Origin of the sequence: Kocuria nitroreducens, assembly GCF_042879195.1 — a bacterium.
In the GTDB taxonomy this organism is placed as follows: domain Bacteria; phylum Actinomycetota; class Actinomycetes; order Actinomycetales; family Micrococcaceae; genus Kocuria; species Kocuria nitroreducens.
The window spans coordinates 1-55067 of record NZ_JBHZTC010000010.1; the positions used below are offsets into that span (position 1 = coordinate 1).

Annotated in this window: 57 protein-coding genes, 1 tRNA gene and 1 pseudogene (1 of these 59 running past the window's edge); 43 read left to right on the forward strand and 16 right to left on the reverse strand. The window is 72.6% G+C overall.

The window, feature by feature from the left end; all coding sequences use genetic code 11:
* Positions 1-76: 76 nt before the first annotated feature.
* From ACFYE1_RS08355 to ACFYE1_RS08365, 3 genes are all read right to left on the reverse strand, one after another.
* Positions 77-1138: an IS110 family transposase gene (locus tag ACFYE1_RS08355; protein ID WP_387741786.1), complete on the reverse strand. Its 1062-nt coding sequence runs from the start codon at positions 1136-1138 to the stop codon at positions 77-79.
* A gap of 260 nt (positions 1139-1398) precedes the next feature.
* Positions 1399-2118, reverse strand: coding sequence for a FadR/GntR family transcriptional regulator (locus ACFYE1_RS08360; RefSeq protein ID WP_387741978.1), 720 nt, complete (start codon positions 2116-2118; stop codon positions 1399-1401).
* Between the two features lie 54 nt (positions 2119-2172).
* Positions 2173-2424: a hypothetical protein gene (locus tag ACFYE1_RS08365; RefSeq protein ID WP_387741788.1), complete on the reverse strand. Its 252-nt coding sequence runs from the start codon at positions 2422-2424 to the stop codon at positions 2173-2175.
* 79 nt (positions 2425-2503) lie between these two features.
* On the opposite strand from ACFYE1_RS08365, the gene ACFYE1_RS08370 reads away from it, so the two are divergent.
* The 10 genes and pseudogenes from ACFYE1_RS08370 (at position 2504) to ACFYE1_RS08415 (ending at position 10968) form a co-directional block, all read left to right on the forward strand.
* Positions 2504-3355, forward strand: coding sequence for a (Fe-S)-binding protein (locus tag ACFYE1_RS08370; RefSeq protein ID WP_387741790.1), 852 nt, complete (start codon positions 2504-2506; stop codon positions 3353-3355).
* Positions 3352-5028: a lactate utilization protein B gene (locus ACFYE1_RS08375; RefSeq protein WP_387741792.1), complete on the forward strand. Its 1677-nt coding sequence runs from the start codon at positions 3352-3354 to the stop codon at positions 5026-5028. The genes ACFYE1_RS08370 and ACFYE1_RS08375 overlap by 4 nt, the downstream gene beginning before the upstream one ends.
* Positions 5025-5666: a LutC/YkgG family protein gene (locus ACFYE1_RS08380; protein WP_387741794.1), complete on the forward strand. Its 642-nt coding sequence runs from the start codon at positions 5025-5027 to the stop codon at positions 5664-5666. Before ACFYE1_RS08375 ends, ACFYE1_RS08380 begins: the two co-directional genes overlap by 4 nt.
* A 138-nt stretch (positions 5667-5804) precedes the next feature.
* Positions 5805-6131, forward strand: a complete 327-nt coding sequence (locus ACFYE1_RS08385; protein WP_387741796.1) for a CHY zinc finger protein — start codon at positions 5805-5807, stop codon at positions 6129-6131.
* A gap of 171 nt (positions 6132-6302) precedes the next feature.
* A complete protein-coding gene (locus ACFYE1_RS08390; protein WP_387741798.1) occupies positions 6303-7055 on the forward strand; it encodes an energy-coupling factor ABC transporter ATP-binding protein in 753 nt (250 codons plus the stop codon).
* Positions 7052-7444, forward strand: a complete 393-nt coding sequence (locus ACFYE1_RS08395) for a hypothetical protein (protein ID WP_387741800.1) — start codon at positions 7052-7054, stop codon at positions 7442-7444. The genes ACFYE1_RS08390 and ACFYE1_RS08395 overlap by 4 nt, the downstream gene beginning before the upstream one ends.
* Positions 7441-7674, forward strand: a complete 234-nt coding sequence (locus ACFYE1_RS08400; RefSeq protein ID WP_387741801.1) for an energy-coupling factor transporter transmembrane component T — start codon at positions 7441-7443, stop codon at positions 7672-7674. Before ACFYE1_RS08395 ends, ACFYE1_RS08400 begins: the two co-directional genes overlap by 4 nt.
* Before the next feature lie 72 nt (positions 7675-7746).
* Entirely contained in the window at positions 7747-8361 is a 615-nt protein-coding gene (locus ACFYE1_RS08405) for a biotin transporter BioY (protein WP_387741802.1), read from the forward strand.
* 51 nt (positions 8362-8412) lie between these two features.
* A complete protein-coding gene (locus tag ACFYE1_RS08410) occupies positions 8413-9822 on the forward strand; it encodes a class I adenylate-forming enzyme family protein (protein WP_387741979.1) in 1410 nt (469 codons plus the stop codon).
* Positions 9797-10968 (forward strand): annotated as a pseudogene (locus tag ACFYE1_RS08415) (thiolase family protein). The gene ACFYE1_RS08410 and the pseudogene ACFYE1_RS08415 overlap by 26 nt, the downstream one beginning before the upstream one ends.
* A gap of 63 nt (positions 10969-11031) precedes the next feature.
* Here the strand turns inward: ACFYE1_RS08415 and ACFYE1_RS08420 are convergent.
* Positions 11032-11247 (reverse strand): hypothetical protein, encoded by a 216-nt coding sequence (locus tag ACFYE1_RS08420; RefSeq protein ID WP_387741804.1) that lies wholly within the window; start codon positions 11245-11247, stop codon positions 11032-11034.
* A gap of 87 nt (positions 11248-11334) precedes the next feature.
* On the opposite strand from ACFYE1_RS08420, the gene ACFYE1_RS08425 reads away from it, so the two are divergent.
* The 15 genes from ACFYE1_RS08425 to ACFYE1_RS08495 all read left to right on the forward strand — a co-directional run bounded on the left by ACFYE1_RS08425 (position 11335) and on the right by ACFYE1_RS08495 (position 25948).
* A complete protein-coding gene (locus ACFYE1_RS08425; protein ID WP_387741805.1) occupies positions 11335-11916 on the forward strand; it encodes a CGNR zinc finger domain-containing protein in 582 nt (193 codons plus the stop codon).
* Positions 11917-12020: 104 nt separating this feature from the next.
* Positions 12021-13220 carry a glycoside hydrolase family 26 protein gene (locus ACFYE1_RS08430; RefSeq protein ID WP_387741807.1) on the forward strand — a complete coding sequence of 400 codons (1200 nt, stop codon included), beginning with the start codon at positions 12021-12023 and terminating at the stop codon, positions 13218-13220.
* A gap of 40 nt (positions 13221-13260) precedes the next feature.
* A complete protein-coding gene (locus tag ACFYE1_RS08435) occupies positions 13261-14451 on the forward strand; it encodes a glycosyltransferase (RefSeq protein ID WP_387741809.1) in 1191 nt (396 codons plus the stop codon).
* A gap of 255 nt (positions 14452-14706) precedes the next feature.
* Positions 14707-15402, forward strand: a complete 696-nt coding sequence (locus tag ACFYE1_RS08440) for a prepilin peptidase (RefSeq protein ID WP_387741811.1) — start codon at positions 14707-14709, stop codon at positions 15400-15402.
* Between the two features lie 245 nt (positions 15403-15647).
* Positions 15648-15881 carry a Flp family type IVb pilin gene (locus tag ACFYE1_RS08445; RefSeq protein ID WP_387741812.1) on the forward strand — a complete coding sequence of 78 codons (234 nt, stop codon included), beginning with the start codon at positions 15648-15650 and terminating at the stop codon, positions 15879-15881.
* Positions 15882-16005: 124 nt separating this feature from the next.
* Positions 16006-16377 (forward strand): TadE/TadG family type IV pilus assembly protein, encoded by a 372-nt coding sequence (locus ACFYE1_RS08450; RefSeq protein ID WP_387741814.1) that lies wholly within the window; start codon positions 16006-16008, stop codon positions 16375-16377.
* Positions 16374-17363, forward strand: coding sequence for a pilus assembly protein TadG-related protein (locus ACFYE1_RS08455; protein WP_387741815.1), 990 nt, complete (start codon positions 16374-16376; stop codon positions 17361-17363). The genes ACFYE1_RS08450 and ACFYE1_RS08455 overlap by 4 nt, the downstream gene beginning before the upstream one ends.
* An 89-nt stretch (positions 17364-17452) precedes the next feature.
* Positions 17453-18190, forward strand: a complete 738-nt coding sequence (gene cpaB, locus ACFYE1_RS08460; protein WP_387741817.1) for a Flp pilus assembly protein CpaB — start codon at positions 17453-17455, stop codon at positions 18188-18190.
* Positions 18187-19410, forward strand: a complete 1224-nt coding sequence (locus ACFYE1_RS08465) for an AAA family ATPase (RefSeq protein ID WP_387741819.1) — start codon at positions 18187-18189, stop codon at positions 19408-19410. The genes cpaB and ACFYE1_RS08465 overlap by 4 nt, the downstream gene beginning before the upstream one ends.
* 2 nt (positions 19411-19412) lie before the next feature.
* A complete protein-coding gene (locus tag ACFYE1_RS08470; protein WP_387741820.1) occupies positions 19413-20981 on the forward strand; it encodes a CpaF family protein in 1569 nt (522 codons plus the stop codon).
* Complete coding sequence (locus tag ACFYE1_RS08475; protein ID WP_387741822.1) at positions 20981-21928, forward strand: type II secretion system F family protein; 948 nt, start codon at positions 20981-20983, stop codon at positions 21926-21928. The genes ACFYE1_RS08470 and ACFYE1_RS08475 overlap by 1 nt, the downstream gene beginning before the upstream one ends.
* 32 nt (positions 21929-21960) lie before the next feature.
* Positions 21961-22836, forward strand: coding sequence for a type II secretion system F family protein (locus tag ACFYE1_RS08480; protein ID WP_387741824.1), 876 nt, complete (start codon positions 21961-21963; stop codon positions 22834-22836).
* 262 nt (positions 22837-23098) lie between these two features.
* Entirely contained in the window at positions 23099-23608 is a 510-nt protein-coding gene (locus ACFYE1_RS08485; protein WP_387741981.1) for a class F sortase, read from the forward strand.
* Positions 23609-23762: 154 nt separating this feature from the next.
* Positions 23763-25205, forward strand: coding sequence for a hypothetical protein (locus ACFYE1_RS08490; RefSeq protein WP_387741826.1), 1443 nt, complete (start codon positions 23763-23765; stop codon positions 25203-25205).
* Between the two features lie 413 nt (positions 25206-25618).
* On the forward strand, positions 25619-25948 hold the full coding sequence (locus tag ACFYE1_RS08495) for a hypothetical protein (protein ID WP_387741827.1): 330 nt from the start codon (positions 25619-25621) through the stop codon (positions 25946-25948).
* A 126-nt stretch (positions 25949-26074) separates the two neighbouring features.
* Here the strand turns inward: ACFYE1_RS08495 and ACFYE1_RS08500 are convergent, their stop codons facing one another.
* Positions 26075-26308: a hypothetical protein gene (locus tag ACFYE1_RS08500; protein ID WP_387741829.1), complete on the reverse strand. Its 234-nt coding sequence runs from the start codon at positions 26306-26308 to the stop codon at positions 26075-26077.
* Positions 26309-26572: 264 nt separating this feature from the next.
* A tRNA-Pro gene (locus ACFYE1_RS08505) sits at positions 26573-26649 on the reverse strand.
* A gap of 226 nt (positions 26650-26875) precedes the next feature.
* Here ACFYE1_RS08505 and ACFYE1_RS08510 point away from each other — a divergent pair.
* The 6 genes from ACFYE1_RS08510 (at position 26876) to ACFYE1_RS08535 (ending at position 31908) form a co-directional block, all read left to right on the forward strand.
* On the forward strand, positions 26876-27001 hold the full coding sequence (locus tag ACFYE1_RS08510) for a hypothetical protein (RefSeq protein ID WP_387741831.1): 126 nt from the start codon (positions 26876-26878) through the stop codon (positions 26999-27001).
* Positions 26998-28443, forward strand: coding sequence for a M28 family peptidase (locus ACFYE1_RS08515; protein ID WP_387741833.1), 1446 nt, complete (start codon positions 26998-27000; stop codon positions 28441-28443). The genes ACFYE1_RS08510 and ACFYE1_RS08515 overlap by 4 nt, the downstream gene beginning before the upstream one ends.
* A 163-nt stretch (positions 28444-28606) precedes the next feature.
* On the forward strand, positions 28607-30208 hold the full coding sequence (locus ACFYE1_RS08520; protein ID WP_387741835.1) for a M28 family peptidase: 1602 nt from the start codon (positions 28607-28609) through the stop codon (positions 30206-30208).
* A gap of 74 nt (positions 30209-30282) precedes the next feature.
* Entirely contained in the window at positions 30283-30405 is a 123-nt protein-coding gene (locus ACFYE1_RS08525; RefSeq protein ID WP_387741837.1) for a hypothetical protein, read from the forward strand.
* 31 nt (positions 30406-30436) lie between these two features.
* Positions 30437-31147, forward strand: a complete 711-nt coding sequence (locus tag ACFYE1_RS08530) for an HAD family hydrolase (protein ID WP_387741839.1) — start codon at positions 30437-30439, stop codon at positions 31145-31147.
* Positions 31148-31209: 62 nt separating this feature from the next.
* Positions 31210-31908: a haloacid dehalogenase type II gene (locus ACFYE1_RS08535; RefSeq protein WP_387741841.1), complete on the forward strand. Its 699-nt coding sequence runs from the start codon at positions 31210-31212 to the stop codon at positions 31906-31908.
* A 9-nt stretch (positions 31909-31917) separates the two neighbouring features.
* Here ACFYE1_RS08535 and ACFYE1_RS08540 read toward each other — a convergent pair whose 3' ends face one another.
* The 4 genes from ACFYE1_RS08540 to ACFYE1_RS08555 form a co-directional block, all read right to left on the reverse strand.
* On the reverse strand, positions 31918-32925 hold the full coding sequence (locus ACFYE1_RS08540; protein ID WP_387741842.1) for an NADP-dependent oxidoreductase: 1008 nt from the start codon (positions 32923-32925) through the stop codon (positions 31918-31920).
* A 40-nt stretch (positions 32926-32965) separates the two neighbouring features.
* On the reverse strand, positions 32966-33388 hold the full coding sequence (locus tag ACFYE1_RS08545) for an organic hydroperoxide resistance protein (protein WP_387741843.1): 423 nt from the start codon (positions 33386-33388) through the stop codon (positions 32966-32968).
* Between the two features lie 5 nt (positions 33389-33393).
* Positions 33394-33867: a MarR family winged helix-turn-helix transcriptional regulator gene (locus ACFYE1_RS08550; protein WP_387741844.1), complete on the reverse strand. Its 474-nt coding sequence runs from the start codon at positions 33865-33867 to the stop codon at positions 33394-33396.
* A 68-nt stretch (positions 33868-33935) separates the two neighbouring features.
* The gene (locus tag ACFYE1_RS08555; RefSeq protein ID WP_387741846.1) at positions 33936-34205 is read right to left on the reverse strand and encodes a hypothetical protein; all 270 of its coding nucleotides are present in this window, start codon (positions 34203-34205) and stop codon (positions 33936-33938) included.
* 244 nt (positions 34206-34449) lie between these two features.
* Between ACFYE1_RS08555 and ACFYE1_RS08560 the strand changes: the two genes are divergently transcribed.
* Positions 34450-34608 (forward strand): hypothetical protein, encoded by a 159-nt coding sequence (locus ACFYE1_RS08560; protein WP_165979625.1) that lies wholly within the window; start codon positions 34450-34452, stop codon positions 34606-34608.
* Complete coding sequence (locus tag ACFYE1_RS08565) at positions 34605-35183, forward strand: RBBP9/YdeN family alpha/beta hydrolase (RefSeq protein ID WP_387741847.1); 579 nt, start codon at positions 34605-34607, stop codon at positions 35181-35183. The genes ACFYE1_RS08560 and ACFYE1_RS08565 overlap by 4 nt, the downstream gene beginning before the upstream one ends.
* Positions 35184-35219: 36 nt before the next feature.
* On the opposite strand, the gene ACFYE1_RS08570 is transcribed toward ACFYE1_RS08565, so the two are convergent.
* Positions 35220-36134, reverse strand: coding sequence for a metallophosphoesterase (locus ACFYE1_RS08570; RefSeq protein ID WP_387741850.1), 915 nt, complete (start codon positions 36132-36134; stop codon positions 35220-35222).
* A 23-nt stretch (positions 36135-36157) separates the two neighbouring features.
* Entirely contained in the window at positions 36158-38314 is a 2157-nt protein-coding gene (locus tag ACFYE1_RS08575) for a transglycosylase domain-containing protein (RefSeq protein WP_387741852.1), read from the reverse strand.
* Positions 38315-38405: 91 nt separating this feature from the next.
* Between ACFYE1_RS08575 and ACFYE1_RS08580 the strand changes: the two genes are divergently transcribed.
* From ACFYE1_RS08580 to ACFYE1_RS08590, 3 genes are read left to right on the forward strand one after another with little or no spacing between them, the layout of a single operon-like run.
* Positions 38406-38600: a hypothetical protein gene (locus ACFYE1_RS08580; RefSeq protein WP_133409226.1), complete on the forward strand. Its 195-nt coding sequence runs from the start codon at positions 38406-38408 to the stop codon at positions 38598-38600.
* Positions 38601-38640: 40 nt separating this feature from the next.
* Positions 38641-39126, forward strand: a complete 486-nt coding sequence (locus ACFYE1_RS08585) for a RidA family protein (RefSeq protein ID WP_387741854.1) — start codon at positions 38641-38643, stop codon at positions 39124-39126.
* Positions 39110-40030, forward strand: a complete 921-nt coding sequence (locus tag ACFYE1_RS08590) for an NUDIX hydrolase (RefSeq protein WP_387741856.1) — start codon at positions 39110-39112, stop codon at positions 40028-40030. Before ACFYE1_RS08585 ends, ACFYE1_RS08590 begins: the two co-directional genes overlap by 17 nt.
* A 106-nt stretch (positions 40031-40136) precedes the next feature.
* Here the strand turns inward: ACFYE1_RS08590 and ACFYE1_RS08595 are convergent, their stop codons facing one another.
* Positions 40137-40814, reverse strand: a complete 678-nt coding sequence (locus ACFYE1_RS08595) for a Crp/Fnr family transcriptional regulator (RefSeq protein ID WP_017832519.1) — start codon at positions 40812-40814, stop codon at positions 40137-40139.
* Positions 40815-41069: 255 nt separating this feature from the next.
* On the opposite strand from ACFYE1_RS08595, the gene ACFYE1_RS08600 reads away from it, so the two are divergent.
* Positions 41070-42233, forward strand: a complete 1164-nt coding sequence (locus ACFYE1_RS08600; RefSeq protein WP_387741858.1) for a MarP family serine protease — start codon at positions 41070-41072, stop codon at positions 42231-42233.
* A gap of 12 nt (positions 42234-42245) precedes the next feature.
* Here the strand turns inward: ACFYE1_RS08600 and aroQ are convergent, their stop codons facing one another.
* A complete protein-coding gene (gene aroQ, locus ACFYE1_RS08605; protein WP_387741860.1) occupies positions 42246-42695 on the reverse strand; it encodes a type II 3-dehydroquinate dehydratase in 450 nt (149 codons plus the stop codon).
* A 105-nt stretch (positions 42696-42800) separates the two neighbouring features.
* On the reverse strand, positions 42801-44750 hold the full coding sequence (gene acs / locus ACFYE1_RS08610) for an acetate--CoA ligase (RefSeq protein WP_387741861.1): 1950 nt from the start codon (positions 44748-44750) through the stop codon (positions 42801-42803).
* Between the two features lie 172 nt (positions 44751-44922).
* Here acs and nth point away from each other — a divergent pair, with 172 nt between their 5' ends.
* From nth to ACFYE1_RS08625, 3 genes are all read left to right on the forward strand, one after another.
* Complete coding sequence (gene nth, locus ACFYE1_RS08615; protein ID WP_387741863.1) at positions 44923-45798, forward strand: endonuclease III; 876 nt, start codon at positions 44923-44925, stop codon at positions 45796-45798.
* 29 nt (positions 45799-45827) lie between these two features.
* Complete coding sequence (locus ACFYE1_RS08620) at positions 45828-46574, forward strand: NUDIX hydrolase (protein WP_387741865.1); 747 nt, start codon at positions 45828-45830, stop codon at positions 46572-46574.
* A 109-nt stretch (positions 46575-46683) separates the two neighbouring features.
* On the forward strand, positions 46684-50394 hold the full coding sequence (locus tag ACFYE1_RS08625; RefSeq protein WP_387741867.1) for an nSTAND1 domain-containing NTPase: 3711 nt from the start codon (positions 46684-46686) through the stop codon (positions 50392-50394).
* 87 nt (positions 50395-50481) lie between these two features.
* Here ACFYE1_RS08625 and ACFYE1_RS08630 read toward each other — a convergent pair whose 3' ends face one another.
* Entirely contained in the window at positions 50482-52230 is a 1749-nt protein-coding gene (locus tag ACFYE1_RS08630; RefSeq protein WP_387741868.1) for a bifunctional 3'-5' exonuclease/DNA polymerase, read from the reverse strand.
* Between the two features lie 143 nt (positions 52231-52373).
* Here ACFYE1_RS08630 and ssd point away from each other — a divergent pair, with 143 nt between their 5' ends.
* The 3 genes in view from ssd to ACFYE1_RS08645 are tightly spaced (each overlapping or abutting the next) and all read left to right on the forward strand, a layout consistent with a single transcriptional unit that may run on beyond the window.
* Positions 52374-53471, forward strand: a complete 1098-nt coding sequence (ssd, locus tag ACFYE1_RS08635) for a septum site-determining protein Ssd (RefSeq protein WP_387741870.1) — start codon at positions 52374-52376, stop codon at positions 53469-53471.
* Positions 53468-54673 carry a TadA family conjugal transfer-associated ATPase gene (locus tag ACFYE1_RS08640; RefSeq protein WP_387741872.1) on the forward strand — a complete coding sequence of 402 codons (1206 nt, stop codon included), beginning with the start codon at positions 53468-53470 and terminating at the stop codon, positions 54671-54673. Before ssd ends, ACFYE1_RS08640 begins: the two co-directional genes overlap by 4 nt.
* Positions 54670-55067: the 5' portion of a type II secretion system F family protein gene (locus ACFYE1_RS08645; protein ID WP_387741873.1), read on the forward strand. Its footprint extends 367 nt past the window's final position; 398 of the gene's 765 nt are visible here — the first part of the coding sequence; it begins with the start codon at positions 54670-54672; its stop codon lies beyond the right edge, outside the window. Before ACFYE1_RS08640 ends, ACFYE1_RS08645 begins: the two co-directional genes overlap by 4 nt.

Genomic DNA, 55067 nt, shown 5'->3' on the forward strand with positions numbered 1-55067 from the left:
CACGACCACGGCGGAGCGACCAACGCCAACCCTGCCAGCCAGTCCCGGACCAGCCGACCCAAGACTCACAGGTCTGTCAAGCCGTGTTGGGGTGGTGCTCGAGCAGTCGGTAGAGGTCTCGGGCGACGTAGCGCTTGAGGCAGCGTTTGATCTCTCGTGGTGTCTTGCCCTCGGTGGTGCGGCGGTCGGTGTAGTCCCTGGTGGCCTGGTCGTAGCGCTGCCGGGACAGGACGATGGTGTGCAGGGCTCGGTTGAGCTGGCGGTCGCCGTAGCGGTTGAGCCGGTGGCGGGTGGTGACCTGGCCACTGGTGGCCGGGATTGGGGCCACCCCGGCGAGCATCGCGAAGGCGGCCTCGGAGTGGATCCGCCCCGGGTGGGACCAGGCGCACAGCACGGTCGCGGCCACGATCGGGCCCACCCCGGACTCGGCGAGCAGGTCCGGTCGCCAGGAGCGGACGATGGCCAGGATCGCCTTCTCGTGCTCGGTGGCCTCCTGGACCAGGGTCCGGGCGCGCCGGGCCAGTGAGCGCAGCACGGTGACGGTCGTGGTGGTCTCCACATCCCAGGAGGAATGGACCCGCAGTCCCACGGCGGTAGTGAGCATGCCGGGCAGCTTCTGCCCGCGGAACCGGGCCCGGATCGGCTCCGGGGCGGCGATGAGGAGGCTGAACAGCTGCCGCTGGGCGTCGGTGGCGGACTCCACCGCCGAGCGTCGGGCGGCCAGCAGCACCGACAGCGCCTGCCGGTCCCCGCCGTGGCGCGGGGTGCCCAGCCGGGGACGGGCCAGGGCCTCGCGCGCGGCCCGGATCGCGTCCAGCGGGTCGGACTTGGCCCCGTTGCGCCGTTGTGCCCGCTGGGGCCGGTCGAGTTCGACCACGAGCTCTTCGCCGCCGGCCAGGTGACGGGCCAGCCCGGCCCCGTGACCGCCGGTGCCCTCGATCGCCCAGGCCCGCAGCACGGCGTGCTCATCGGCGAAGGCCACCAGCCGGGTGTAGCCCTCGGTGGTGGCCTCGACGGTGACCTTCCCGAGCACACCACCGGTGCCGGTATCGACGGCGGCGGCGGAATGGGTGTGGACGTGGGTGTCGACGCCGATGACGACGTCGACGACTTCTCGCAGATCGGTCAGACTGGACATTGCGTTCTCTCCTTGCCGGAACGGGGACGTGGTTCCGGTCCGGGGCGGAGACTCGGCAGGACTGTGATGGGACACGCCCGGCGCCGCTAACGCCAGGCGGTCAAGCTCCTGATCAGGCCAGTTGCTCCGACCGGGCCGGGGCAGGCATCCACGAGCGGACAAGTCCGCTCCAAGGCACGAAGCCAGTCAGGCCAAGGGTCACGTTCGTGGTCACCTCCCCACAGCCCAGCACCATCAGGCTGCAAAAGAAATCCTCACAGTCAGACCTGCGGGTCCTGCGCCTCCTGGGCGGCGGGACTGTGGCCGAAGATCCAGGTGATGTGCTCCCGCAGCGTGGCGGCGGCGTCCTCGCCCCGGCGCTCCTGGAAGGCGAGCAGGATCTCCTGGTGCTGCTGCTGCAAGGTGCGGCGCACCTGCGGCCAGTCCTTGAGGCCGGCGACGGTCTCCTGGACGTAGCAGATGGTGGCCTGGCGCAGCGAGGCCATGATCGTCTCGACCACCACGTTGCCGGCCAGGGAGGCGAGCAGGATGTGGAACTGCGCGTCCGCGGCGTGGAAGCGCTCGTCCGGCACGTCCGGGTCCGCCATGGCGGCCACGAGCTCCGCCGCGTGCTCGAGCGCCGCTGCCCGCTTCGGAGTCTCCGCCGCGGCGGCCGCCTCGCGGGCGGACTGGGTCTCGAGCAGCAGCCGGGTCTGCACGAGGTCCCGCACCGGCAGCGACCGGTTGGCCACGTGCATCCGCAGCGCCCACCCGAGCGCGGCCGAGGGCTCCGCGATGACGATCGCCCCCGCGTTCGGCCCGGACCCGGTCGAGGAGCGGACCAGTCCCATGGCGTCGAGGATCCGGATCGCCTCCCGCACCGAGGCGCGGGAGATGCCGAACTCCTCGGCCAGGTGGCGCTCCCCGGGGAGCTTGTCGCCCACGGAGATCTGGCCCGAGCGCAGGCGCTCCTCGAGCCAGTCGAGGACGACGGTGTACATGCGTGCGGCTGCGGGCACGGGGGCTCCTCCGGGGATGATCGGGACGCGGCCAGTCTATGGAGGGCCGGGCCGGATGAGCGCCCGCACCGGAAGCACGGCGAGAAGCAGGCCGGCAACGGTGCCCGCCGGCCTGCGCCCCGGGGTCCGGAACGTCTCGGCGATCTCCCGCTTGTTCCGGCGGTGGACGGCGTCGGCGAACAGTGAGGCGAGGATCAGCACGAACGCCGGCTGCGGGAACGGCTGCACGGTCGCGGTGATCCCGGTGCCCGGGCCGCTGGCGGCACCGGCGTTCGTTGTGTCGCGCATCTCACCCGTCTACTATGGTCAGACCACATGTGGCAGGCCGTCGTCGTCGCCTCTGTCCTTCCCGTTCCCCGGAGGTCCCATGAGAATCGCCCTGTTCGCCACGTGCATCGTGGATGCGATGTACCCGCGGGTCGCGCTGGCCACCGTGCGGGTGCTCGAGCGGCTCGGCCACGAGGTGGTGTTCCCGCCCGGTCAGGGCTGCTGCTCCCAGATGCACGTCAACAGCGGCTACTTCGACGACGCCCTGCCCGTGGTCCGCAACCACGTCGAGGCCTTCACCGCCGCGGAGTACGACGTCGCCGTGGCGCCGTCGGGCTCCTGCGTCGCCTCCCTGGGCCACCAGCAGCCGATGATCGCCCGCGCCGGCGGCGACGAGGCGCTCGCGCGGAACGCTGCGGCCGTGGCCGCGAACACCTACGAGCTCTCGCAGCTGCTGACCGACGTGCTCGGCGTGACGGATGCGGCCGCGCAGCTCGGCTCCTGGTTTTCCCACCGGGTCACCTACCACCCGTCCTGCCACGGGATGCGGCTGCTGCGTCTGGGGGACCGGCAGAAGGACCTGGTCGCCTCGGTCGGCGGCATCGACTTCGTCGAGCTGCCCGACGCCGAGGAGTGCTGCGGGTTCGGCGGGACCTTCTCCTTCAAGAACCCGGACGTCTCCGCGGCGATGGCCGAGGAGAAGATCGGGAACATCGTCTCGACCGGCGCCGAGCTGTGCACCGGGGGAGACGCCTCCTGCCTGATGCACCTGGGCGGGGCCATGAACCGGCGGAACTCCGGGCCGGCCACCGTCCACTTCGCCGAGATCCTCGCCTCCACCCGCGAGAACCCGCTCGAGGTCTCCGGGCCGGCCGAGCTGTCCATTCCCGGCTCGGGGGCGCGCCGCACGGCGTCGTCGTCGACCCCCCGCACGACCGGAGGTGCTCGATGAGCCGCACGGCCCTGGGGATGCCCGCCGTCCGCCCCGTGCACGGCCGGGGGAACCTGCACGCGCAGACCGCGTTCCCCGCCGCGGCGAAGGCCGAGATGGGCAACACGCAGATGCGCGCCAACATCCGCCACGCCACCCACACGATCCGCGGCAAGCGCGCCGCAGTGGCGGGGGAGCTGCCCGACTGGGAGGAGCTGCGCTCCGCCGGTTCCGCGATCAAGGAACGGGTCATGGCGCACCTGCCGGAGCTGCTGGAGGAGTTCGAGCGCAACCTCACGGCCCGCGGCGGCACGGTGCACTGGGCGCGCGACGCCGCCGAGGCCAACCGGATCATCACCGAGCTCGTCCAGGCCACCGGGTCCACCGACGTCATCAAGATCAAGTCCATGGCCACCCAGGAGATCGGCCTCGAGGAGCACCTGGCCGGTCACGGGATCACGGCCACGGAGACGGATCTCGCCGAGCTGATCGTCCAGCTCGGCCATGACAAGCCGTCCCACATCCTGGTCCCGGCGATCCACAAGAACCGGCACGAGATCCGCGACATCTTCCTGGCGGGGATGGCCGAGACCGACGAGACGCTCACGTCCGAGCCGCGCGACCTCGCCGAGGCCGCCCGCACCCACCTGCGGGAGAAGTTCCTCACCACCTCCGTGGCGGTCTCGGGCGCGAACTTCGGCGTGGCCGAGACCGGGACGCTGACCGTGGTGGAGTCCGAGGGCAACGGCCGCATGTGCCTGACCCTTCCCGAGACCCTGATCACGGTGATGGGGATCGAGAAGATCGTGCCCACGTTCCAGGACCTCGAGGTGTTCCTGCAGCTGCTCCCGCGCTCCTCCACCGGGGAGCGGATGAACCCCTACACCTCGATGTGGACGGGCGTGACCCCGGGGGACGGCCCGCAGAACGTGCACGTGGTGCTGCTGGACAACGGCCGCACCGCGGTGCTCGACGACCCCGCCGGACGCGCGGCGCTGCACTGCATCCGCTGCTCGGCGTGCTTGAACGTCTGCCCCGTCTACGAGCAGGCCGGCGGCCACGCCTACGGCTCCACCTACCCGGGCCCGATCGGGGCGATCCTCTCCCCGCAGCTGACCGGCCTCACCTCCGAGCAGAACGCGTCCCTGCCCTACGCCTCCTCGCTGTGCGGGGCCTGCTACGACGTGTGCCCGGTGAAGATCAACATCCCCGAGATCCTCGTGCACCTGCGCGACGAGGACGTGCGCACCCGGCACGGCCAGCGCTCCGACGACGGCGCCGCTGCCGCGCCGGCGCGGACCCGGCGCCTGCCGCAGGCCCCGTCCGAGATGGACCTCATGATGAAGGGAGCGTCCTTCGTGATGTCCTCCGGCCGGCGCATGGCGCTCGCCGAGAAGGCCCTGCCGCTGGGCCGGGCGGTCGCGGGCAAGGACCGGGCGATCAGCTGGCTGCCCGGGACGGCCGGCGGCTGGACCGACGAACGGGACCTCCCCGCTCCGCCGAAGGAGTCCTTCCGCAACTGGTGGGCCCAGCACGCCGGCGAGACGCAGCAACGGGTGGCCGACGACGGCGGCCCCGTCTCCGGCGGCTGCGCTCCGCAGGACGGGACCCCGGACGGGACTCCGGACGGATCCCCGAACGGGACCCGGGAAGGGTCATCGGACGGCACTCAGCACTCCGGGGGGCAGCGGTGACCGACGCCAAGACCGAGATCCTGAACCGGATCCGCGGGGCGCTGCACGACACGCCTGCCCCGGTGCCGGCGGCGCGCACCTACCGCCGCGCCTCGGACCGTCCGCGCGAAGAGGTCCTCGAGATGCTCGAGGACCGGCTGGTCGACTACAAGGCCTCGGTGCACCACGAGACCCCCGCGTCCCTGCCCGCCCGGATCGCCGAGCTGCTGGGCGTCTCCGCCCGCTACGTGGTGCCCGAGGGCCTGGACTGCTCCTGGCTGCCCGCGGAGTCCGGCATGCGGCGGGCCATCGTGGACCCCAACGACGCCCGGGCAGCCTCGGCCCTCGGCGTGCGGGAGCTCAACGCCGTGGACGCCGTGGTCACCTCCTCCACCGTGTCCTGCGCCGAGACCGGCACCATCTTCCTCACCGGCCGTCCCGACGAGGGACGCCGGGCCATCAGCCTGGTCCCCGACCACCACATCTGCGTGGTGCCGATCAACTCGGTGGTCGAACTGGTCCCCGAGGCCCTCGCCCTGGTGGAGCCCACGGCGCCGATCACCATGATCTCCGGGCCGTCCGCCACCTCGGACATCGAGCTCGAGCGCGTGGAGGGCGTGCACGGGCCCCGGACGCTGGACGTGATCCTGCTCGGCTGAGGGCCAGGCCCCGGCCGTACGGTCCCCATCCGCCGCGCACTCCTCGCTCCGTACAGTGGACACTGTCGGACGGAGGAGAAACTGCGCCGGGGCCTCCCGGGGGAGGAGCCGGGGCCGCAGGCCAGGGAGAGGACAGCGATGAGGCGGATCCTGGGCAGCCCGGTCGACGAGCAGACACGGTGCGTGCACTACCGGACGGCCCTGGATGTGGTCGCCATCACGTTCTGGTGCTGCGGGGAGTACTACCCTTGTCATCTGTGCCACGAGGAGAGCGCCGGCCACCCGGCGGCGCAGTGGCCGGTCGAGGAGCAGGACACCGAGGCCGTGCTCTGCGGCGTCTGCGACCACGAGCTCTCCGTGCGGGAGTACTTGGCAGTGGAGAGCTGTCCGCGGTGCGGGGCACGGTTCAACCCGGGCTGCGCCCTGCACGCCGATCTCTACTTCGAGCCGGCACCCCGGCACTGAAGCATGTCGGGACCGAGGCATCTCGGGACCGAAGCATCTCGGGACCGAAGCATCTCGGGACTCAGGCGTCCCGGGACCGGGACGCCCCGGGACTGCGACGCCTCCGCGCCGCACCGGGGCGCGGTGCGGGAGCGGACCGGTGAGCACGATGAGGAGAGGAAGGCGTCCACGGTGTCGATCAAGCATCCGCTGCGGGACCGGTCCCACCGGGCGGAGCCTGCCGCCACGCCGGGGCCGCAGCGCTCGGACATCCGGCTGACGGGGGTCACGGTCACCCGCGAGGGCCAGGACGTCCTGCGGGACGTCGATCTGTGCCTGGACGAGGACCGGATCGCGGTCATCGGGCTCAACGGCTCGGGCAAGTCCACCCTGGTGCGCCTGGTCAACGGCCTGCTGCTCCCCACCCGGGGCACCGTTCAGGTGGGCGGGCTGTCCACCGCGAAGGACGCCAAGCAGATCCGCCGCCGGGTGGGCTTCGTGTTCCAGAACCCGGAGAACCAGATCGTGATGCCGCTCGTGGCCGAGGACCTCGCCTTCGGGGCGAAGAACCTGGGCCTGCGCGGGGCCGAGCTCACGGGACGGATCGACGAGGTGCTGGAGCGGCTGGGCATCGCCCACCTGCGCGAGCGGGAGTCCTACGCCCTGTCCGGGGGCGAGAAGCAGCTGGTGGCCCTGGCCTCGGTGCTGGTCATGGAGCCGGCCACGATCGTCTTCGACGAACCGACCACCATGCTCGACCGCCGCAACCGGCGCCGGCTCCAGGCCACCATCGACGAGCTCGACCAGCGGGCCGTCGTGGTGACCCGCGACCTCGACCTGATCGGCGACTACCAGCGCGTCCTGGTGGTGCACGAGGGCCGGATCGCCTTCGACGGCGCCCCCGCCGCCGCGGTCGAGTTCTACTGCGCGGTCAGCGACCGATGACCAAGCCCACGGGTCCGCTGACCCGCATCCCGGCCGGGTGGAAGTTCGCCCTCCTGTTCGCCGCCAGCCTCGGCATCTACGCCGCGGCCCACCTGGGCCTCCAGGTCGCCGTCTTCGTCACGGCCGTGGCCGCTGCCTGGCTGACCCGAACCCCGCCGGCCCGTCTGGTGCGGATGCTGGCAGGGCTGGTGCTCATCGTCGGGATCGTCGTCCTCACCCTGGGCTTCACCACGACCTGGGAGGCCGCGGCGGTCTCGGCGCTGCGACTGCTGAGCCTGTGCCTGTTCGCCTACGCGGTGAGCCTGAGCACCACCTTCGGCGAGATGCTGACCCTGTTCGAGCGACTGCTGGCACCGACCCGGCACCTCGGGGCGAACCGGCCCAGATGAGCCTGGCCCTGTCCATGACGATCCGGTTCATCCCGCAGATCCGCACCCAGTACCTCGAGGTCCGGGAGGCGCAGTTCGCCCGCGGTCTGCACCACAGCCCGCTGGCCGTGCTGGTGCCTCTGCTGGTGCGCACCCTGGAGTCGGCCCAGGAGATCGCCGCCGCCCTCGACGCCCGGTGCTACGACTCCGCGGCGCCGCCGCGGCGGAGGACCCGGAACACCGCCCACTGAACCCCGTCCCACCCCGTCCTTTCCAGCTCCATCCGCTCGAGCCCACCGGCTCGTCCCCGATCGAAGGACCCCATGACCACCGTGACCTCCCGGACCACCGACACCTCGCAGAGCACCCAGAACACCGTCCTCGTGGCCGTGTTCGCCGCCCTCATCGCCGCCCTCGGGCTCGTGCCGCCCATCACGGTGGGGATCATCCCGGTGCCGATCACGCTGCAGACCCTCGGGGTGATGCTCGCCGGTGCGCTGCTCGGTCCGGTGCGCGGCATGCTCTCCGTCGTCGTCCTGCAGGCCCTGGTGCTGGCCGGTCTGCCGCTGCTGGCCGGGGGCCGGGGTGGGCTCGGGGTGTTCCTGGGCCCGACCGGCGGCTACCTCGTCGGCTGGATCCCCGCCGCCCTGGTCGTCGGGGCGCTGGTGCAGTACTGGGCGATCCGGCGCACCGGCCGCACGGCCCGCTTCGCCGCCGTGCTGCTCAGCGTCGTCGTGGGCGGCATCGTGGTGATCTACGCCTTCGGCATCCCGTGGACCGCCGTGGTCACCGGGCTGCCGCTGTCCACCTCCGCCCTGGGTGCCCTCGTGTTCGTCCCCGGGGACCTGCTCAAGGCGGTCGTGGCGACCCTGGCCGCGATCAACGTCCACCGCAGCTACCGGCGGCTCCTGGGCGGGGTGCGGACCGCCGCCCGCTGACCACGGGGAGCACCACGCAGGGGACGAGTGACCACCACCGAGGACGAGGACATGCCCTTTCTGGACCGTGTGACCCGCTGGGCCGAGGAACGCCCGCAGGAGCCCGCCGTCGTCTGCGGGAACGATCGGCTGACCTGGGGCGAGCTGCGCGCCGAGGCCGCGGCCCTGGCCGCCTCGGGCGAGCCCACGGGGATCCTGCGACAGGCCAACGGCGTGGACTTCGCCGTCCGGTGGGCCGCAGGGGTGGCCGAGGAGCGCGTGTGCGCCGTCCTGGACCCGTCCTGGCCGGTGGAGACGGCCGAGCAGGTGCAGGAGCACTGCGCGGCACGGCTCCCCGCCGATCCGGTCCCGGCGCTGCTGCGCGACGGCGACCCCGCCTCGGCGTTCCTGATCGGCCTGACCTCGGGCACCACGGGCCTGCCCAAGGGCTTCCTCCGCAGCCGTGCCTCCTGGCGGCGCTCGTTCGAGGTCTCCGCCGCGCACTTCGGGCTGGGACCTGCGGACCGGGTGCTGGCTCCCGGTCCGCTGGCGTCGAGCCTGAACCTGTACGCGCTGTCCGAGTGCCTGCACGCCGGGGCCGGCTTCGTGACCCTCCCGCGCTTCGACGTCGCCGCCGCCCACGCCGCGATCACCGGGCACGGCGTGACCCGCCTGGTGCTCGTGCCCACGATGCTGCGCGTGCTCGCCGAGCGCGGCCTGACCGGGGACGTCGACGGGAGCGGTGTCACGGCGATCGTGTGCGCCGGGCAGAAGCTGGACGGCACCACGCTGGAGGCGGCCCGCCGCTGGGCCCCGCACGCCGTGCTCTGGGAGTACTACGGCGCCGCCGAGCTCGGCTTCGTCGCGGCCCGCCGCCACCGTCCGGGCGAGCCCGCCGAAGGGCACGCCGAGGAGTCCGGCACCGCGGTGGGCGCTCCGTTGCCCGGCGTGGAGGTGGTCGTCCTGGACGAGGACGGCCGCCCGGTGCCGGAGGGCGTGACCGGTACGATCTGTGTCCGCTCGGACCTGGTCTGCGACGGCTACCTCTGGGGTGACGACGGACGGGCCTTCGGCCGTGTCGGCGGCATGCCCACCGTGCGGGACCAGGGCAACCTGTGCGACGGGCAGGTGCACGTGCTGGGGAGGGCCGCGGAGATGATCAACACCGGCGGGCACAACGTCTATCCGCACGAGGTCGAGGCGGCGCTGGACACGGTGCCGGGAGTGGCCGACGTCGTCGTCGCCGGCCTTCCCGACGAGGTGCGCGGTCAGCGGATCGTGGCCGGGATCCTCCGGAGCTCCGGCGGGCCCGACCAGGCGCGGATCCGGGCCGGCCTCGAACGACGGCTGGCACCCGCCAAGCGCCCGCAGCAGTACTGGGAGCTCCGAGAGCTGCCGGTCACCGCGAGCGGCAAGCTCAGCCGCGCGCTGTTCCACGAGTGGATCCTGGAGGGGGATGCCCGTGTCCGTCCGCTCGGCTGATGCGCCCGTGCTGGTGCTGGGTCGCCGCACGCCCCTCGCGCGCGCCGGCACCCTGCTCGACGGCGTGCCGGTCCACCGGCTCCTGGCCCCGGTGCTCCGCTCTCTGCTGGAGGACTCGGGCCTGGACCCGGCCCAGGTCGCGGACGTCGTGGTCGGCAACGCCGTGGGCGCCGGCGGCAATCTCGCCCGGCTCGCCGCCTTGGAAGCCGGTCTGCCCCTGTCCGTGCCGGGCTGACCGTGGACCGGCAGTGCGGCTCGGGACTGGACGCCGTGCTGCTGGCCTGCCGGCTCGCGCAGGCCGGAGCCGGCCGGGCCTTCCTCGCCGGCGGGGCGGAGAGCATCAGCACCGCCCCGCTGCGCGGACGACGACGCGAGGACGGTGCGGTCGAGTTCTACCGCCGCGCCCAGTTCGCCCCGGACCACCTGGGCGACCCCGACATGGGCGAGGCCGCCGAGACCGTCGTCCGGGAGCACGGGATCGGCCGCGAGCGTCAGGACGCCTACGCCCTGCGCAGTCACCAGCGGGCCCTCGCCGCCGCGGACGCGGGGCGGTTCGAGGACGAGCTGGTGCCGGTGGCCGGAGCGCGCGGGAACGTGCGGGCCGACAACGGCCCGCGCCGGACACTGGCCACGGGGCTGCTGGCGCGCTTCCCGCCCGCGTTCGAGACCGGCGGGACGGTCACGGCCGGCAACTCCTGCGGCGACGCCGACGGCGCGGCAGCCGTCCTCGTCACGGACCCGTCCACGGCGTGGGAGCTCGGCCACCGGGAAGGGCTCGCCTTCCGCGGTGCGGCCACGGTCGGGGTGGACCCGGCGCGGCTGGGCAGCGGTGCCGCCGTGGCTGCTCGGTCGCTGCTGGCGGAGCAGGGCGTGGCCGTGGGGGAGCTGGCGGCGGTCGAGTTCAACGAGGCCTTCGCCGGGCAGGTGCTGGCCTGCGCCGACCTGCTCGGTCTCGACGAGGAGGTGCTCAACGCCGAGGGCGGCGCCCTGGCCCTGGGCCACGCCTACGGCGCCTCCGGGGCGGTGTCCGTGGTGCGCCTGCTCGCCAGGTCACGAGCGCTGCCCAGCGGCAGCCTGCTGCTGGCGATGATCAGCTCCGCCGGGGGCATCGGCACGGCGGCCCTGTTCGAGAAGGTCTCGCTCTGACGGGAGCGCCCCGCCACGAACGGGGCCGACCGGTACGGGTGGCCGCACTCGGTCTCGTGCCGTTCAGCGCGCCCACTGCGCCACCGGCGGTTCCGCGCCGTCCAGGCCGGGGTACTGCGGCCCGTGCTCCCCGAGCACGGCCACCCCGCGCCGCACGTTGTAGTACACGTCCCGCAGCGTCCAGCTGCGCAGGTCCGTGCGCTCCCGCCGCGGGACGGACTGCCGGCCCACGGTGGCGAACACGAGGAGCAGCGCCAGGAGGTAGAGACCGCCGACCATGAGGAACTCCTTCTCGCGACCATCGTCGCGTAAGGGTCTAAACTGTTGATGACACTCACGCTAGCCCCGGAAGGGATAAGTAGTCAAGTGCATTTTGCCTATGACACCGAAGACGTGCTCGAGTCCGACGTGGCGCTGATGAACACGGCGCCGGGAGCCTCCCGCTCCGGGGAGGACGAGCTGGTGACCATCTTGCAACTGCGGGACCTCCTTCAGGAGCACGGCTGGTCGGGGCGCTTCGACCGCGACGAGCAGGAGCTGGCCGAGGTCCGCGAGGTGCGCCGAGAGCTGCGGCGGGTCTGGGCCCTGGACCGGGACGCCATGGTGGCCGCGGTCAACGCCGTCCTCGACACGGACGAGCTCGCCCCGCACCTGGCCCGGCACGACGGGAAGGACTGGCACCTGCACGCCTCGCCCTCGGACGCCCCCCTGGCCGCCCGTCTGCGCCTGGAGACGGCGTTCGCCCTCGTGGACGTCCTCCGCGCCGACGAGACGGACCGGCTGCGGGAGTGCGGCGCGGAGGACTGCGAGGGGGTGCTCCTGGACCTCTCCCGCAACCGCTCCAAGCGCTTCTGCAGCCAGCGCTGCGCCAACCGCACCAACATGACCGCCTACCGCCGGCGCCAAGCCTCCGGCCCGGACCATCCTGGCCCCGGCGACGAGGGGTGAGCCGGGCCGGCTGACCGGCCGGCGCGGCGAGCGGGGCGTCGTCGACCGGGCCGTCGGACACCGAGTTCCATGAATATCCATTGATTCCTTTCTATGCTGACGGGGTGAAGGAATCCTCTCTCGTCGCCGTGGTGTTCGTGGCCGCCCTCGCCCTGGGCGGCGGCACGCTCGCCGCTCAGCTGTCGTCCCAGGCGGAGGAGGAGGCCCAGGCCGCGCCGCCGCCGGTCTGCACCGTCCTGGACCGCTCCGAGCTGGCACCCGAGACCGGTGCCCTGTACGGCGTGAACCTGGACTGGGAGGACAAGCCGCTGGCCGACTACGCCGACCGGCTGGGCCGCCGGCCCGCCGTGTCCGTGTCCTTCACGGGGTTCCCCTACGACGAGCGCGGTCACGACTACCTGCGGATGGCGGCCGACCAGATCCGCGCCGACGGGCAGATGATGCTGCTGACCCTCGAGCCCGAGGGCGGGCTCGCCGAGGTGACCGACGACGCCGTGCAGGATCTGGTGGCCGATCTCGCGGAGATCAACGACTCCGGGGTGCCGGTCGTCGTGCGCTTCGCCCACGAGATGAACGGGTCCTGGTACGCCTGGGGCCATCAGCCGACCGCCTACGTGGAGGCCTATCGGCGGGTCGCGGACGCGGTGCACGAGCAGGCCCCCGGGTCGGCGATGATGTGGGCCCCCAACTACGGCGGCGGCTATCCGTTCGCCGGCGGGCAGTACGAGGCCCGGCCCGGCACCGCCGATTTCGCCGCCCTCGACACCGACGGGGACGGCGAGCTGACCATGGCCGACGACGCGTACGCCCCCTACTACCCGGGGGACGACGCCGTGGACTGGGTCGGCATGTCCCTCTACCACTGGGGCGATGCGCATCCCTGGGGCGAGAACGAGATCCCGGAGGCCGGCAAGTTCGCCGCTCAGCTCACCGGCACCTACTCCGGTGCCGGCGGCGACGACCGGGCCGTTCCCGACTTCTACGCGGAGTACGCGGAGCGGCGCGGCAAGCCCGTGGGCATCCCGGAGACCGGCGCCCTGTACAACCCGGCAGCGGGCGGTGCCGACGAGCTCGCGATCAAGCGGGCGTGGTGGGCCCAGGTCTTCGATGCGTCGATCCCGCAGGACTTCCCGCAGCTGAAGATGATCAGCTGGTTCGAGTGGGACAAGCACGAGGTCGAGATCGACGGTCCCGTGGACTGGACGACCACCAACACCACCGCTGTCCGGGACGCCTTCACGGCGGATCTGCCCGACTGGCTGCGCTGGGGCCCGGAGGAGAGCTGCACCGCTCCGGGTTCCTGACCTGCCTGCGGTGCGGGCGCGGCAGGAGCACACTGGAGCCATGAGGATGATGCTGCTGACGTCCGGGTCCCGCGGCGACGTGGAGCCGTTCGCCGCCCTGGCCCGCTACGCGTCCGACCGTGGACACGAGGCGCGGCTGGGCGTCCCGGACTCCTCCGGCGTGGACCTGGCCGGGCTCGACACCGTGAGCCTCGAGGTGGACTTCCACCGGCTGGTCCAGGCGCACGGGATCTCGCCGTGGACGGCCGTGCGTCACTTCCGCACCGAGGTGGGGCCCGGCATGCGCCGGATGCTGGCCGCCGCCGTGCGGGAGACGCTCGCCTTCGAGCCGGACCTGGTGGTCCACCACCCCAAGGTGCTCACGGCGCCGGCGGTGGCGGTGGCGCTCGGCGTCCCGCACGTGCTGGTCGAGGCCGTTCCCGTGGCCACCCCCACCCGGCAGTTCCCGGCGCCCGGCGTGGTGAACCGGGACCTGGGCCGGTTCAACCGGGCCACCTACGCGGTGGCCCGGGGCGCCGAGCGGATGTTCCGCCGGGACATCGACCGCGCGTGCGCCCAGTTGCCCGGTGGCCGACCGGCCTCCGTTCCCCCTCCTGCGGCCACCCTGCTGCCGATCAGCCCGCAGCTCCTGCCGCGCCCGGTCGACTGGCCGGCCTCGGTGCACCTCACCGGGTCCTGGCACTCCGGCGCCCCGGCGCCGGAGCCCGATCCCGCCGTGCTCGAGTTCCTCCGGGGCGGGCCGTACCTCGTGGCGACTTTCGGCTCGATGGCCTCCGGGGACCCGCAGGCCCGGGGGAGGACGGTGGTGGAGAGCGCCCGGGCCCACGGTTTGCGCACCCTGCTGCTCACGGGGTGGGGTGGTCTGACTCTGCCGGACGACCGCCGGGGCGACGACGTGCTCGCCGTGCCGTCCCTGCCGCTCGACGCGGTGCTGCCCGGTGCCGCACTGGCCGTCCACCACGGCGGGGCCGGAACCGTCCACGCCGTGGCCCGGGCCGGCGCTCCGCACGTGGTGGTGCCCTTCCTGGCCGACCAGCCGTTCTGGGGCCGACAGCTCCACGCGCTCGGCCTCGCCGCCGCGCCGATCCCGCAGAAGAAGCTGACGGCCGAGCGGCTCACCGCGGCGATCGACGACGCCCTCGGGTGCCGTTCCGCCGCCGAGCGGGCGGGACTGGAGATCCGGACGGAGCACGGCCTGCAGACGGCGCTGTCCGTACTCACGTCCTTGTAATTTCGGGATCGCGCGAAGCATTGATAAATCTTGAATACTCCCATCAAAGCTATTTCCTTTCACGACCGTTGAAGACTCCCTACCGAATGTTCTTGATTCATACTGTTCGACTTTTCCGAACTGCCTGGTGACGTGCTCAGACGTCGGAAACTTCGCCATCTCAGTTAGTCTCTCTCCCGTGCAGAACCTCAGAAGAGGGGACGATCAATCAACCGGGTGTCAGTCAAAGCGCCCACCAACCGGAGGAATGCTCTCGTGGAGCCCCTGCCTGGAACAGCACCCCTTTGGCTGGTGCTGACCGCCGGACTCGTCGGCGTTCTCGTGGGGTGGTTCTTGCCCTCGACGGTGATGCGGTACAGCCCGGTCGCGGACGAATCGATGCCGGCTCCGTCACGTCCGTTGTTGATGACGGTGACGGCGGCTCTCTTCATTCTTGTAGCTCTGTTCCTCGGCGCATCGTGGCAACTACCCGCGTACCTGTTCTTCGCCAGCGTTGCCGTGGTCCTAGCGGTGATCGACCTGCGCCACCACCTGCTTCCCAATGCCGTGGTACTGCCCGCGCTGAGCATCGGTTTCGTGCTGCTCACCCTTGCTGCTGCAGGAGAGAACACATGGGATGCGCTGCTGCGTGCAGTGCTGGGCGCCGTCGTGCTGTTCATGCTCTATCTCGTGCTGGCCATCATTTCGCCGGCGGGACTCGGCATGGGTGACGTCAAGCTTGCCGCGGTACTGGGGCTGTTCCTCGGGTACCAGGGGTGGGGCGCCTTGTTCGTGGGGGCGCTCCTCGCCTCGGTCTTCGGTGCCCTGGTGGGGCTTGTCGTGCTGACGACCCGCCGCGGCGGATTGCGCAGTGACGTCCCGTTCGGGCCGTCACTGCTCGCCGGCGCCCTGGTGGCCGTCCTGTGGGGCGAGATGCTCGCCCGAGAGTACCTGTTGCCGGGCCTGGCCTGACGCCGTTCGGGGGACAAGCTCACTCGGGAAACGTTCCATGCGGATGCATGCAGTGCGCCACCAGGCATTACGTCCCTTTTTGACGTCCCCCAAAGTGTATGCGTCTGAATGCTTGTGAGTTTGCGATCGCGACCGCTATCTTTTCTACAGGTCGGTACGCAAGTGGCAGTCAGATCCGCAAGACGCGAGTGCCAGAACACTTCTCCGACTTACCCCCCTTATTTCTCTCACTGTGAGGACTCACCATGCTGCCCCTGCTCATCACCCTGCAGTACGTCGCCGACACCAAGAACTCCATCGTGGACCGCCTGACCCGCGAGGAGAAGGGCGCCACCGCCGTCGAGTACGGCCTGCTCGTCGGTCTGATTGCCGTGGCGATCGTTGTGACCCTGGTAGCCCTCGGCCCCCGCCTCAACGGTCTTTTCAACACGGTGCTGACCAACCTTCCCGGAGGTGCAGCGGCTCCGGTCTCAAGCTGAACTTTTGCTCGAGTCGAAGCAAGCGCCGCGGCGTCCCGTCCGGGGGCTCCGCGGCGCTTCTCGGTCCGGGGTTGGTTCTGCATCTGTCTCTCGATTCACTGATCCTCCAATCAAGGACACCACCATGAGCCTTTGGCGCTCCGAGCGCGGAGCCGCGGCCGTCGAGTTCGCCCTCGTCGTGCCGATCCTCCTAACACTCTTGCTGGGCGTCATCGAATTTGGGCACTTCTTCAACGTCCAGATTTCCGCCACCCACGCCGCCCGCGAAGCAGCGCGCACCATGTCGATCACCGGCAACTGGACCAAGGCTGAGCAAGCGGGTCGGAGTGCCTCGCCTACGCTCAGTCAACCTTTGGTGACTGTGACCCGCGATCCGCTCACCTGCAGCCCCGGAGCCACCGTCACCGTGACGGTGGCGTACGACTTCGACTCCTACACCGGGATCGTGAAGGACAAGGACCTCATCGGAAAGGCGGCCCAGCGATGCGGCGGATGATCGACCACATTGAGAGCTTCCTCGCCGCGAACCGCGCGGACAATGAACGGGGAGCGGTTGCCGTCCTGACCGCCCTGAGCATGGTCGTTCTGCTCGGGTTCGTGGCACTGGCGGTCGACGTGGGACTGCTCTACGCCGAGCGTGCGGAGCTCCAGTCAGGGGCCGACGCCGCAGCCCTTGCCATCGCCGGCGACTGCGGGCAGGGTGTCAACTGCACTCCAGCCCTGGCAGCTCCCGTTGCGCAAGCGATGGCTGATCAGAACGCCGGCGACGGCAAGGCCGCCGCGTCCTTGCCGGTGTTCAGCGACAACACGGTGCGGACCACGGTCACCACTCGTGACAGGAGTGGAGCGGGGTCGCTGGCCCTGAACTTCGCGCCTCTCCTCGGGGGCAACGACCGGGCGACCGTTTCCGCGACCGCCTCGGCCGCCTGGGGCGCACCGTTAAGCGGTGTCGCCATCTGGCCGGTGGCCTTCGCGGAGTGCGAGTTCGACCTTTCCGGCCAGCCGCAGGCGCTAACCCTCGGCGCCAAGGGTGGGACGTTGTGCCCGACGTACGACGCGAACGGCGACCTCAATCCACCTGGTGGCTTCGCCTGGATCGGCAGTGACAAGGACGGTTCCTGTTCGCAGGAGGTCGGCGTGGGCAGCCAGATCCAATCCACAGGCACCAGCTTGCCGCAGGACTGCAATGCAGCCCTGGCGGCTGAGCTCAAGAACCGCACGATCCTCATCCCGATTTACGACTCCAAGGGCGGACAGGGCAGCGGCGGCTGGTACGGCATCAGCGGGTGGGCCGCCTTCCACGTCGAGGGATACACCTTCACCGGCAACGTCAGCTGGGAGCCGCAAAAGGTCACGCAATTCTGCGGCGGTAGCTGTGACGGCATCTACGGGCGCTTCGTCCGGTTCACCTCCTTCGACGAAGGCTTTACCATCGGCCCACCCTCGTCCTTCGGCGTTTCGGTCGTGGACCTGCGCGAATAACGGCTGTGTTCGCCTGACCGGAAGCGCATCCACATGCCACGCCCCCTCAACGCCTTGTTCTGCTCGATCGATCGTCTGGAAGTCCCATCGTGAAGATCCGCATCATCGCCGGCGCAGTGATGGCCGTTCTCGCCATCGCAGGTCTGGCCATCATCAGCGCCTACGTCGGCACCGCCGACGCCCGCGCCCTGGACGCCCAGGAGCCGCGCGAGGTCTACCTCGTCACGGCCCCGATCCCGGAGGGCACCCCCGTCGACGAGCTTGGAGAGTCCATCGCGCTGCACACCGTCCCGGCGGCTGTGGTGCCCGACGGCGCGCTCTCCTCCCTCGGCGGCCAGAGCGGGAAGGTCGCCGGCGTGGACCTGCAGCCGGGGGAGCAGCTGCTCGAGTCCCGGCTGGTCGATCCCGAGGTCCTCGAGGCGCCGGGCACCGTCCCGGTGCCCGAAGGACTGCAGGAGGTCACCATCCAGCTCGACGCCCCCCGGGTGGTCGGGGGCCAGCTGACGGCGGGGGACACAGTCGGCTTCTACGTCTCCTTCGAGGGAGACGAAGGCCGGGAATCGAAAACGGCGAAGGACCTGCACAAAATCCTGGTCACGTCCGTGCAGGGGGCCCCCAGCACGGCCGCGCCGGCCGAGGGCACGGAGACGTCCGGCAACGCCGCCCCTGCCGTCCCTGAAGGTTCGATGCTTGTCACTCTCGCCGTGAACGCCGACACCGCCGAGAAGATCGTCTTCGCCTCGGAGTTCGGCCGTATCTGGCTCTCCCTGGAGCCGGAGGACGCCGAGGAGAACGACAACGGCGCCACGAGGGGTGATTTCGAGTGAGCCGCCTGCTGCTGATCACTGCCGACCGCGAGTACGACTCGCACTTCCGCCATGCCGTCCAGGGCCGGCTCCCCGGCGACGTCCAGACCGTCCTCACCTCCGATCTCCCGGGCACCCCGGACGAGCTGCTGGGGTGGTCCGTGGGGGAACTCCCCACCGTGGTGCTGCTCGGACCCGGCGTGGATCTCTACGAGGCGCTTCGCCTGGGCGGCGTCTTCGACATCCAGCGTCCCGAGGTCGCCCTGGTGTTGGTCGTGCCGTCCGACATGTCCCTCGCCATCGCAGCACTGCGGGCGGGTTTCCGGGACGTCCTCGACCAGGACGCCGACCCCGACGCCATTCTCGGAGTGCTCAGCCGGGTGTGCGACGCGGCCGAGTCCCGCCGCCGGGCCATGCCGCAAGGCGCTCTTTTGAGCGGGGGGAACCATGCTGTTACGTCCCAGCCGCGCGACGACAGCCGCGTCATCGTGGTCACCTCACCCAAGGGCGGGGTCGGCAAGACCACCATCGCCACCAACCTGGCCGTGGGCCTCGGTGCGATCGCCCCGATGAACACCGTGATCGTGGATCTGGACGTCCAGTTCGGGGATGTTGCAGCCGCTCTGCGCCTGGCGCCGGACCACTCGCTCACGGACGCCGTCACCGGTCCGTCCGTCGACGACGCGCTGGTGCTCAAGACGTTCCTGACCGTCCACCCCGCCTCGATCTACGCGCTGTGCACTCCCGCCAACCCGGCCGAGGGTGATCTCGTCGGCGCAGGTCAGATCGTCCACTTGATCGACCAGCTCTCCGGTCAGTTCCAGTACGTGGTCATCGACACGGCCCCAGGGATGGGCGAGCATGTGCTCGCGGCTCTGGAAGCGGCCACCGACGCTATTTTCGTCACGGGCATGGACGTGCCCGGCGTACGAGGGCTGCGTAAGGAGCTGGACCTGCTCGGGGAGCTCTCGCTGATTCCGGAGAACGTCACGGTGGTGGTCAACGCCGCCGACCGCAACACCGGCTTGTCCGTACAGGACATCGAAGCCACGATCAGGACCCCCGTGGACTTCGTGATCCCCCGTTCCCGGATCGCGGCCTACGCCACGAACCGCGGCGAACCCCTGCTGCAACATGCGCCGAAGGACAAGGCCGCGCGGCAGCTCTACCAACTGGTCGGAACGTTCGCCCCGGACCGACCCATCGCCAGGAAAGGCTTCCACCGAAAGGCCATGGTCTGATCATGAAACTGGCAGAACGCCTCGCGGCGGCCCGCGGTGAAACACTCGCCTTGCAGGCCACTGCGCCCACCGAGCCCGCACTCGCCGAGACCGAGTTTCTCGAGCCTCCGCAGTTCGCGGACCCCCATGGCGTCGTCGACTCCGCGGAGGCGGACACCGACGGCGAGTCCGTCGGAGCGGAGACCAGGTCCCCGGGCGACCTCGACGACGGGCCCGCGCTGTCCTCCCTAGTCTTCGCCGCACCGGAACCGGCGCCGCCGGCCGAGGCGGCTCCGCGCGTCCAGGCCGCCCGGTTCGACGCGCTCGCCGGACTCAAGCAGCGCGTGAAGCAGGAGCTGCTCGACCGCATCGGCTCGCGTCAGTCCGACTCGAGCCTCTCCGACCTCCAGATCGCGGAGTTCGCCACCAAGGAGCTCACGCGCATCGTCGCCGAGGAGAAGGTGCCGATGTCCGCCGAGGAGCGGACGCGTCTGATCCGCTCCGTGAGCGACGACGTGCTCGGCTACGGGCCGCTCCAGGTGCTCCTGGACGACGACACCGTCACCGAGATCATGGTCAACGGACCCGACCAGATCTTCGTGGAGCAGAAGGGCAAGGTCACGCTAGCGGACGCGACCTTCGCCTCCGAGCAGGACCTGCGCCACGTCATCGAGAAGATCGTCACCCAGGTGGGCCGGCGCATCGACGAGTCCTCGCCGCTGGTGGACGCCCGTCTGCCCGACGGCTCGCGCGTGAACGCAGTGATTCCGCCGCTCGCCGTCAAGGGCTCCTCTCTGACCATCCGGAAGTTCGCCAAGGACCCGCTGACCATCGACGACCTCATCCGGTTCGGCTCCGTGTCCCCGCAGATGGCAGATCTCCTCAGGGCCTGTGTCGAGGCGCACCTCAACATCCTGGTGGCCGGCGGCACCGGCACCGGGAAGACGACGATGCTCAATGTCGTCTCCTCGTTCATTCCGCACGGCGAGCGCATCGTCACGATCGAGGACGCCGTGGAGCTGCAGCTGCAGCAGGAGCACGTGGTCCAGCTCGAGTCCCGCCCTGCCAACATCGAGGGCAAGGGCGAGATCAGCATCCGGGACCTCCTGAAGAACTCGCTGCGCATGCGGCCCGACCGGATCGTCGTGGGGGAGTGCCGCGGCGGTGAGGCCCTCGACATGCTGCAGGCCATGAACACCGGCCACGACGGGTCGCTCTCGACCATCCACGCCAACTCCCCGCGCGACACCATCTCGCGCCTGGAGACCCTGGTCATGATGGCCGGCATGGACCTGCCCCAACGGGCCATCCGCGAGCAGATCGCCTCGGCCATCCACGTGGTCGTCCAGCTGTCCCGCCTCCGGGACGGCACCCGCCGCGTCACCCACATCACCGAAATCCAGGGCATGGAAGGCGAGACCGTGACCCTCCAGGACGCCTTCCTCTTCGACTGGGACGCCGGGGTGGACCCTCGCACCGGACGTTTTCGGGGAACGACCCGGTCCACCGGGGTGCGGCCGCGCTTCGTGGACAAATTTGAGGACTACGGCATCAAGCTCCACCCTTCCGTCTTCGATCCGGGGAAGCGCTGATGTCCCCCCTGCTGATCGGGATCGGCCTCCTCATCCTGGCCGGCCTGCTCGGGCTGTTCGTCGTCTTCCGCTCGCGCACGCCGCGGCTGCCGATGGACCGGCGCCGTCCGCCGCGCACGGCCCGCGAGCAGAGCCCGTCGCAGCTGTCGCGGCTCAGCGGTGTGACCACCGAGGCAGTGACCGAGTTCCTGGAGCGGCGGGGTTGGACTCGTCGCGTCGCCGCGGCTCTCGAGAACGCGGGGATCAGGTCCTCACCGGCGGACTTCCTCGTGCTCGTGGCGGTGGGCGCCGCGGTCGCCACAGCGGTGGGCACCATCGCCGGGGGGCTCTTGCTGGGGCTGGTGTTCTGCGCGGCTGCTCCTCTGGTGGCGAAGCTCGGCGTTGGTTTCCTGACCGGCCGGCGCAAGCGGATCTTCGCCGATCAGCTGGACAACACGCTGCAGCTGTTCTCCGGATCCCTCCGTGCCGGGCACTCCCTGCTGCGCGCCGTGGACGCGGTGGCAAAGGAGTCCCCGGCGCCGACCTCCGAGGAGCTGACCCGGGTGGTCAACGAGACGCGTCTCGGCATGGACCTCGACGACTCCCTGAGCCAGGCGGCGAAACGGATGGAGTCCGATGACTTCTCCTGGGTCGCACAGGCCATCGGTATCCACCGGGAGGTCGGCGGGGACCTCGCAGAGGTGCTCGACCGTGTCGCCGGCACCATCCGCGAGCGCAACCAGATCAAGCGGCAGGTGAAGACGCTCTCGGCCGAAGGAAAAATGTCCGCCTACATCCTCATGGCCCTGCCGGTGCTGATCGCCGCGGTGCTCGCCGTGATCTCACCCGAGTACATCTCCCAATTCGTCACGAGCGGCTTCTTCGGCTACGCGATGATCGCCGTCGCCCTGCTGATGTTCGCCATCGGCGGCTTTTGGATGTCCCGCATCGTCAAGATCCAGTTCTGAGTTCCGTCACCCCGTTTCCCGAAGGGCGTCCCATGTCGTCGATCTCCCCCCTGTTCGGCCTCCTGCTCCTAGCCGGTGCCGCGGCTCTGGCCATGTGGCTCGCCGTCGGTGTCCGGTGGGGTGGCGACCGCATGGTGCGCCAGAATTTGAAGTACGGTTTCGGTGCCACTGGGACCGAAACCGTTCGCGAGGCCCCGGACTTCGGCTGGGCCCGCCGCTTCACCACCGAGGGCGGACGGGACCGGCTCGAGAGCCTGTACTCGAAGGCAGGCCGGCCCGTCGACTGGCCGGTCGCCCGGCTGATGGCGTACAAGGTCTATGCACTGGGCGGTACCGTGCTCTTCGGCCTGCTGATCCTGCTGCTGGCGGGCGACAACGGCATGATCGTGGTGATCGTGGCGGTCATAGTTCCGCTGTCCTACTTTGTGCCGGACCTGCTGCTCTACTCCCGCGGCACCGAACGCCAGAAGGCCATCGGTCTGGCGCTCGCCGACACCCTGGACCAGATGATGATCGCGGTCGAGGCCGGACTCGGCTTCGAGTCGGCGATGGCCCGGGCCGGGCACAACGGCAAGGGTCCCCTCGCGGAGGAGCTGGTGCGCACCCTGCAGGAGATGCGCGTGGGCATTCCCCGCCGTGACGCCTATCTGGCCCTGGAGCAGCGCACCGACGTCCCCGACCTGCGCACCTTCACGCGCTCGGTCATCCAGGCCGATGCCTACGGCATCTCCATCTCCTCGGTGCTGCGCACCCAGGCCAACGAGATGCGCATCAAGCGGCGGCAGCGGGCGGAGGAGGCCGCGCAGAAGATCCCGACGAAGATCCTCATTCCCCTGATGCTGTTCATCCTTCCGGTGCTCTTCCTCACCGTGCTCGGCCCCACGGTCCTCAACGTCCTGAAAATGTGATCCGGTGCTTCGCAATAGTTCTGCACTGCTCCCGACGACCGGTGCCGGACGCACCGCGCTGTCGACCTTCCTCGCCGTGGTGTCGCTCTGCGCTGTGGCACTCTTGGCCGCCAACTGGCTGACCGGGGGTCCAGCTGCCGGTTTTGGCGGGGACGTCCAGCACGCCGATCCCGCTTCGGCCAGTGCCCCCGGCCCGGTGCACACGTCTTCGCTCTCCGCGGGTGACGCCCGGGCAGCCGGCGACCCGGGCGCGCACCGTGCGGTGCGGGGCCCGGAGACCTGCGGTGACCTGTTCGCCCGGGCGCGGGTTTGCTCCCCGTCGATCGGCATCGACGCGGCGCTCGAATCCATGGGGACGGACGAAACCGGGAACATGGCGGTGCCCACCCACGAGGACCGCGCGGCGATCGGCTGGTACTCGGCCTCCGCCGTGATCGGCGGCCAGCAGGGCAACGCCGTACTGGCTGGCCACGTGGACTATCCCTACGATGCTCCCGCCTTGGCCACGCTCTACACGGCACAGCCGGGCCAGAAGCTGTGGGTCTCCGACGGGACCGGGGGAGTGTTCTCCTACACGGTGACTACGGTGCGCGAGCCGACCCCGCGGGACGCCCCGCCGCGGAACATCTTCGAGCTGAACGGGGCCCCCGGGCTGTCCCTGGTCACCTGCTCCGGCGACTACGTCCAGCCGGACGGATCGCCGTCGTGGTCCTACACGAACAATCTCATCGTCGACCTGGCCCTCGATCCCGAGACCGTCCCCGTCCCGTGACGCCGCCGGGCTGCCCGTCCCCTCTTGTGCGCACGCCCGGCGTCGCACAACGACTTCCCCGGACAACGACCCCTTCATGCAATTACATTAGTAAAGATCGGTCGGCCGCCCACCGGCCTGCCGATCCCCTCACGATCCCCCCCCAGGAGTCCCCATGCTTTCCCCCCTTTCTGCCCGCCGCGCGCAGCTCCTCGCGGTGGCGGCTCTGGCCGGCACCACCGCGGTGACCGGGACGCTGGTCGCTGCGACGCCGGCCGTCGCCGTGCCCGTGGCGATCGCGGAGTACCTCGTCGAGGTCCCGGAGGGAGGCCCGGACACCGGCGCGGAGACGTCCTTCACCCCGGTGGCGCTGACCAACAAGGACACCGCCTACGGCATCCACGAGGACCAGCCCTTGGCGCCGGTGGGGGAGTACGTGCTCGACGACGAGGGCTACGCAGTGGCCGAGCCCTTCGACGACCCCGCGACCGGGTGGGAGAACGTGGTGGGCGAGAAGGTCGGCGACACCCCGGTCTACTGGGAGCCGGAGAACGCCGCCCTGGCCGGCTACATCCTCTCGGTCTTCGGTCCCACCGAGAACCCGGACGAGGCGCTGGCCGTGCACTGGGCCGTGCGCTCCCTCTCGACCGCGGGAGTTCCGGAACAGGAGCCGGCGGGGATCGAACAGTCGCATCTGGAGCGCGCCGAGTTCCTGATCAAGGACGCCCGCCGGAACGTCACGGCTCTCGTTCCGCTGGACAGCTACCGGATCTCCCTGTCCTTCGCGCCGGACGGCCGGCCCGACACGCTGCTCGTCACGATGCCGGAGGCCTACTACGCCACGACCGTGACCCTGTCGGGACCCGTCACCTTTGCGGACGGGACGAGGACGCAGACCTTCACCGGCGGGGACCGGGACAAGTACCTGGAGCTGGCTGTGCCTGAGGGGGTCACCGAGGGAGAGCTCACCGCCGACCTGACGGCGACCATGCCCTCGACCGAGCTCACCGTCCTGGCCGACGAGCAGTACCGCGACCTGCTCATCGCGGGTCAGGAGCGAACGGTCGCCTGGGGGGCGAGCGCCGTTTTCACGATCGACGCGCCGGCCGTGCCGGACGATGAGGTCTCCGACGAGGGGACCACGACCCCGGACGACGACGAGGCCGACGAGACGCCGGTCGATCAGGACGGCCCCGCCGGCTCTGACACCGACGACGACCAGACTGGCGAGCACGGCACGGGCACGGGCACGGGCTCCGGCGACGGCGCGGCCGGACCGGTTGCCAAGCCGGCGGTCCGGGACCGCGACGCCCGTGTCCTCCAGATCGTGACCGATGCCGGCGCCGAGCAGAAGCTCACGGCGACCCTGGAGGCCTTCGTCCTGTTCGACGAGCAGACCACCACCTCCACGGAGGTCGTCACAGAGACCACCATGTCGGCCGGCGAGGCCATGTACGCGGATCCGGCCATGGCGAACACCGGCATGGGCGCGGCCCCTGCTGCCGGTGGACGCGGCGCATTCACCTCGGTGGTCCTCGTCGTGGTCGCCGTCGGTGCGGGCCTCGGCGCCTGGTGGCTGCGCCGCCGCCCGTCCGTCATCCAGGACCGGTCCGCCTGATGCCCACCTCCGCCCCAGTTCTCCGGGAGATCCCGATGTTCCGCACCACCCGTACAGTCGTTGTGGCGTCCCTCGCGCTCGCTGCCCTCACCGGCTGCGGCGGTGCCGCCGCCGAGGCGAGGGGGGCGCACACCTACGAACCCCTGCCGCCGCTCAGCACGGCGACACCAACCCAGAGTCCGGCCCCACAGCCCACCTCTCGGCCGGCGCCCAAGTCCTCTCCCACACCGACGGCAGAGTCTTCCGGTGGAGATGCCACCAGTGGAGATACCGCCGATGGAGAGGCTCCCGTGGCCGGAGGGTCCGCTCAGGCCGCGGCGCCGGTCGGAAACGGGGTGCAGTCGACCGCTCCCGGGCAAGGGTCGAGCGCGGGGCAGGCGCCCGCCGCTGTCGCAGGACCGGTCAGCGGTGGCGTGCCGGTCCAGGCAACGGAGCGGACATCGACCAGCACCACGACGACCACGTCGACGACGCTCGAGGCCGGTCTGCTGCTCGTGATCACCTGCGAAGGGCTGTGCGTGCTGGGCGACCTCTCCACGCCGGAGTTGGCGGGGCAGGACGGGCCGTTCACCCCGGACCTTCTGCGGCAGGCGCTCGAGGATGGGCTGGGCGGAAAGGGCGGCGACCAGCAGCGGCTGACCGACGAACTGGTCGCCCAGCTCATGAAGGGGCAGTGGGCCCTGGCCGAGCGGGACCTCGAGGGCGGGGACGAGAAGATGGTCTTCTCCTCGGCCCGGAAGTAGGTCCGCTGCGGCCGGAGCACGGTCACCCGGCCGGACCCGCACGGTCCGGGCCCGGCATGCACTGTGCAGCCACTGCAGACGCTGACGCACCCGGCCCCCCTCCTCGGCCGGGTGCGTCAGTCTCTCTCAGGCAGGCACGGCCGCCCAGTGCACGGCGAAGCACGCGGTGGCAGCCATCGAGTAGAGCCAGACGGAGGCCTCGCGGGTCCACGGAATTTTCCTGGTCATGGCGGAGCTGATGACGGCGGCGACGATCAGACCGATGCCGAGCCACAGGGACCAGTCCGTGAACAGCTGGAGGGTGGCACCCAGTACGCCGGTGCCGGCGTCGTCGAGGACGCGATCGATGTCGAGATTCATGTGGACTCCCCCGGAGCAGACGAATGTGGCCGGGCGCCCCTCACGCCCGCGAGAAGAGCGGCGCGGCGCCAGCGGCGGGGGAGCGGAGGATCAGTTCGTTCCCCACCGCCGGTCGGGCACACCCTTCAATTCTGATCGTAATTCATGAATTTGTAGATGCATCACTGTGGGTCGTGGCTTCTTGCGGGGACAGTCGGCCGCGAACGGGGGGCTGTCGGGACATGCGAAAGGCCCCGGACCGACTGGTCCGGGGCCTTTCGCTGGTGGTCGGGATGACAGGATTTGAACCTGCGACCTCGTCGTCCCGAACGACGCGCGCTACCAAGCTGCGCCACATCCCGTGAAGCATCCGGACTCAGCCGGAAACAACTGCTTCATCATAGCCATCCGGCCGCGCGGGTGGGAAATCGGGCGGTGCCACGGTATCGATTCCTGCCACCTTGCCATAATGCGCACGGTCATTGTGCGGCCGCCCGGGAGCTGGGATTCTGTGCACATCGCTCCATCAGCTCGATGAAGCCGCTGTCCCGGCCGAGCCCCCGATCGGCCCCTGCCCTGGGAGATCTGATGCGCCACCGCACCCACCACCACCGGACCGTGGCCGCCGCAGCGGCCCATACGTTGTCGAGCGCCGGCGCCGAGTGCGCCGTCCTCCTCGCCGCCCAGCCGGCCGTGCCGGAGTGGTCGCTGTGACCGCGGCGGAGGTGCCTGCCGACAAGGTGCTGGAGCACCTCGAGGTGTTCCAGGCCATCGCGAACGCCAACAACGGCAATCGTGCCTCGGGCACGTCCGGCTACCGGGGCAGCGTGGACTACGTGGTCGGCCGGCTGCGCGGCGCCGGCTACGCTCCGCGGGTCCAGAAGTTCACCTTCCCCTTCTTCCAAGCTGTCAGCCCGGCCACGGTCAGCGTGGGCGGGAGGCAGCTCCCCGCGGAGGACGTCGCGGTCATGACCTACTCCGGCTCCGGGACCGTGACCGCCCCGGTGCAGGCCGTGGGAACGACCGGAGAGCCGGCCGCGAGCACCAGCGGGTGCGAGGCCGAGGACTTCGCCGACTTCGTGGCGGGGAACATCGCGCTGATCCAGCGGGGCACGTGCGCCTTCGGGGTGAAGGCCGCCAACGCGGCGGCCGCCGGGGCGTCCGCGGTGCTGATCTTCAACACGGGCCGGCCGGGGGAGGAGGGCGTGGTCGCCGGCACCCTCGGCGAACCGGGTGCGACGACCATCCCCGTGGTCGGCCTGAGCTACGCCGCCGGTACGGCGCTGCTGGGCGGGGGCGAGGTGACGGTCAGCACGCAGACCGTCTCCGAGAACCGGGAGACCTTCAACGTCCTCGCAGAGACGGGCTCGGGTGACCCGGAGCGCACGGTCATGGTCGGCGCCCACCTGGACAGCGTCCCGGAGGGCCCCGGGATCAACGACAACGCCTCCGGCTCCGCGGGGATCCTGGCCATCGCCGAGGCGCTCGCGGACACGGAGACGGCCAACGCCGTGCGCTTCGCCTGGTGGGGTGCGGAGGAGCTGGGCCTGCTCGGGTCCCGGCACTACGTCGCGGACCTGAAGGCCAACGACTCCGCGGCACTCGAGAACGTCGCGCTGTACCTGAACTTCGACATGATCGGCTCTCCGAACCACGGCCGCTTCGTCTACGACGGTGACGCCTCGGCGTTCGGCCCGGAGGACGGCTCGGTGCCCGCCCCGGCGGGGTCCGCCGCGATCGAGGCGGCCTTCCACGAGCACTTCGGCTCCGTGGGACTGGCCTCGGGCGAGACCGAGTTCAGCGGCCGCAGCGACTACGGGCCGTTCATCGCGGAGGGCATCGCCTCCGGCGGCCTCTTCACCGGCGCCGAGGGGATCAAGACCGTGGAGCAGGCCGCGCTGTTCGGCGGGCGGGCCGGCATCGGCTACGACTTCTGCTACCACGCGCAGTGCGACGACCTCAGCAACATCGACCTCCGGACGCTGGACGAGATGACCGACGCGGCCTCCGCCGTGGTCCTGCGCTTCGCGAACTCCACCCTGGATCTCGAGGAGGAGGGCCGGCGGCTGCGCAGCGTCATGGCGCCCATTCCCGCCGCCACGGTCGACCAGGGCCACGGCCCGAGCAACGCGGCCCAGGAGAGGGAGTCGGAGTGAGGCCGTCGCAGTGAGGCCGATGTCGTTCCCGGTGCCACGATCCGTCCGGCCATTGTGCCTCTGACCTGGAGCTGAGATCCTGGGCGCAGCGCTCCACCCGTTCGATGGAGCCGACGACGAACACGGTCGAGCCCCCGATCGGCCCCCGGCCCGGGGAGGACCCATGTCGCACCGCACACCCATCCGTCGGACCGTGGCCGCAGCCCTGGCCGGCACCCTCGCGTTCGCGGTGCCGAGTGCCGTCGCGGCGCCGCCGGGCGACGACGACGCCGGAGCGGCCGCCACGACCGTCGCGGCCGTGCCCACGCAGCAGGTGCTCGACCATCTCGAGGTGTTCCAGGCCGTCGCCCACGCCAACAACGGCAACCGGGCCTCGGGCACCCCCGGCTACCGGGGCAGCGTGGACTACGTGGTCGGCCGGCTGCGGGCCGCCGGCTATGCCCCGCGCGTCCAGGCCTTCACCTTCCCGTTCTTCCAGGAGATCGTCCCGACCACGGTGGCCGTGCCCGCACCCGGCGGTGCCCCGCGTCCCCTGACCGCCGCGGAGGCGGCCGTCATGGTCTACTCCGGCTCCGGCACCGTGACCGCCCCGGTGCAGGCCATGGACACCGACGGGGCCCCCGTGGCGAGCACCAGCGGCTGCGAGGCCGAGGACTTTGCCGGTTTCGTGGCCGGCAACATCGCGCTGCTCCAGCGCGGCACGTGCACCTTCGGGGTGAAGGCCGCCAACGCCCAAGCCGCGGGCGCCGCCGCCGTGCTGATTTTCAACTCGGGTCTGCCGGGCCAGGAGGACGTGGTCACCGGCACGCTCGGGGAGCCCGGTGCCACGCCCCTCCCGGTGGTCGGCCTCAGCCATGCGACCGGGACCGCACTGCTCGGCGGGGGCGAGGTGACCGTGACGGCGCAGACCGTCTCCGAGAACCGCGAGTCCTTCAACGTCCTCGCCGAGACGAGCTCGGGCGACCCCGAGAACACGGTGATGGTCGGCGCCCACCTGGACAGCGTGCCCCAGGGGGCGGGCATCAACGACAACGGCTCGGGCTCCGCGGGAATCCTGGCGATTGCCGAGGCGCTCGCGCACACGGACACCGCGAACACCGTGCGCTTCGCCTGGTGGGGCGCGGAGGAGTTCGGCCTGCTCGGGTCCCGGCACTACGTCGCGGACCTGAAGGCCAACGATCCCGCCGCCCTGGAGGACATCGCGCTGTACCTGAACTTCGACATGATCGGCTCCCCGAACTACGGCCGCTTCGTCTACGACGGCGACCACTCCGCCTTCCCGCCCGTGCAGGGAACCGAGGGCCTCGTGACGGCCCCGGAGGGATCCGCCGCGATCGAGGCGGCCTTCCACGAGCACTTCGGCTCCGTGGGCCTGGCCTCCGGCGAGACGGAGTTCAACGGCCGCAGCGACTACGGGCCGTTCATCGCCGAGGGCATCGCCTCCGGCGGCTTGTTCACCGGCGCCGAGGGGATCAAGACCGCGGAGCAGGCCGCACTGTTCGGCGGCCGGGCCGGGGTCGCCTACGACTTCTGCTACCACGGCGCGTGCGACGACCTCGCCAACGTCGACGCCCAGGGCCTGGGCGAGATGACCGACGCGGCGTCCGCCGTGATCTCGCGCTTCGCGAACTCCACCCAGGACGTCGAGGGAACGGGCGCGGACGAGAACGCCCAGCAGGACGGCCGCGCGCTTCCGCTCGGCCCGGCCGCCGTGGACCAGGGGAACGGCCCGACCAGCGCCGCCGGGGACTTGCCGGCGCTGTGACCGGAGGGTCCCCGGCTCCCTCCGGCCGGTGAACTTTCTCCACAACTTCGCTGTCGGTCGGGGCGGTCGTGACCATGTCCGAACCGGCCGCCGCGGACGGCGTGGTGGACGGGGGCAGCCCCACCGCCCGGACGCTCCACACCCTGGCGCTCGCGGTCCTGCTCGTGCGGCGCCGCAGGAACCTCGCCTCGCATTGATCGGCCGGCCGCCGGGTGGAAGGGTGAGGTCATGACTCCTCCCCGGACCCCCTACTCCTCCGCGCCGGTCAGGCGTGGCGTCCTGTTCGACGTCGACGGCACCCTCATCGACTCGAGCTATCTGCACACCGTCGCCTGGTGGCACGCCTTCAACCAGGCCGGCCACGACGTGCCCATGCACCGCATCCACCGGCTCATCGGCATGGGCTCGGAGCAGCTGATCGACGAGCTGCTGCCCGCCGACCGGGACAAGGACGGGGACGACGCCATCGGCGACGCCCACGGAGCCCTGTTCTCCGTGCACTGGCCGGGGCTCAAGCCCACCCGCGGCGCCGCGGAGCTGCTGCGCCGCTGCGCCGACGCCGGGCTCGTGGTGGTGCTGGCGTCGTCGTCGAATGCCACTGAGGTGGCCGCCATGCGGGAGGCCCTCGGTTCCGACGACCTGCTCACGGCGGTCACGACCGCCACGGACGCCGAGCAGAGCAAGCCCGCCCCGGACATCTTCGCCGCGGCGCTGGAGGCCGGGAACCTGCGCCCCGAGGACGCGATCGTGGTGGGGGACGCCCGCTGGGACGTCGAGTCCGCGTGGAAGCTCGGTCTCGACGCCGTGTGCCTGCGCAGCGGCGGGATCAGCGAGTCGGAGCTGCGCGAGGCGGGGGCCGTGGCCGTCTACGCGGACCCGCAGGCCCTGCTGGACGACTTCGAGAACAGCCCCCTGGGCCGGCTCGTCCCGGCGGGCTGAACGCTCCCCACCGGCGCCCGCGCGGACTACGCTGTGCACCACCGCGAACGGAAGGCTCCGGAATGACCACCGACGACAGACCCGTCCTCGTGTTCGACGTGAACGAGACCCTCTCGGACATGCGCCCCCTGCACCGCGCCTTCGAGGAGGTGGGCGTGCCGGGAGAGCTGGCGCAGACCTGGTTCGCCTCCGTCCTGCGGGAGGGCTTCGCGCTGGCCGTCCACGGCGAGGCCCAGCCGTTCTCCGTGCTGGCGAAGGAGATGGCGCGCACGCTCTTCGCCTCACGTCCGCCGACCGGGGGCGTGGAGGACGCCGTGGCCCACGTCCTGGACGCCGTGCAGCGGCTGCCCGTCCACGCGGACGTCCCGGACGGGATACGGTCCCTCGCGGAGGCCGGGTTCCGGCTCACCGCCCTCACCAACGGCTCCGCGGCCACCGCCGAGGGCCTGCTCGAGCGCGGAGGCGTGCGGCAGCACTTCGAGCACGTCAGCTCCGTCGAAGACGCCCCCTGCTGGAAGCCGGCGTCCGAGGCCTACAGCTGGGCGAGCGGGGCGTGGGGCGTACCGCTGGACGGGATGCTCATGATCGCGGTGCATCCGTGGGACCTGCACGGCGCCGCCCGGGCGGGGATGCGCACGGCCTGGATCGACCGGTACGGCGCGCCCTATCCGCAGTACGCGCACACCGCGGACATCAGGGTGTCCGGGGTGCGGGAACTCGCCGCGCGGCTCAACGCCGGCGGCGCCGAGCTCACCGACTGACGGCCGGGCTCACAGCCTGACGACCATCTTCCCGGTGTTGGCGCCGGCGAGCAGGTCGATGAACGCCTGCGGGGCGTCGTCGAGCCCCTCGCGCACGGTCTCGTCCCACTGGATCTCGCCGGCCGCCAGCCAGCCGGCCATCTTCGCGCGGAACTCCGGGCCCAGATCCTGATGACCGCTCACCAGAAAGCCCTGCAGGCTCAGCATCTTGCCGATCGCCAGCGCCAGGTTCCGCGGCGCCGCCGGCGGCTCGGTCGCGTTGTACTGCGAGATCGCCCCACACAGGCACACGCGGCCGTGCGTCTTCAGCGCGGAGATCGCGGCCTCCAGGTGCTCGCCGCCCACGTTGTCGAAGTACACGTCGATGCCCTCGGGCGCGGCGCGCCGCAGCTGGGGGAGCACCGGGCCGTCGTGGTAGTCGAAGGCGGCGTCGAAGCCCAGCTCCAGCAGGCGGGCGACCTTCTCCGGGGAGCCGGCGCTGCCCACCACGCGCGCGGCGCCGCTGCGCTTCGCGATCTGGCCGACGAGCGAGCCCACGGCGCCGGCCGCGCCCGAGACGAACACCGTGTCCCCGGGCCGGAACCGTGCGGCCGCCATGAGGCCGGCGTACGCGGTGAGCCCCGGCATGCCGAGCACCCCCAGGTAGGCCGACTCCGGGGCCACCCCGGGGTCCACCACGGTGGCGGAGCCGGCGTCGATCAGCGCGTGCTCGCGCCACCCGGCCCCGTGCAGCACCGTGGCGCCCACGGGCAGCTCGGGGGCGGACGAGGCGACGACCTCGCCCACGGCGCCGCCGTCGAGCGGGCGGTCCACCTGGAACGGCGGGACGTAGGACTTCACGTCGTTCATCCGGCCGCGCATGTACGGGTCCACGGACATCCAGTGGTTGGCGACCACGACCTGGCCGGGGCCGGGCTCGGGCAGCGCGGCCTCCTCCAGTCGGAAGTTGTCGGGCACGGGGGTGCCGTCCGGGCGGGAGGCGAGCACGATCTGGCGGGTGCTGGTGGGCGGGGTCATCGGTTCTCCTGGGGGTCGAAGGCGGGCGGGGGAGCGGGGGTCAGTCCTCGACGACGGTCACGCGGACGTCGACGTTGCCGCGGGTGGCGTTCGAGTAGGGGCACACCCGGTGGGCCTTGTCGGCCAGGGACTGCGCGGTGCCCTGGTCGAGGTCCGGGAGCACGACCTCCAGGTCGACCTCGAGGCCGAAGCCGCCCTGTCCGTTGCCGCCGATGCCCACGCGGGCCCCGACGCCGGAGTCCCCGAGTGCGACCTTCTCCTGCCGGGCCACCATCTGCAGGGCGGAGTGGAAGCAGGCGGCGTAGCCGGCGGCGAAGAGCTGCTCCGGGTTGGTGCCGTCGCCTGAGCCTCCCATCTCCTGCGGGACGGCCAGGCCCAGGTCGATCCGGCCGTCGGTGGTGCGGGTGCGGCCGTTGCGGCCGGCGCCGGTGGCGAGGGCCTCGGCGGTGTAGACGGTGTCCATGCTGGTCACTCCTGGGGGTCGGTGGGGGTCGTGGGGGTGCTGTCCGTGGTGTCCTCGTCGGCGGGGGCGCCGATCCTGCGGGCCAGGGTCCGCAGCGTCTCCATCTCGGCGGCGGTGAGTCCCGAGACCTCCAGGACGCGCCGCTGCACGGCCGGGGCGCGCTCGCGCAGGCGGTGGCCGGCCGGCGTGAGGTGGACGGTGACCCGTCGTTCGTCGTCGTGCCCCCGGCGGCGCTCGAGGAGGCCGCCGGCCTCCATCCGCTTCAGCAGGGGGGAGAGGGTGCCGCTGTCCAGGCGCAGTCGGGAGCCGAGCGCCGAGACGGTCCGGCCGTCCTCCTCCCACAGCGCGAGCAGCGCGAGGTACTGCGGATAGGTCAGGCCGAGCTCCGCCAGCGGCTCGCGGTAGGCCGCGGTCGTGGCTCGCGAGGCGGCGTAGAGCGCGAAGCACAGCTGCGCGTCGAGCCGGAGGTCTGCGTCCATGCGCCCATGCTTGCACAAGTACCGATTGTGCTCAACTCAGTTGCACGCAACCGACCAGGCGGGGCGGCTCAGCGGGTCGCCTCCTCCAGGTGCACGCCCGAGCACGTGGGGTGCAGGGCCATCGACCCGATCGGGCTGCTGACGGTCAGCCGCGCCAGCACCCGGTCGGCCACGAACTCCACCGCGTCCACGAACCGCAGCGCGTGGTACCGGCTGGACGCCGCCGCGAGCTCGGCCATGGTCCCCAGGCCATCGGTGCAGGACGCGGCGTCGCAGACGACCGGCAGCCGTCCCCGGCGGATCGCCTCCCACAGGGCCGCCGGGGTGCGCTCCGACATCGTGGCTCACCCCGTGGGCAGCCCCGTGGACATCCGCGGCGTGAGGGTGAGGTCCCTGGACGGGCAGACCGGCTCGCAGCAGCCGCACTCCACGCACCGGTCCACCTCCTGTTCGACCGTGGGCGCGGTGCGCCCTGGGGGCGGTCATGGGATCTCCTGACGGGGAGTTGTGGGCGGCGCCGTTTTGGGGGAAGCTCGGGCCACGGGCCCGCCGGCCCGCCAGCCGACCCTGGAGGAGACCACCATGGACCCCATCTGCCCGTCCTGCGGCGGACCCCTGCGCCAGATCCCCGAGGACCAGTGGCCCGAGGGCGGACCCGTGCCCGAGGGCACGGTCGAGATGTACCTGTGCGACAAGACCAACCACCGGATCATCGTGGCGGTCCCCGAGATCTCCGGGTGAGCGCCCCGGAGCCGGACGTCCGCCGGGTCGTGGTGGTGCACGGCTACGACGCCGCCCCCGACCAGCACTGGTTCCCGTGGCTGCGCGATCGGCTCGCCGCCGAAGGCGTCCGGACGGTCGTCGTGGAGCTGCCGGAGCCGTCCTTCCCGGAGGCGGGGGCGTGGCTGGCCGCGGTGGCGAAGGCGGTGGGCGAGCCGGACCGGCACACCCACCTGGTGGGCCACAGCCTCGGCTGCATCACCCTCCTGCGCCACCTCGCCGCGCTGCCCCGGCCCTGGGAGCTGGGCGGGCTGGTGCTCGTGGCCGGCTTCACGGGACGGCTCGAGGGCGTGCCGCTCCTGGACGAGTTCCTCACCGAGGATGTGGACGTCTCCGCGGTGCGCGCCAACGTCCGGCGCCGGCTGGTGCTGCGCTCGGACGACGACCCGACCGTGCCGCCGGCCGCCACCGAGGCGCTCGCCGAGCGGCTCGACGCACGGGTGCAGGTGGTCCCGCGGGCCGGGCACTTCTGCGGCTCCGACGGGGTCACGCGTCTGCCTGCCGTGCTCGAGGCCCTGGGGCCGCGCGGCGGCTGACGGGGTCGGTGCGCGAACGGCCGGTGGGGGACCCGCTCAGTCCGTGAGCGTCAGCAGCACGGCCTCCGGCGGGCAGAACAGCCGGATCGGGGCGAAGCGCGACGTGCCCAGTCCTGCCGAGACGTTGACCGGCACCCCGCCCTGGGTGATCAGACCCTTGCAGCGCTCCGGCTCGAGGTCGCAGTTGCTGACCAGTGCCCGTCCGCCCGGCAGGCAGACCTGCCCGCCGTGCGTGTGCCCGGCCAGCACCAGCTGCGCGCCGTCCTCCGCGAAGCGGTCGAGGGTCCGCAGATAGGGGGCGTGGGCCACCCCGAGGCGCAGGTCCGCCGCGGCGGGATCGCCGAACCCGGGATGCCGGTCGTAGCCCAGGTGCGGGTCGTCCACCCCGGACAGGTCCAGGGTCAGGCCCGCGACCTCCATCCGGGCGGAGCGGTTGATCAGCGGCGTCCAGCCTGCGGCGTCGAACGCGTCGTGCATGTCCTGGGTGGGCAACAGGGGCGCCTCGTCCCGGCCCTCCCCGGAGGTGTCCCGCCACAGGTAGCGGAACGGGTTCTTGGGCCGCGGCGCGAAGTAGCAGTTGGACCCCGGGACGTAGGCCCCGGGGAAGCGGAACAGCGGCTCCAGGATCTCCAGCAGCCACGGCAGCGCCCCGGGGTGGGAGAGGTTGTCCCCGGTGTCCACCACGAGGTCCGGCTCCAGCGCCGCGAGCGAGTGCACGAACTCCCGCACCGCGTGCTGGCCGGGCCAGACGTGCAGGTCCGACAGGTGCAGGATCCGCAGCGGCGGGCTGCCCTCGGGGAGCAGCCGGAGCCGTTCCGTGCGCAGCTGGAAGCGCCGGCGCTCGACGACGACGCCCCACGCGCCGAGGCCCGCCGCGGTTCCGGCAGCGGCCGCCGTCACGGCCGCCGCGGTCCGCAGGGCGGGCGCGACGGCGCCCCGGGCGGTGTGCACGAGGTCCACTGCCGGTCCGGGGCTCAGCCGGGCCGCGAGGTGCCGTTACGGCCCTCGAGCACGCGGTCGGAGGGCTCCTCGAACTCGTCGGTGTCGTAGTCCCGGGCCACCTCGCGCATGAACCGCTGCCACTGGCCGCCGGCGTAGGTGGAGCCGTCCACCCAGTCGTCGCCCTCGGTGCGCTCGCCGCCGATGGACAGCCCGTTCAGGGACCGGGAGCCGAACTCGTAGTTGCCGACCCAGGACGCGGTGGCCAGGCCCTGGGTGTAGCCGACCATCCAGGTCTGGGTGGAGTTGTCCGTGGTGCCGGTCTTGGCGGCGGAGGCGCCCGGCAGGCCGATCTCCCGCTGCCAGCCCGAGCCGCGGATCAGGGTCTGGTTGAGCGCGTAGTTCACGCCGTCGGCCACGTCCTCGCTGATCACGCGCTCGCAGGACGTCTCGGGGATCTCGTACTCCTTGCCGGTGTAGTCCACGACCCGCTCGAGGGCGCGCGGCTCGCACATCTCGCCGCGGTTGGCGAACGCGGAGTAGGCCCGGGCCATGGTCATCGGCGAGATGTCCACGGAGCCGCCCAGCAGGGACGCCAGGACCGTGGTGTCCACGGGCTCGCCGTTCTTGCCGTTGACGATGCCCAGGGACTCGGAGATCTCCCCGATGTCGCACAGGTCGAGGTCCTCGGCCATCGCGTAGATCGCGGTGTTGATGGAGTTGTACAGGCCGAAGTCGGCCTCCATCTCGCGCGTGTAGCCCGACTCGGCGTTCTGGATCTCGAAGCCCTCGCCGTTGTTGCCGGGCTCGATCTTGTACCCGCGCTCGAGGCACGAGGCCTTCCACCGGTGGTCGGCGGGCCACCGGGTGCGGGTGGCGTCGACCGTGTCCTCCGCGCCGTTGCCGGCGTCGATCCAGGCAGCGTACGTCAGCGGCTTGTAGGTCGAGCCGACCTGGAAGCCGCCGGCCCCGCCCATCCAGGAGTCCACGTTGAAGTTGTACGTGGTGTTGGAGGCGCCCTCGCCGGTGGAGTAGTAGGTGTTCTGCGCCATCGCCACGATGTCCCCGTTGGTGGGCTCGAGGGACACGAGCGCGGTGGCGACGTTGTCCGGGTTGTCGTCCCGCGGCTGGGTCTCGTTGACCGCCTCCTCGGCCGCGCGCTGGGCCTCGACGTCGAGCGTGGTGGTGATGGTGAGCCCGCCCAGCTGCAGGGTCTTGAGCCGCTCCTCGGGCGTCTCGCCGAACGCCGAGTCCTGGAGGATGGAGTTCTCCACGTAGTCGCAGAAGTATGGGGCGATCTCGGCGGCCGTGCACCCGGAGTTCGTGGGGTTGGGGTCCACCTCGATGGGCTCGGCGGCCGCGGCCGCGTGCTCCTCCTCGGTGATGGCCCCGGTGGTGAGCATCGTGTCCAGCACGATGTTGCGCCGTTCGGTGGCCGCCTCCGGGTTCGCCGCGGGGTCGTAGTAGTTGGGGGACTGCACCATCCCGGCCAGGACGGCGGACTGGGAGACGCTCAGATCGGCCGCGGGGATGCCCCAGTAGTACTGGGCGGCCGCCTCCACGCCGTAGTTCTGCCCGCCGAAGAGGACCATGTTGAGGTAGCCCTCGAGGATCTGGTCCTTGCTCAGCTCCTGCTCCATGGACAGGGAGAGCTTGATCTCCTTGATCTTGTCCGCGTACCCCTTGTCGGCGCCGATGGTGGTGGCCTCCTCGCCGGCGCGGACCTGGGAGTCGATGATCAGGTTGTTCACGTACTGCTGGGTGATGGTCGACGCGCCCTGACGGGCGTCCGGGCGGATGATGTTGTTGCCCAGGGCGCGCATGATGCCGCCGAGGTCCACGCCGCCGTGCTCGTAGAAGTCGCGGTCCTCGATCGCGAGGATCGCGGCCTCCATGTGCGGGGAGATCTCGTCCAGGGACACGGGGGTGCGGTTCTGCGCGTAGAACGAGGCGATCTCGGTCCCGTCCCGGGCCACCACGGTGGAGGCGCGCGACATCGGCCCCGCCTCCATCTGGGCCGGAAGGTCCTTGAACCACCCGATGGAGGCGTTGGCGGCGAGGCCCGTGGCGGCTGCGGGGGGGACCAGGAGACCGGCGGCCACGATGCCGGCGACGATGCTCGTGGCGATGAACGCCACGACGTTGCCCAGGGCCGACGGTGCCTGCGCGGCAGGGTTCTTGCGGGAAGCCATTCGAACAGTCTACAAGTGCGAACCCGGCCGCGGCCGGTGTGCGACCCGTCACGGCGGAGCGCGTCCCGGCGTTCGTGGCTACGCTGGGGCCATGACTACCTGGGAATACGCCACCGTGCCGCTCATGATCCACGCCACCAAGCAGATCCTCGACAACTGGGGCGACGACGGGTGGGAGCTCGTCACCGTGCTGCCCGGCAGCACCCCCGCCGACGTCCCGGCGGGCAATGTGAACGCCCCCGTGCAGACCAACCCCATCGCCTACTTCAAGCGCCCCAAGGCGTGACGGCCCGACGCCACGCCCCCGAGAACCCCGGAGGACTCCCATGAGCAACGGCTCCGCCGTCGAATCCCGCATCGCCGAGCTCGGCCTCGAGCTCCCGGCCGTCGCGGCCCCTGTGGCCGCCTACGTGCCCGCCGTGGTCACCGGCTCCTGGGTGCACACCTCGGGCCAGCTGCCCTTCGTGGACGGGCAGCTGCCCGCCACCGGCAAGGTGTCCGCGACCGGGACGGCGGGCACCGTCTCCCCCGAGGACGCCCACGAGCTCGCGGCCCGCGCCGCCCTCAACGCCGTCGCCGCGGTCAAGGAGGCCGTCGGGGACCTGGACCGGGTGGTCCGGATCGTCAAGGTCGTCGGCTTCGTCGCCTCCGACCCGGGCTTCACCGGCCAGCCCGGCGTGATCAACGGCGCCTCCGAGCTGCTGGGCCAGATCTTCGGCGACGCCGGGGTGCACGCCCGCTCCGCGGTGGGTGTCGCGGTCCTGCCGCTCGACGCGCCGGTCGAGGTGGAGCTCGTTGCCGAGTTCCGCTGAGCCGCCGCCCCCGCGGCCGGGCCGCCCGCCGGCCGTGCGCTGGTTCGAGATCCCGGAGAACCAGCGCGGGGCCGCGCAGGCCTGGCTCGAGCGGGGCGCCGGCATCCCGGGCAGCGCCCCCTCTCCCGCGGCCGCGGTGGTGTTCGTGCGGGACGGCGACCACGGCGTGGAGACCTACCTCAAGTACCGGCCGGGCAACTCACCGCTCGGCACCGTCGGGTTCCCCGGAGGCACCCTCGAGCCCCACGACGACGAACCCCTCGACTGGGCCGGGCCCAGTCCCGCGGACTGGGCGCGCAAGCTCGGCGTCGAGGACGACCTCGGCCGGGCACGGCGCACCGTGATTGCCGCGGTCCGCAAGGCGTTCGAGGAGACCGGCGTCCTGCTGGCGGGGTCGGACACCATGAGCGCCGTGGAGTCCGTCGAGGGCGCCGAGTGGATGCGCTCCCGAGAGGCGCTCGCCGTGGGGGAGGTGTCCCTCGCCCAGGTGCTGGGCCGGCGCCGCCTCGTGCTGCGCTCCGACCTGCTCAAGCCGCTGGCCCACTGGATCACCTCCGACTTCGCCCACCGCCGGTACGACATCCACTACTTCACCGCGGTGGTCCCCGACGGGCAGGCCCCGTCCGTGCTGGAGTCGAAGGGCGTCTGGGGCCGCTGGGTGGACGCCGCGCAGGCCGTGGCCGACCCGGCGGGGAGCTGGCTGGGGGACCTCGTGGGGCAGGAGGACACCGTGGGCCGCACCATCGACGACCTCTCCTCGCCCGGCGTCCAGTGCGTGCTCGAGTCGGTCGCCGAGTGCTCGTCGGCGATCGCCTTCCTCGCCAGGAAACGGGCCCTGGTGGCCCGCAACCCCGTGCTCGAGGTGCGCGAGGGCCGGCCCGTGCTGCGCCTCGACCTGTCCTGAGCCGCCCCGGAGGCGGGGCGCGGTCCCGGCCTCCACGCCGCTCCCGGACGGACGACGGCCCGATCACCCGCGAGGGCGACCGGGCCGTCTCCCGTCCGGACCGGACTCAGCGGCTGCGCTGCTTGAGCCGCTGGAGGTCCAGGATCACCACGGCGCGCGCCTCGAGCCGGATCCAGCCGCGCTGGACGAACTCGGCCAGCGCCTTGTTCACGGTCTCGCGGGAGGCGCCGACGAGCTGCGCCAGCTCCTCCTGGGTGAGCTCGTGCGCCACGAGGATGCCGTCGGTGGCGGGCCGGCCGAACCGATCGGCCAGGTCCAGCAGGGCCTTCGCCACGCGGCCGGGCACGTCGGAGAAGACCAGGTCGGCGAGGCTCTCGTTGGTGCGCCGCAGCCGGCGGGCCAGGGCCTGCAGCAGCTGCGCGGAGACGTCGGGGGAGCGCTCGATGACCTTCTTCAGGTTCTCGTGCTTGAGCCCGGCCAGGCGGGTCTCGGACACGGCGGTCGCGGACGTGGAGCGCGGGCTCGGGTCGAACAGCGCCATCTCGCCGAACAGCTCGCCGGGGCCCATGATCGCCACGAGGCTCTCGCGGCCGTCCGGGGCGGTGCGGCCGAGCTTGATCTTGCCCGAGATGATGAAGTAGAGCTGGTCGCCCGGATCGCCCTCGTGGAACAGCGTGGAGCCGCGCGAGAGGTCGACCTCGGTGAGCTCCTCCGTGAGGGCGGCGAACGCCTGGTCGTCCAGGGACGCGAACAGGGGAGCGCGGCGGAGGACGTCGATATCCATGGTTCTCCTCAAGATGTGCCGCCGCCGGGCCGTGGCCCGGCGGCGGCCGATGTCAGCGGGAGTCGCCCGCACTCGTGTGTGAGCGACCTAACGTACCTGACGTTCACTGTAGTGTCTCCGGCCCGCGAATCCCAAGGAGCGGCGGGCGGGCCGGAGCGCGGCGACAGCACCGCCACACGAATCTCACAGCCGTGCTCCCTATGCTGGTGGCTCGCTCCCCGGCTCCCGGCTCCACAGAACCCGCAGAGGAACCCGATGTCTCCGTCCTTCAACCTGCTCGACGTCCTGCTGGCCGTGGTGCTGCTGGGCTACCTCTTCTACGGGTTCAGCCGCGGCTTCTTCAACTCCCTGTTCTCCCTGGCCGGGCTCGTGCTCGGCGGCGTGGCGGCGTTCTCGGCCGCCCCGTGGGTCAGCGCGCAGGTGGACCCGCAGTACCGGACGGGCGCCGTGCTCGCCACGGTCCTGGTCCTCCTGGTGGCGGGGCAGATGCTGGGCGGGCTGCTGGGCCGCGCCCTGTCCGCCGTGACCGAGCGCATGCGCCTGGGCGCGCTCAACCGGATCGCCGGGGCGGCCCTCGACGTCGCCGTCGCCGCGCTCGTGCTCTCGCTGCTCGGCTCGCTCGTCGGCCAGCTCGGCATCCCGGCCGTGTCCCAGCAGGTGGCGTCCTCCACCGTGCTGCGCACGATCGACCAGCACACCCCCGCACCCGTGCGCGAGGCGGTGACCGAGGCGCGGGACGCCGTGGGCGGCGCCACCGGCATCCGTCAGCTCGACGCCCTGCTGTTCCCCGCGGAGGAGGCCCCCGACGAGAGCGTGAGCACGCCCGCCCTGCAGGAGGCCGGGCAGTCCGTGGTGCAGGTCTACGGCATGGCGGTGGAGTGCCGCCAGAACCAGACGGGCTCGGGCTTCGTGACCGACGCCGGGCAGGTCGTGACCAACGCGCACGTGGTGGCCGGGGTGGGCGAGCCGGTGGTCCAGACCCGCGACGGCGAGGTGCACCCCGCCGACGTCGTCCACTACGACCCGGCGTCCGACCTCGCCGTCCTCTCCGCGCCGTCCCTCCCGCTGGGTGCCCTGCCGCTCGGGGAGGACCCCGCGGCCGGGGACCTGGTCGCCTTCATGGGCTACCCGCTGGGCGGGCCGTTCGCCGCCGGGTCCGCCACCGTGCAGGGCACGGCGCTCGCGCCCGTGCCGGGCACCGGCGGGACCATGGAGATCATCCAGCTGGCCGGCCGGGTCCAGCAGGGCAACTCCGGCGGCCCGCTCGTGGCGCAGGACGGCTCCGTCGTCGGCGTCGTCTTCGCCAAGGCCCTCGAGGGGCAGGTCGGCTACGCCCTCACCCTGGACGAGCTGGGGGAGGCGCTGGACGCCACGGCGGGCAGCACCCAGGCCGTGGACTCCGGCTCCTGCGCCGCCTGAGCCGCTAGCTAGCTAGCCATCCAGGGTCCGCAGCAGGTGCTCGAGCGCCATCTCGTAGCCGAAGGCCCCCGCCCCGGCGATGACCACGTCCGCCTGCAGGGACACGTAGGACGTGTGCCGGAACGCCTCTCGCCGGTGCACGTTGGACAGGTGCACCTCGACCACCGGCAGCTCCGCCGCCTCGAGCGCGTCGTGGATCGCGATCGAGTAGTGCGTGAACGCCGCGGGGTTGATGATGATCGCCGCGCCCGCGGTGCGGGCCTCCTGGATCCGGTCCACCAGGGCGCCCTCGTGGTTGGACTGGTGGAACTCCACGTCCCACCCGCCCGCGGCGGCCCGGGCGCGCACGGCCTCCTCGATGTCCGCGAGCGTCGTGGTGCCGTACACCTCCGGGCGCCGCACTCCGAGCAGGTTGAGGTTGGGGCCGTTGAGGACGTAGATCGGTCTGCGCGTGGTGGTCATGCCCGCATCCTCTCACTCCGGTGCGGGCCGGGCTCGGCTCCCGGACGCCGCAGCGCCCCCTCGCACGGCAGGGGCGAAGGGGCGCTGCGGAGCGTGGGGTGCGGACTACTTGCCCAGCGAGTCCACGATCTGCTGCATCACGGTCTGGTCCGCGAGGGTCGAGACGTCGCCGACCTCCCGGTCCTCCGCCACGTCCTTGAGCAGCCGGCGCATGATCTTCCCGGACCGGGTCTTGGGCAGCTCGGGGACGATGAGCACCTTCTTGGGCTTGGCGATCGGGGAGATCTCCTTGCCCACGTGGGCCCGCATCTCCTCGGCCAGCTCGGTCTTGTCCCGGCCCTCGGCGTCGGCCTGGTCGGAGAGGATGACGAACGCGATCACGGCCTGGCCGGTGGTCTCGTCCGTGGCACCCACCACGGCGGCCTCCGCCACGGACGGGTGGGACACGAGCGCGGACTCGATCTCCGGGGTGGAGAGGCGGTGGCCGGAGACGTTCATGACGTCGTCGACGCGGCCGAGGATCCACACGTCCCCGTCGGCATCGCGCTTGGCGCCGTCGCCGGCGAAGTACATCTCACCGAACCGGGACCAGTACGTGTCCACGTAGCGGTCGTCGTCGCCCCAGATGGTGCGCAGCATCGCGGGCCACGGCTCGCGCAGCACGAGGAAGCCCGAGGTCTCGTTCGGCACGGGCTGCCCGTTGTCGTCCACGACGTCGACCTTGATGCCGGGCATCGGCACCTGGGCGGAGCCCGGTTTGGCGACCGTCACGCCCGGCAGCTGGGAGATCATGACGGCCCCGGTCTCGGTCTGCCACCACGTGTCGACGATCGGGCAGCGGCCTCCGCCGATGACCCGGTGGAACCAGGTCCACGCCTCGGGGTTGATGGCCTCGCCCACGGTGCCGAGCACCCGCAGGGACGAGAGGTCGTACTCCGCCGGGATCTCCTCGCCCCACTTCATCATGGTGCGGATCGCCGTGGGGGAGGTGTACATGATCGTCACCCCGTACTTCTGCACGATCTCCCAGAACCGGCCGCGGTGCGGGGAGTCCGGGGTGCCCTCGTAGATCACCTGGGTGGAGCCGTTGACCAGAGGGGCGTAGGCGACGTAGGAGTGCCCGGTGACCCACCCGACGTCGGCGGTGCACCAGTAGACGTCCGTCTCCGGCTTGAGGTCGAAGACGTTCTTGTGGGTGAACGCGCCCTGGGTGAGGTAGCCGCCCGTGGTGTGCATGATGCCCTTGGGCCTGCCGGTGGTCCCGGAGGTGTAGAGGATGAACAGCGGGTCCTCGGCGCCCTGCTCGGACGGGGTGTGCTCCGCGGAGGCGGACTCGACGACCTCGTGCCACCACACGTCCCGGCCCTCGGTCATCTCGATGTCGGCCTCGTTGCGGCGGACCACGAGCACGTGCTCCACGGTGGAGCCGCCGCGGGAGAGGGCGTCGTCGACGGCCGGCTTGAGCATGGAGGGCTTGCCGCGGCGGAAGGTCCCGTCCGCGGTGACCACGAGCTTCGCCTCGCCGTCCTCGACGCGCGAGCGCAGCGCGTCGGCGGAGAAGCCGCCGAAGACCACGGAGTGGATCGCGCCGATGCGGGCGCAGGCGAGCATCGCGATGACCGCCTCGGCGATCATCGGCAGGTAGAGGGCCACGCGGTCGCCCTTGGTCACGCCGAGGCCCTCCATGGCGTTGGCGGCCCGGGACACCTCGTCCTTGAGCTGGGCGTAGGTGATGCTGCGGCTGTCGCCGGGCTCGCCCTCGAAGTGGATGGCCACCCGGTCCCCGTTGCCGGCCTCCACGTGGCGGTCCACGGCGTTGTAGCAGGCGTTGAGGGTGCCGTCCTGGAACCACTTCGCGAACGGGGGATTCGACCAGTCGAGGACCTCCGTGAACTCCTTGTTCCAGGTCAGCAGCTCTCGTGCCTGGCGGCCCCAGAAGTCGACGCCCTCCTCCTCCGCCTGCCGGTAGAGCTCGGCGGTGGCGTTGGCCTGGGCCGCGAACTCGGGGCTCGGGGCGAAGGTCCTGGTCTCGGCGGGCGTGGTCTCTGAAGCCATGTGGTCTTCCCTTCTCGTGGCACACCGGGCACGGACCCCGGGGCACCGGACGTCCGTGTCGCAGCTCACATCGTATCGATTTCACCCTAGACGATCGGTGCACCCCGTTCCACAGGAGCCACACCGCACCGGGTCACGGAAGCGGTCCCCGCGCGCCGCCTAGAATCGGGGCATGGTCCCGACTGCCGTGCCCCGCCCGCCCGCCCACCTGCGCGTCGTGGACCCTGCGAAGGCCCGCGCCGGTGCCGCACGCCGCCGCCGGACGGGCGCCCCGGAGTCCCCGCTGGCGCGCAAGCGGCGGGCCCGCCGGATCAACGCGGTGCTCGCCGAGGCGTACCCGTACGCGGTCGCCGAGCTGGACTTCCGCTCCCCGTACGAGCTGCTCGTGGCCACCGTGCTCTCCGCCCAGACGACGGACGTGCGCGTGAACGCGACCACGCCGCGCCTCTTCGCCGCCTGTCCCACGCCGCGGGCACTCGCCGAGGCGGACGAGACGGAGATCCAGGAGATCGTTCGGCCGCTCGGCTTCTACCGGGCCAAGACCCGGGCGATCCGGACCTTGGCGCAGAAGATCGTGGACGACCACGACGGCGAGGTGCCCGGGCGGCTGGAGGACCTCGTCACCCTGCCCGGGGTGGGCCGCAAGACCGCCAACGTGGTGCTCGGCAACGCCTTCGGGATCCCCGGGATCACCGTGGACACCCACTTCGGCCGGCTCGCCCGCCGCTTCGGCTGGACGGCGGAGGAGGACCCGGTCAAGGTCGAGCGGGTCGTCGCCGCCCTGTTCGAGCCGCGCGACTGGACCGACCTGTCCCAGCGGCTCGTCTACCACGGGCGCCGCATCTGCCACTCCCGGCGCCCGGCGTGCGGCGTGTGCCCCGTCGCGGACCTGTGCCCGTCCTACGGCGAGGGCCCCACGGACACGGCCCAGGCGGCCGCCCTGCTCAAGTACGAGTTCGCCCCGGGCCGGGAGGAGCTGCTGGAGCTGTTCCTCGCCGGGCGCACCCGGGCCGAGCTGCAGGCCGACGGCTGGCCCCTGAGCTCGTGAGCGGCACCGACCAGCATGGAGGACGGCCCGTGGGCGACGCCTACCAGGACCTGCTGCGCGTGGCCCGCAACGGCCGGCAGCTGCGGATGGAGGACCGCGAGCCGTGGCGGATCGGGCAGATCGACGAGAACTACCGCCGCTCGGCCGTGCTCATCCTCTTCGGGGCGCTCGACGACCTGCCCTCGCGGGCCACCGAGCACGCGGAGGGAGTGGGCCGGGACCTCGACGTCCTGCTGGTCCAGCGGGCCGCGACGCTGCGCTCCCACCCCGGCCAGGTCGCCTTTCCGGGCGGCCGGCTGGACCCCGAGGACGGGGACCCGCACGAGATGCTGTCCGTGCCCGGGGGCGAGGTCAGCGCCGCCCACGTGCGCGCGGCGCTCCGCGAGGCGGAGGAGGAGACCGGGCTGGACCCGCGCGGGGTGGAGGTGCTGGGCGCCCTCGCCCCGGTGCCGCTGCCCGTCTCCAACCACCTCGTCACCCCGGTGCTGGGCTGGTGGCGGGACGTCTCGCCGGTGGAGGTCGTGGACCACGCCGAGTCCTCCCTCGTGTTCCGCGTCCCCGTCCTCGACCTCATCGACCCGGCCAACCGGCACTCCGCGACCGTCACGCGCGGGCGGCAGACCTACCGCTCGCCCGCCTTCACGGTTCCCGTGGCCGGCACCGCGTCCACCGTGACCGTCTGGGGGTTCACCGGCGTGCTCCTGGACCGGGTGCTCACCGCGCTCGGCTGGGCCGTGCCCTGGGACACCGGCCGGCTCCTGCCCGCACCGCTCTAGCACGTCCCGCGGCGTGCCCGCCCCCCGGGCCGCAACATTGCCGGAGCGCAGGGTGGCCGACCTACGATGCCAGGGTCCCCCGCGTCCACGACCCCCAGGAGGCACCCCGGTGGCCTCGTCCCGACCCGGCCCCGAGCGGCCACGGTTCGCCGAGCAGCTCAGCGCCGCGCGTCGCCGCCGCGGACTGTCGGTCCGGGCGCTCGCGGCCTCCTGCCGGCTCCCCGCCAGCACCATCCAGGGCTGGCTCAGCGGGGCGCACCTGCCCGGCCCGGCCCTGCGCGGGGAGTTCACGACCCTGCTGGACGCCCTCGGACTGACCGACGAGCGCCCCGCGGAGCTGTGGTGGGAGGACGTCGACCGCTGCCGCACCCCCGTCCGGCCGGACTCCACCCCGTACGTGGGCCTGCGCTCCTACCGACCCGAGGACGAGACGCACTTCTTCGGCCGGACCGCGGAGGTCGCCGTGCTCGGCGAGCGGGTGGCCCGGCTGGCGAGCGCCGGGGGGCCCCGCATCCTGGCCGTGGTGGGAGCCTCCGGGGCGGGGAAGTCCTCGCTGCTGGGCGCGGGGCTCCTCGGCCGGCTGCGCGCCGAGGGCGGGCCCCTGCACGGGTGGCGCGCCGTGGCCACGACCCCGGGCCTCGAGCCGGTGCTCCGGCTCGAGGACGCCGTCGGGACGGGTCCGGACCTGCTCGTCGTCGACCAGCTGGAGGAGCTCTGGACGGGGACCCGGGACGCCGAGGAGCCCGGCCGGTTCCTGGACCGGCTCGCCGCGGCGAGCCGGGACCGGGTGGTCGTGGTCGGACTGCGGGCGGACTTCTTCGGCACCGCGAGCAGGCACGCCGAGCTGCGCACCGCCCTGGAGCGCCCGGTGCTGCTCGGCGCGCTGACCCGCGAGCAGCTGGAGCAGATCGTCGTGGGCCCCGCGGAGGCGGTCGGCGCCCGCGTCTCCCCGGACCTGGTCGAGGTGATCCTGCGGGACGTCGCCCCCCGCGGCACGGAGGCCGGCGTGGGTCTGCTGCCGATGCTGTCCCAGGCGATGCTCGGCACCTGGGAGCACGCCCGCACCCGGGAGCTGACGGTGGCCGACTACCACGCGGCGGGCGGCATCACGGAGGCCGTCGAGCGGCGGGCCGAGGAGGTGCACGCCCGGCTGGGGCCGCGGGAGCGGGAGGTGGCCCGCGCCGTGTTCCTGCGGCTGGTGCGCGTGGTCGGCACCGGGACCTCCGCCACGGTGGTGCGCACCCCGGTGCTCCGGGAGGAGCTGCCGGAGGGCGGGGCGGCCGTGGTCGAGGAGTTCGCCCGCGCCCGGCTGCTGACCATCGACCGGGACGAGATCCAGCTGAGCCACGAGTCGCTGCTGGACCACTGGTCCCGGCTCAGCCGCTGGATCGAGGACAGCCGCCGCGACCTCTACGTCCGTCAGCAGCTGCAGCGCGCCACGCAGATGTGGCTCGCCAACGACCGCGACCCCCTCGCGCTGATCCCGCTGGGCCAGCTCGCCTCCTTCCGGGACTGGACCGGTGACCCGCGCCAGCAGGCGCTCCTGAGCCCGGCCGAGCGCGAGTACCTGGCGGAGAGCGGGCGTCACTACGAGGACGCCCTGGAGCGGCAGAAGCGCAGCGCCCGGGAGATCGAGCGGCGCGGTCACGTGGCGCTCGTCCTGCTGGCCCTGGCGGTCTGCGCCGCCGTGGTCGCGGGTGCCCTGGGCGTCCGTGCGGAGCACTTCCAGGCCGACGCGGAGACCGCCCGCGACGAGGCCCTCTCCCGGCAGACGGCTCTTGAGGCGTCCCGGATCCGGGGGGAGTCGCCGAACCTCGCCGCGCAGCTCAGCCTGGCGGCGTACCGGATGGCGCCCACCCGGGAGGGCACCTCCGCGCTCATCGACGCGACCGCGGTCAGCTCTCCCGAGCGGTGGCTGGGCCGCGACGGGGCGTCCCGCCTCGCGGCGCTGGACGACGGCTCGGTGGTGGCGCGCGCCGCCGCGGACGGGCGGCTGTCCGTGTGGCGGGGCTTCGAGAGCCTGGTCGAGGACCGGGAGGACGTCGTGGTCGTCGACGGCGACGAGCGGGGCCTGGCCGACGTCGACCTTGTCGAGCGGGACGGCAGGGTGCTCGCGGCCACCGCGGGGGAGGGCCACATCAGCCTGTGGGACGTCACGGACCGGCCCGCGCGGCGGCTCGCCGGTCTCGAGGTGGACGCCGGGACCCCGGTCAACGCGGTGGTGCTCTCGCCCGGTGGGCGGCAGCTGCTGGCCGGTGGCCGGGGCGAGGTGCTGCGCTGGTCGCTCGAGGACCTGGAGTCCCCGGCGGCGCTGCCGCGGCTGCCCCTGGGCGAGGACGCGGACGTCCTCGCCGTCGCCGCGGCCGCCGACGGCACCGTCTACGCCGGCGGAAGCTCCGCGGGCATCACCCGGTACGCCACCGACGGCCGGCGCACCGAGCGTCTCGAGACCGTTCCCACGAGCCGGATCGTCCGCTCCCTCGCCCTCGACGACGACGGCGCCCGCCTGGCCGTGGGGCTCAGCGCGCGCGAGCTGAGGCTCTACGACGTGGAGGGGGACCGGCTGGCGGAGGCCGGGACCGTCCGTGACTTCGGCAGCTGGGTCAGCGACGTCAGCTTCTCCCCGGACGGTCAGCAGGTCGTGGCTGCGAGCTACGACCAGAACGCCTACGTGCACCGGCTGCCCGACCTCGCACGCGTCGACGTGTTCCCCACCGCCGCCCGGGTGACGGGGGCGCTGCGCGTGGGCGAGCGGCTGATCACCGTCTCCCAGGACGGCACCACCCGCTCGTGGGACCTGGAGGGCCCGGTGATCCACCGTCGCGGGGAACCGGTGTACCAGCTCTCCACCGACCGCTCGGCCACCGTCCTCAGCGCCGTGGGCATCGGCGACGGCGTCGTCTCGCTCTTCGACCTCACGGGGGAGGTGCCCGTCCCGCTGCCGTCCCCGGAGGCCCCGCCCGGGGAGGCCCTCTGGTACGCGGGCGCCGTGGCGCCCGATGCCTCGTTAGTGGCCGGTGGCACCGAGGACGGGGACCTGCTGCTCTGGCCCCTCCAGGACGGGCGCCCGCAGGGGCCGGCGAGGACCCCCGCACTCGACGTCGGGATCACGGGCGCGGACGTCACGGCGGACGCCTCCACCATCGCGGTGTGGTCCGAGGTCGGCACCGAGATCGCCCTCCTGCGCCACGACGCCGGGGGAGCGGTCCGGCGCGTGGCCACGGTCCCGGTGGCCGGGACGGAGGCGGCGCGGTTCAACGCCTCGGGCACGGTGCTCGCCGCGGCGGACGACGACGAGCACGTGCAGCTGTGGGACGTCTCCGACCCCGCTGCGCCCCGACGGACCGCGGAGCTCACCCTCGACTCGGTCGTCACCTCGGCCGTGTTCTCCCCGGTGGCCGACGTCCTGGCGGTGGGGACCGAGGGCGGCCGGGTGCGCCTCTGGGACGTCGCGGATCCGTCCGACCCCCACCCCCTGGGGGAGACCTCCGACGCCCTGTCCTCGGTCAAGGGACTGCAGTTCTCCCCGGACGGCACCCTGCTGGCGGGCGCCTCCGGCGACAAGTTCGTGTGGATGTGGAAGGTCGGCGCCGCGGACCTCGAGGTCTACGCGGCCCTGTCCGCCTCGGGGGACCGGATGAACGACGTGCGCTTCGTCCGCGACCGGCTGATCGCCACCGGCGACGACGGCGTGGTGCGCAGCTGGCTCGTGCGGGCCGACGACGCGGTCGCCGCCGTCTGCTCGACCCGCGGCGACCGGATCACCGAGGACGAGTGGCGCCGGCACGTGACGGGAGCCCCGTACCGGGACCTGTGCTGAGTTCCCCGGGGCCTGTTCCGCCGGCCGTCCCCCGGCCTGCCTCCCGGCCCCTGCCGCGGTCTCCGACCGGGCCCGCCGCGGGGGCGCTCACTTGGCGTCAGCGTAGGAGTCCACCACGGCCACGCTGACGGGGAACTCGACCGGGATCCTCCCGAACACCATCAGCCCCGCCTGCTCGGCGCAGGCGCGGACCAGCTCGGCCGCACGCTCGGCGTCCTCCTGCGCGCAGTGCAGCACGATCTCGTCGTGCAGGAAGAAGACGAGCTCGGCGTCGACCGCCTCCCGCGTCAGCGCCGAGCGGATGGCACCCATCCAGCACATCGCCCACTCGGCCGCGGTGCCCTGGACCACGAAGTTGCGGGTGAACCGGCCCTGGCCGCGGGCCATCGTCCCGGCGCGCCGCTCGGACTCCTCGGTGGCCGTGTCCCGCTGCGCCGCGTCCCACGCCGGGCCCGGCAGGGGGGACCAGCGGCCCAGGTGCGTGCACACCTGCCCGCCCGTCTCGCCCACCCGGGCGGCCCGCTCCACGTAGTCCACGGCGCGGGGGAACATCCGGGCGAGGTGCGGCATGAGCCGGCCCGACTGGCCCGTGGTCGCCCCGTACATCGCGCCCAGCATGGCCACCTTCGCCTGCGGACGCTCCGTCAGCTCCGAACCCCGCTCCTCGCCGAGGTCCGCGATGGCCTGGTAGAGGTCCCGGCCGCGGGACGCGGCGGCCAGGGCGTCGTCGTGGGCCAGCGCCGCCAGGACGCGCGGCTCGAGCTGGGCCGCGTCGGCCACCACGAGCACGCGCCCCGGGTCCGCCCGCACGGCGTCCCGCACCACGTGCGGGATCTGCAGGGCGCCCCCGCCGCGGGCCGACCACCGGCCGGTGACCACCCCGCCCACCACGTACTCCGGGCGGAAGCGGCCGTCCCGCACCCACGTGGCCAGCCAGTGCCACCCGTTGGCGCTGAGCAGCCGCGCCTGCTTCTTGTGCTCCAGGACGGGCTCGATCAGCGCCTGGCGCCGGGCGGCCAGGCCGGGCACGGCCCGCGCCCACTCGACGAGCTCCCACTGCCGGGTGCTCGTCACGTCGATTCCCGCCGCCCGCATCGCCTTGAGCAGCTCCTGCGGTGAGTCCGGGTTCAGCCCCGGGGCGTGCAGCGCCTCCCGCAGCCGGGCCACGGTCTCCTCCATCCGCGGGGGCCGCTCCCCGGGCGCCGGCTCGGGGCCCAGCGCGTCCTCCAGCAGGGCCCGGTGGACGTCCTCCCGCCAGGGCACCCCGGCGTGCTGCATCTCCGCGGCGATCAGCGCGCCCTGGGACTCCGCCGCCAGCAACAGCGTCAGCCTGCGGGGGTCCACGGCGCCCGCCACCGCGGCGAGCTGCGCCCGCAGCTCGGCGACCAGCGCGGACACGTCGGGACCCGTGGCGCGGGGCAGGTCGAACAGGCTCGACTGGTCCGCGGCGGGGGACGGCGGCGGGAGCAGCCCGGGCGCCTCGTCGGCGGGCAGCGGCGCCAGCACCGGCGCGTAGGGCAGCGGGCCCTCGGCGCCGGAGCCGTGGGCGGTGGCGGCCGTGGTGAGGATCGCCTGGCACAGCCGCAGGTCGTGGCAGCGCTCCACCCGGGTGCCGGCGGACAGCAGCTGCGGGTAGACCGCGCCGGTCCGCTCCCAGGTCCAGCGCGGCGGCGTGGTCCCGGCCTGTCGGGCGGCCTCCTCGCGGTCGGCGACGAACGCGGCCAGCTCCCCGGCGGGCACGTCCACCGCGGGCCCGTCCGGGTCCCCGGAACCCGTCAGGTCCTGGACCCGGTGCCCGCCCCGGCCGTCTTGCGCTGGTCCCACCACGATGTGCATCCGGCCATTGTCCTGCACAGGTCCGTCACGCTACGCCGGTGCCCGGACTGCACACGCCCCCGGGGCCGCCGGTACCCGGCTCCCCGTCCACACCGGCGCCGCCGTCGGGACGGACCGGTCCCGGCCGCCCCGACAGTGGGGCCATGAGCACCGCCGCCCACCTCCCCGCCCCGGCCCCGCCGTCCTCCGCCACCACGGCCCGCACGCGCACCGTGCGCCTCGTCAGCGACGACACCGGGCTGCGCGCCACGGTCGAGCGCGTCTGCGCCGCCGCCGGCGCCGACCTGCTGGCCGACTCGCCCGGCGCGGCGGGCACGGGCACCGCGCCGGGCACGGTCGCGGACACGGACCTCGTGGACGTGCGGCACGCCGTGCGGGGGCGCGTCCGGCCGGGCACGGTGCTCGTGGGCCGACCCGAGGACCCCGGGATCTGGGACCGGGCGGCCGACCTCGGCGGCTGTGCCGTCGCCGTGCTGCCGGACGCCGCCGGGTGGCTCGCCGACCTGCTCACCGCCCGGCCCGGTGGCCCCGCCGGCCCCGGCGGCACGGGACGGGTGCTGGGCGTGCTCGGCGCCGTGGGCGGGGCCGGCACGTCCACGCTGGCGTGCTGGCTCGCCGACCGGGCCGCGCAGGAGGACCGTCCGGCCGTCCTCGTGGACGCGGACCGCGCCGGCTGCGGCATCGACGTCCTGCTGGGCCTCGAGGACCAGGACGGTCTGCGCTGGCCGGACCTGCTCCGGATCGCCGGGACGGTGCACGCCGAGCAGCTGTGGCCGGCCATGGCCCGGACCGGGCAGCTGCGCTGGCTCTCCTGGGACCGCTCCCGGCCGGACGGAGCCGCCGCCCCGTACGCCGCCGTACTCGAGGCGCTGCGCCGCGCCGGGGCCCTCGTCGTCGTGGACCTGGGCCGGGCGGGGCCGGGCACGGCCGACACCGCGGCCCTGTGCGACGAGGTCCTCGTGCTCACGCCACGGACCGTGCGCGGCGTGCTGGCCGCACGGTGGGCCGCGGATCTCCTGGCGGGAGCCACGGCCCGTCTGGTGCCGGCCGGGCTCAACGTGGCCGACGTCGACGACGCGCTCGCCGCCGCCACGACCGGGCTGCCCGTCGCCGGCTCCCTGCGCTTCCACGGCGCGGTGCCGGACGCCGCGGAGACGGGCCGCCTGCTCGAGGCGGGCCGCTCCCGCCGGCTCGCCCGGGACGTGGCGGGCCTGCTCGAGGCCGTGGGAGCGGCGTTGTGAGCGCGGCGCCCTCCGGCCGACCGGCAGGGCTGCCGGCCGCGCTGCTGGACGATGTGCGGGACCGGCTGCTGTCCGCCCCCGGGCCGGTCACGGACACCGACATCGCCGCGGCCGTGCACGCCAGCGGCCGGGTGCTCGGGGCCGCCGGCACCCTGCGCGCGGTGCAGGCCGTGCGCGCCGAGCTGACCGGGCTCGGTCCCCTCGAGCCGCTGCTGCCGCACCGGGGGCTCACCGACGTCTACGTCAACGGGCCCGACCAGGTCTGGCTCGAGACCGAGGCCGGGGTGCGCCGCGTCCCGTCCCCCTTCGGTTCCGACGCCGAGGTGCGCGCCCTGGCCGTGCGTCTCGTCACCGCCGCGGGACGCCGCCTCGACACCGCCCACCCGTGCGTGGACGTCCAGACGGCCGCCGGCTACCGGGTGCACGCCGTCCTCCCGCCCGTCTCCACGGGAGGGACCCTGCTCTCCGTCCGCTTCCGCAGCACCCGGACCCTGTCCCTGCAGGACCTCGTGGCCGCGGGGACCGTCCACCCCGGCACCGCCGAGCTGCTCGTGGGCGCCGTGCGCTGCGGCGCCAGCTTCCTGGTCAGCGGCGCCACCGGCGCGGGGAAGACGACCGTCCTCAACGCCCTGCTCTCGTGCTCGCCGGAGCACGAGCGGCTCGTGCTCATCGAGGACGCCGCCGAGCTGCGCCCCGAGCACCCCCACGTGGTCGGCCTCCAGGCCCGGCACGCCAACACCGAGGGCGCGGGGAGCATCGACCTGGCGGAGCTCGTCCGGCAGGCCCTGCGGATGCGGCCCGACCGGCTCGTGGTGGGCGAGTGCCGCGGCGCCGAGGTCCGCGAGCTGTTCACGTCCCTGAACACCGGTCACGCCGGGGCGGGCACCGTGCACGCCAACTCCGCGGAGGCGGTCCCCGCCCGGCTCTCGGCCCTCGGCGCCCTGGCCGGGATGAGCCGGGAGGCCGTGACGCTGCAGGCTGCGAGCGCCCTGGACCTGGTCGTCCACGTGGCTCGCTCGGGCGGCCGCCGCGAGGTCCGGGCCGTGTCCCTGCTCGAGGACCGCGCCGGCACCCTCGTCACGGTGCCTGCGGCGGTCCGGGCGCACGACGGCCTGCGTCGCGGCCCCGGCTGGGACGGGCTGTGCACCCTGCTCGACCGCCCGTCCGGCCCCGGCGAGGGCCGGACGGGGGGACGGCCGTGAGCACGGTCCTGGTCACCGTCCTGGTCCTCTGCCTGTGCCTCACCGGAGGCACCGCGGTGCTGCTCGCGGGACCGGTCCACCGCGTCCGGTCGGTCGCGCGGGCGGGCACCGGCGCGGTTCCCGCGGCCCCGTGGTGGGCCCGGTTCAGCCGGGACGCCGAGGCGGAGGCCGCCGAGTGGACCGCGCTGCTGCGCCGGCTCGCGGCGCTGCTGCAGGCGGGGCGGTCCCCGGCGGCGGCCTTCGAGGGAGCGGGCCCCGCCGGGCACCGCGGTCCGCGCACGGGCACCGGCCGGCACATCGGGCTGCTGTGCACCTCCGTGGCGGCGGCCGCCCGGCTGGGGCTGAGCATCTCGATCGCCCTGGCGGGGGTCCCGGCTCCCCAGCTCGGCCACCG

Bases quoted from the DNA above. Each gene is read 5' to 3' on its own strand.
- ACFYE1_RS08355 (WP_387741786.1), bottom strand. From the start codon at position 1,138: ATGTCCAGTCTGACCGATCTGCGAGAAGTCGTCGACGTCGTCATCGGC.
- ACFYE1_RS08360 (WP_387741978.1), bottom strand. From the start codon at position 2,118: ATGTACACCGTCGTCCTCGACTGGCTCGAGGAGCGCCTGCGCTCGGGC.
- ACFYE1_RS08365 (WP_387741788.1), bottom strand. From the start codon at position 2,424: ATGCGCGACACAACGAACGCCGGTGCCGCCAGCGGCCCGGGCACCGGG.
- ACFYE1_RS08370 (WP_387741790.1), top strand. From the start codon at position 2,504: ATGAGAATCGCCCTGTTCGCCACGTGCATCGTGGATGCGATGTACCCG.
- ACFYE1_RS08375 (WP_387741792.1), top strand. From the start codon at position 3,352: ATGAGCCGCACGGCCCTGGGGATGCCCGCCGTCCGCCCCGTGCACGGC.
- ACFYE1_RS08385 (WP_387741796.1), top strand. From the start codon at position 5,805: ATGAGGCGGATCCTGGGCAGCCCGGTCGACGAGCAGACACGGTGCGTG.
- ACFYE1_RS08395 (WP_387741800.1), top strand. From the start codon at position 7,052: ATGACCAAGCCCACGGGTCCGCTGACCCGCATCCCGGCCGGGTGGAAG.
- ACFYE1_RS08400 (WP_387741801.1), top strand. From the start codon at position 7,441: ATGAGCCTGGCCCTGTCCATGACGATCCGGTTCATCCCGCAGATCCGC.
- ACFYE1_RS08405 (WP_387741802.1), top strand. From the start codon at position 7,747: ATGACCACCGTGACCTCCCGGACCACCGACACCTCGCAGAGCACCCAG.
- ACFYE1_RS08410 (WP_387741979.1), top strand. From the start codon at position 8,413: ATGCCCTTTCTGGACCGTGTGACCCGCTGGGCCGAGGAACGCCCGCAG.
- ACFYE1_RS08420 (WP_387741804.1), bottom strand. From the start codon at position 11,247: ATGGTCGGCGGTCTCTACCTCCTGGCGCTGCTCCTCGTGTTCGCCACC.
- ACFYE1_RS08435 (WP_387741809.1), top strand. From the start codon at position 13,261: ATGAGGATGATGCTGCTGACGTCCGGGTCCCGCGGCGACGTGGAGCCG.
- ACFYE1_RS08445 (WP_387741812.1), top strand. From the start codon at position 15,648: ATGCTGCCCCTGCTCATCACCCTGCAGTACGTCGCCGACACCAAGAAC.
- ACFYE1_RS08450 (WP_387741814.1), top strand. From the start codon at position 16,006: ATGAGCCTTTGGCGCTCCGAGCGCGGAGCCGCGGCCGTCGAGTTCGCC.
- ACFYE1_RS08455 (WP_387741815.1), top strand. From the start codon at position 16,374: ATGATCGACCACATTGAGAGCTTCCTCGCCGCGAACCGCGCGGACAAT.
- ACFYE1_RS08470 (WP_387741820.1), top strand. From the start codon at position 19,413: ATGAAACTGGCAGAACGCCTCGCGGCGGCCCGCGGTGAAACACTCGCC.
- ACFYE1_RS08475 (WP_387741822.1), top strand. From the start codon at position 20,981: ATGTCCCCCCTGCTGATCGGGATCGGCCTCCTCATCCTGGCCGGCCTG.
- ACFYE1_RS08480 (WP_387741824.1), top strand. From the start codon at position 21,961: ATGTCGTCGATCTCCCCCCTGTTCGGCCTCCTGCTCCTAGCCGGTGCC.
- ACFYE1_RS08490 (WP_387741826.1), top strand. From the start codon at position 23,763: ATGCTTTCCCCCCTTTCTGCCCGCCGCGCGCAGCTCCTCGCGGTGGCG.
- ACFYE1_RS08500 (WP_387741829.1), bottom strand. From the start codon at position 26,308: ATGAATCTCGACATCGATCGCGTCCTCGACGACGCCGGCACCGGCGTA.
- ACFYE1_RS08510 (WP_387741831.1), top strand. From the start codon at position 26,876: ATGCGCCACCGCACCCACCACCACCGGACCGTGGCCGCCGCAGCGGCC.
- ACFYE1_RS08520 (WP_387741835.1), top strand. From the start codon at position 28,607: ATGTCGCACCGCACACCCATCCGTCGGACCGTGGCCGCAGCCCTGGCC.
- ACFYE1_RS08525 (WP_387741837.1), top strand. From the start codon at position 30,283: ATGTCCGAACCGGCCGCCGCGGACGGCGTGGTGGACGGGGGCAGCCCC.
- ACFYE1_RS08530 (WP_387741839.1), top strand. From the start codon at position 30,437: ATGACTCCTCCCCGGACCCCCTACTCCTCCGCGCCGGTCAGGCGTGGC.
- ACFYE1_RS08535 (WP_387741841.1), top strand. From the start codon at position 31,210: ATGACCACCGACGACAGACCCGTCCTCGTGTTCGACGTGAACGAGACC.
- ACFYE1_RS08540 (WP_387741842.1), bottom strand. From the start codon at position 32,925: ATGACCCCGCCCACCAGCACCCGCCAGATCGTGCTCGCCTCCCGCCCG.
- ACFYE1_RS08545 (WP_387741843.1), bottom strand. From the start codon at position 33,388: ATGGACACCGTCTACACCGCCGAGGCCCTCGCCACCGGCGCCGGCCGC.
- ACFYE1_RS08550 (WP_387741844.1), bottom strand. From the start codon at position 33,867: ATGGACGCAGACCTCCGGCTCGACGCGCAGCTGTGCTTCGCGCTCTAC.
- ACFYE1_RS08555 (WP_387741846.1), bottom strand. From the start codon at position 34,205: ATGTCGGAGCGCACCCCGGCGGCCCTGTGGGAGGCGATCCGCCGGGGA.
- ACFYE1_RS08560 (WP_165979625.1), top strand. From the start codon at position 34,450: ATGGACCCCATCTGCCCGTCCTGCGGCGGACCCCTGCGCCAGATCCCC.
- ACFYE1_RS08575 (WP_387741852.1), bottom strand. From the start codon at position 38,314: ATGGCTTCCCGCAAGAACCCTGCCGCGCAGGCACCGTCGGCCCTGGGC.
- ACFYE1_RS08580 (WP_133409226.1), top strand. From the start codon at position 38,406: ATGACTACCTGGGAATACGCCACCGTGCCGCTCATGATCCACGCCACC.
- ACFYE1_RS08585 (WP_387741854.1), top strand. From the start codon at position 38,641: ATGAGCAACGGCTCCGCCGTCGAATCCCGCATCGCCGAGCTCGGCCTC.
- ACFYE1_RS08595 (WP_017832519.1), bottom strand. From the start codon at position 40,814: ATGGATATCGACGTCCTCCGCCGCGCTCCCCTGTTCGCGTCCCTGGAC.
- ACFYE1_RS08600 (WP_387741858.1), top strand. From the start codon at position 41,070: ATGTCTCCGTCCTTCAACCTGCTCGACGTCCTGCTGGCCGTGGTGCTG.
- aroQ (WP_387741860.1), bottom strand. From the start codon at position 42,695: ATGACCACCACGCGCAGACCGATCTACGTCCTCAACGGCCCCAACCTC.
- acs (WP_387741861.1), bottom strand. From the start codon at position 44,750: ATGGCTTCAGAGACCACGCCCGCCGAGACCAGGACCTTCGCCCCGAGC.
- nth (WP_387741863.1), top strand. From the start codon at position 44,923: ATGGTCCCGACTGCCGTGCCCCGCCCGCCCGCCCACCTGCGCGTCGTG.
- ACFYE1_RS08630 (WP_387741868.1), bottom strand. From the start codon at position 52,230: ATGCACATCGTGGTGGGACCAGCGCAAGACGGCCGGGGCGGGCACCGG.
- ssd (WP_387741870.1), top strand. From the start codon at position 52,374: ATGAGCACCGCCGCCCACCTCCCCGCCCCGGCCCCGCCGTCCTCCGCC.